Annotated in this window: 50 protein-coding genes (1 of these 50 only partly in view); 32 read left to right on the top strand and 18 right to left on the bottom strand. The window is 71.4% G+C overall.

All coding sequences use genetic code 11. From position 1 onward, the window contains the following. Positions 1-36: 36 nt before the first annotated feature. The 4 genes from HUT18_RS28385 to HUT18_RS28400 form a co-directional block, all read right to left on the bottom strand. Positions 37-525, bottom strand: coding sequence for a hypothetical protein (locus HUT18_RS28385; RefSeq protein WP_217710522.1), 489 nt, complete (start codon positions 523-525; stop codon positions 37-39). Positions 526-627: 102 nt separating this feature from the next. After that, a complete protein-coding gene (locus tag HUT18_RS28390) occupies positions 628-1596 on the bottom strand; it encodes a threo-3-hydroxy-L-aspartate ammonia-lyase (RefSeq protein WP_176103377.1) in 969 nt (322 codons plus the stop codon). 148 nt (positions 1597-1744) lie between these two features. After that, positions 1745-2932 carry a DSD1 family PLP-dependent enzyme gene (locus HUT18_RS28395; protein ID WP_176103378.1) on the bottom strand — a complete coding sequence of 396 codons (1188 nt, stop codon included), beginning with the start codon at positions 2930-2932 and terminating at the stop codon, positions 1745-1747. A gap of 105 nt (positions 2933-3037) precedes the next feature. After that, positions 3038-3736: a transcriptional regulator gene (locus HUT18_RS28400; RefSeq protein ID WP_176103379.1), complete on the bottom strand. Its 699-nt coding sequence runs from the start codon at positions 3734-3736 to the stop codon at positions 3038-3040. Between the two features lie 521 nt (positions 3737-4257). Here HUT18_RS28400 and HUT18_RS28405 point away from each other — a divergent pair. Next, positions 4258-5340: an ion transporter gene (locus HUT18_RS28405; RefSeq protein ID WP_176103380.1), complete on the top strand. Its 1083-nt coding sequence runs from the start codon at positions 4258-4260 to the stop codon at positions 5338-5340. Between the two features lie 61 nt (positions 5341-5401). On the opposite strand, the gene HUT18_RS28410 is transcribed toward HUT18_RS28405, so the two are convergent. Next, positions 5402-5917 (bottom strand): VOC family protein, encoded by a 516-nt coding sequence (locus tag HUT18_RS28410; RefSeq protein WP_176103381.1) that lies wholly within the window; start codon positions 5915-5917, stop codon positions 5402-5404. Between the two features lie 68 nt (positions 5918-5985). Further along, on the bottom strand, positions 5986-6972 hold the full coding sequence (locus HUT18_RS28415) for a LysR family transcriptional regulator (protein ID WP_176103382.1): 987 nt from the start codon (positions 6970-6972) through the stop codon (positions 5986-5988). A gap of 290 nt (positions 6973-7262) precedes the next feature. On the opposite strand from HUT18_RS28415, the gene HUT18_RS28420 reads away from it, so the two are divergent. From HUT18_RS28420 to HUT18_RS28440, 5 genes are all read left to right on the top strand, one after another. After that, positions 7263-7862: a hypothetical protein gene (locus tag HUT18_RS28420; RefSeq protein ID WP_176103383.1), complete on the top strand. Its 600-nt coding sequence runs from the start codon at positions 7263-7265 to the stop codon at positions 7860-7862. Continuing rightward, positions 7859-8254, top strand: coding sequence for an SgcJ/EcaC family oxidoreductase (locus tag HUT18_RS28425; protein ID WP_176103384.1), 396 nt, complete (start codon positions 7859-7861; stop codon positions 8252-8254). The genes HUT18_RS28420 and HUT18_RS28425 overlap by 4 nt, the downstream gene beginning before the upstream one ends. Continuing rightward, positions 8251-8664, top strand: coding sequence for a VOC family protein (locus tag HUT18_RS28430; RefSeq protein ID WP_176103385.1), 414 nt, complete (start codon positions 8251-8253; stop codon positions 8662-8664). Before HUT18_RS28425 ends, HUT18_RS28430 begins: the two co-directional genes overlap by 4 nt. 28 nt (positions 8665-8692) lie before the next feature. Beyond that, the gene (locus tag HUT18_RS28435) at positions 8693-9166 is read left to right on the top strand and encodes an SRPBCC domain-containing protein (protein WP_176103386.1); all 474 of its coding nucleotides are present in this window, start codon (positions 8693-8695) and stop codon (positions 9164-9166) included. A gap of 178 nt (positions 9167-9344) precedes the next feature. Beyond that, positions 9345-9695, top strand: a complete 351-nt coding sequence (locus tag HUT18_RS28440; protein WP_176103387.1) for a DoxX family protein — start codon at positions 9345-9347, stop codon at positions 9693-9695. An 89-nt stretch (positions 9696-9784) separates the two neighbouring features. On the opposite strand, the gene HUT18_RS28445 is transcribed toward HUT18_RS28440, so the two are convergent. Together HUT18_RS28445 and HUT18_RS28450 are read right to left on the bottom strand one after the other, a co-directional pair. After that, entirely contained in the window at positions 9785-12382 is a 2598-nt protein-coding gene (locus HUT18_RS28445) for a SpoIIE family protein phosphatase (RefSeq protein WP_176104850.1), read from the bottom strand. A 231-nt stretch (positions 12383-12613) separates the two neighbouring features. After that, positions 12614-14224, bottom strand: coding sequence for a DUF1266 domain-containing protein (locus HUT18_RS28450; protein WP_176103388.1), 1611 nt, complete (start codon positions 14222-14224; stop codon positions 12614-12616). Between the two features lie 210 nt (positions 14225-14434). On the opposite strand from HUT18_RS28450, the gene HUT18_RS28455 reads away from it, so the two are divergent. Then, complete coding sequence (locus HUT18_RS28455) at positions 14435-14626, top strand: DUF6381 family protein (RefSeq protein WP_176103389.1); 192 nt, start codon at positions 14435-14437, stop codon at positions 14624-14626. A gap of 171 nt (positions 14627-14797) precedes the next feature. On the opposite strand, the gene HUT18_RS28460 is transcribed toward HUT18_RS28455, so the two are convergent. Beyond that, the gene (locus HUT18_RS28460) at positions 14798-15931 is read right to left on the bottom strand and encodes a hypothetical protein (RefSeq protein WP_176103390.1); all 1134 of its coding nucleotides are present in this window, start codon (positions 15929-15931) and stop codon (positions 14798-14800) included. Positions 15932-16082: 151 nt separating this feature from the next. Beyond that, positions 16083-17894 carry a beta-N-acetylhexosaminidase gene (locus tag HUT18_RS28465; protein ID WP_254878845.1) on the bottom strand — a complete coding sequence of 604 codons (1812 nt, stop codon included), beginning with the start codon at positions 17892-17894 and terminating at the stop codon, positions 16083-16085. 258 nt (positions 17895-18152) lie between these two features. Here HUT18_RS28465 and HUT18_RS28470 point away from each other — a divergent pair, with 258 nt between their 5' ends. From HUT18_RS28470 to HUT18_RS28480, 3 genes are all read left to right on the top strand, one after another. Then, positions 18153-19898, top strand: coding sequence for a SpoIIE family protein phosphatase (locus tag HUT18_RS28470; RefSeq protein WP_176104851.1), 1746 nt, complete (start codon positions 18153-18155; stop codon positions 19896-19898). A 235-nt stretch (positions 19899-20133) separates the two neighbouring features. Further along, positions 20134-20781: a DUF6629 family protein gene (locus tag HUT18_RS28475; protein WP_176103392.1), complete on the top strand. Its 648-nt coding sequence runs from the start codon at positions 20134-20136 to the stop codon at positions 20779-20781. Positions 20782-20965: 184 nt separating this feature from the next. After that, positions 20966-21841: an SDR family oxidoreductase gene (locus HUT18_RS28480; protein ID WP_176103393.1), complete on the top strand. Its 876-nt coding sequence runs from the start codon at positions 20966-20968 to the stop codon at positions 21839-21841. A 44-nt stretch (positions 21842-21885) separates the two neighbouring features. Here HUT18_RS28480 and HUT18_RS28485 read toward each other — a convergent pair whose 3' ends face one another. Further along, complete coding sequence (locus HUT18_RS28485) at positions 21886-22146, bottom strand: hypothetical protein (RefSeq protein WP_176103394.1); 261 nt, start codon at positions 22144-22146, stop codon at positions 21886-21888. A 217-nt stretch (positions 22147-22363) separates the two neighbouring features. Continuing rightward, entirely contained in the window at positions 22364-22597 is a 234-nt protein-coding gene (locus HUT18_RS28490) for a hypothetical protein (RefSeq protein WP_176103395.1), read from the bottom strand. A gap of 110 nt (positions 22598-22707) precedes the next feature. Between HUT18_RS28490 and HUT18_RS28495 the strand changes: the two genes are divergently transcribed. From HUT18_RS28495 to HUT18_RS28525, 7 genes are all read left to right on the top strand, one after another. Next, the gene (locus HUT18_RS28495) at positions 22708-23544 is read left to right on the top strand and encodes a helix-turn-helix transcriptional regulator (protein WP_176103396.1); all 837 of its coding nucleotides are present in this window, start codon (positions 22708-22710) and stop codon (positions 23542-23544) included. Beyond that, positions 23541-23747 carry a DUF397 domain-containing protein gene (locus tag HUT18_RS28500; RefSeq protein ID WP_176103397.1) on the top strand — a complete coding sequence of 69 codons (207 nt, stop codon included), beginning with the start codon at positions 23541-23543 and terminating at the stop codon, positions 23745-23747. Before HUT18_RS28495 ends, HUT18_RS28500 begins: the two co-directional genes overlap by 4 nt. 243 nt (positions 23748-23990) lie before the next feature. Further along, the gene (locus tag HUT18_RS28505; RefSeq protein WP_176103398.1) at positions 23991-24476 is read left to right on the top strand and encodes an SRPBCC domain-containing protein; all 486 of its coding nucleotides are present in this window, start codon (positions 23991-23993) and stop codon (positions 24474-24476) included. 442 nt (positions 24477-24918) lie between these two features. Next, positions 24919-26712, top strand: a complete 1794-nt coding sequence (locus tag HUT18_RS28510) for a SpoIIE family protein phosphatase (RefSeq protein ID WP_176103399.1) — start codon at positions 24919-24921, stop codon at positions 26710-26712. Positions 26713-27192: 480 nt separating this feature from the next. Continuing rightward, positions 27193-28344: a Gfo/Idh/MocA family protein gene (locus tag HUT18_RS28515; protein ID WP_176103400.1), complete on the top strand. Its 1152-nt coding sequence runs from the start codon at positions 27193-27195 to the stop codon at positions 28342-28344. Between the two features lie 2 nt (positions 28345-28346). Continuing rightward, positions 28347-29501 carry a dihydrodipicolinate synthase family protein gene (locus HUT18_RS28520; protein ID WP_254879111.1) on the top strand — a complete coding sequence of 385 codons (1155 nt, stop codon included), beginning with the start codon at positions 28347-28349 and terminating at the stop codon, positions 29499-29501. Then, positions 29498-30328, top strand: coding sequence for a sugar phosphate isomerase/epimerase (locus tag HUT18_RS28525; RefSeq protein ID WP_176103402.1), 831 nt, complete (start codon positions 29498-29500; stop codon positions 30326-30328). Before HUT18_RS28520 ends, HUT18_RS28525 begins: the two co-directional genes overlap by 4 nt. 191 nt (positions 30329-30519) lie before the next feature. Here the strand turns inward: HUT18_RS28525 and HUT18_RS28530 are convergent, their stop codons facing one another. After that, positions 30520-32508, bottom strand: a complete 1989-nt coding sequence (locus HUT18_RS28530) for a carbohydrate binding domain-containing protein (protein WP_176103403.1) — start codon at positions 32506-32508, stop codon at positions 30520-30522. Positions 32509-32806: 298 nt separating this feature from the next. On the opposite strand from HUT18_RS28530, the gene HUT18_RS28535 reads away from it, so the two are divergent. Then, positions 32807-33874, top strand: a complete 1068-nt coding sequence (locus HUT18_RS28535; protein ID WP_176103404.1) for a substrate-binding domain-containing protein — start codon at positions 32807-32809, stop codon at positions 33872-33874. A 114-nt stretch (positions 33875-33988) separates the two neighbouring features. Beyond that, positions 33989-34528 (top strand): GNAT family N-acetyltransferase, encoded by a 540-nt coding sequence (locus HUT18_RS28540; protein ID WP_176103405.1) that lies wholly within the window; start codon positions 33989-33991, stop codon positions 34526-34528. 3 nt (positions 34529-34531) lie between these two features. Here HUT18_RS28540 and HUT18_RS28545 read toward each other — a convergent pair whose 3' ends face one another. After that, positions 34532-36613, bottom strand: coding sequence for a DUF2264 domain-containing protein (locus HUT18_RS28545; protein WP_176103406.1), 2082 nt, complete (start codon positions 36611-36613; stop codon positions 34532-34534). A gap of 453 nt (positions 36614-37066) precedes the next feature. Between HUT18_RS28545 and HUT18_RS28550 the strand changes: the two genes are divergently transcribed. The 5 genes from HUT18_RS28550 to HUT18_RS28570 all read left to right on the top strand — a co-directional run bounded on the left by HUT18_RS28550 (position 37067) and on the right by HUT18_RS28570 (position 43963). Then, entirely contained in the window at positions 37067-38404 is a 1338-nt protein-coding gene (locus tag HUT18_RS28550) for an ABC transporter substrate-binding protein (protein ID WP_176103407.1), read from the top strand. Further along, positions 38401-39357, top strand: a complete 957-nt coding sequence (locus HUT18_RS28555; protein ID WP_176103408.1) for a carbohydrate ABC transporter permease — start codon at positions 38401-38403, stop codon at positions 39355-39357. The genes HUT18_RS28550 and HUT18_RS28555 overlap by 4 nt, the downstream gene beginning before the upstream one ends. Further along, entirely contained in the window at positions 39354-40268 is a 915-nt protein-coding gene (locus tag HUT18_RS28560; RefSeq protein ID WP_176103409.1) for a carbohydrate ABC transporter permease, read from the top strand. Before HUT18_RS28555 ends, HUT18_RS28560 begins: the two co-directional genes overlap by 4 nt. Positions 40269-40462: 194 nt before the next feature. Next, positions 40463-41443: a hydroxyacid dehydrogenase gene (locus HUT18_RS28565; RefSeq protein WP_176104852.1), complete on the top strand. Its 981-nt coding sequence runs from the start codon at positions 40463-40465 to the stop codon at positions 41441-41443. 69 nt (positions 41444-41512) lie between these two features. Beyond that, positions 41513-43963: a SpoIIE family protein phosphatase gene (locus HUT18_RS28570; protein WP_176103410.1), complete on the top strand. Its 2451-nt coding sequence runs from the start codon at positions 41513-41515 to the stop codon at positions 43961-43963. A 39-nt stretch (positions 43964-44002) separates the two neighbouring features. On the opposite strand, the gene HUT18_RS28575 is transcribed toward HUT18_RS28570, so the two are convergent. After that, positions 44003-44920, bottom strand: coding sequence for a helix-turn-helix domain-containing protein (locus HUT18_RS28575; RefSeq protein ID WP_176103411.1), 918 nt, complete (start codon positions 44918-44920; stop codon positions 44003-44005). A gap of 35 nt (positions 44921-44955) precedes the next feature. Between HUT18_RS28575 and HUT18_RS28580 the strand changes: the two genes are divergently transcribed. Continuing rightward, positions 44956-45741 carry a phytanoyl-CoA dioxygenase family protein gene (locus HUT18_RS28580; protein WP_176103412.1) on the top strand — a complete coding sequence of 262 codons (786 nt, stop codon included), beginning with the start codon at positions 44956-44958 and terminating at the stop codon, positions 45739-45741. A gap of 192 nt (positions 45742-45933) precedes the next feature. Here HUT18_RS28580 and HUT18_RS28585 read toward each other — a convergent pair whose 3' ends face one another. Beyond that, positions 45934-46614 (bottom strand): transglycosylase SLT domain-containing protein, encoded by a 681-nt coding sequence (locus HUT18_RS28585; protein WP_176104853.1) that lies wholly within the window; start codon positions 46612-46614, stop codon positions 45934-45936. Between the two features lie 541 nt (positions 46615-47155). Next, positions 47156-48049 (bottom strand): sugar nucleotide-binding protein, encoded by an 894-nt coding sequence (locus tag HUT18_RS28590; RefSeq protein WP_176103413.1) that lies wholly within the window; start codon positions 48047-48049, stop codon positions 47156-47158. 396 nt (positions 48050-48445) lie between these two features. Between HUT18_RS28590 and fes the strand changes: the two genes are divergently transcribed. After that, positions 48446-49798 carry an enterochelin esterase gene (gene fes, locus HUT18_RS28595; protein ID WP_254878846.1) on the top strand — a complete coding sequence of 451 codons (1353 nt, stop codon included), beginning with the start codon at positions 48446-48448 and terminating at the stop codon, positions 49796-49798. 104 nt (positions 49799-49902) lie between these two features. After that, positions 49903-50988 carry an ABC transporter substrate-binding protein gene (locus HUT18_RS28600; protein ID WP_176103414.1) on the top strand — a complete coding sequence of 362 codons (1086 nt, stop codon included), beginning with the start codon at positions 49903-49905 and terminating at the stop codon, positions 50986-50988. Positions 50989-51025: 37 nt separating this feature from the next. Here the strand turns inward: HUT18_RS28600 and HUT18_RS28605 are convergent, their stop codons facing one another. Then, on the bottom strand, positions 51026-52354 hold the full coding sequence (locus HUT18_RS28605) for an MFS transporter (protein ID WP_176103415.1): 1329 nt from the start codon (positions 52352-52354) through the stop codon (positions 51026-51028). 480 nt (positions 52355-52834) lie between these two features. On the opposite strand from HUT18_RS28605, the gene HUT18_RS28610 reads away from it, so the two are divergent. The 5 genes in view from HUT18_RS28610 to HUT18_RS28630 are tightly spaced (at most 3 nt apart) and all read left to right on the top strand, a layout consistent with a single transcriptional unit that may run on beyond the window. Next, positions 52835-53170 carry an SCP2 sterol-binding domain-containing protein gene (locus HUT18_RS28610; RefSeq protein ID WP_176103416.1) on the top strand — a complete coding sequence of 112 codons (336 nt, stop codon included), beginning with the start codon at positions 52835-52837 and terminating at the stop codon, positions 53168-53170. A gap of 3 nt (positions 53171-53173) precedes the next feature. Beyond that, entirely contained in the window at positions 53174-54379 is a 1206-nt protein-coding gene (locus tag HUT18_RS28615) for an acyl-CoA dehydrogenase family protein (RefSeq protein ID WP_176103417.1), read from the top strand. Position 54380: 1 nt separating this feature from the next. Next, positions 54381-55217 (top strand): hypothetical protein, encoded by an 837-nt coding sequence (locus tag HUT18_RS28620; protein WP_176103418.1) that lies wholly within the window; start codon positions 54381-54383, stop codon positions 55215-55217. Next, complete coding sequence (locus HUT18_RS28625) at positions 55214-56200, top strand: ThiF family adenylyltransferase (RefSeq protein ID WP_176103419.1); 987 nt, start codon at positions 55214-55216, stop codon at positions 56198-56200. Before HUT18_RS28620 ends, HUT18_RS28625 begins: the two co-directional genes overlap by 4 nt. After that, positions 56178-56782, top strand: partial view of a TauD/TfdA family dioxygenase gene (locus HUT18_RS28630; protein ID WP_176103420.1) — the 5' portion only. The gene runs 433 nt beyond the window's last position; the window shows 605 of its 1038 coding nt (coding positions 1-605); its start codon is at positions 56178-56180; its stop codon lies off the right edge, out of view. Before HUT18_RS28625 ends, HUT18_RS28630 begins: the two co-directional genes overlap by 23 nt.

The raw sequence follows: 56782 nt of genomic DNA on the forward strand, positions 1-56782 counted from the left end.
GGGGCGAGCGGTGGACCGTCCGGCGCTATACGGGTCTCACCAGTTGAGCGTGATCGACCCTCCGACAGGCAACGCGTGCCAGTTGTCCGCATACTCGTCGAACCGGTCCACGATGCGCTCGACGACCGCCGGAATGCTCGCCGCCTTCACATACGCGGGGAGTTCCTGAGCGTGCCTCCGCCGCAGTTCCCATACGGGGAGGGCGATGCCCGCGAGCTCCTCCGACCTGGCCATGTCGGCGGAGCCCCGGGGCGAGGTCTGCCGGCCCTTCGACTTGCGGCGGCGGGCGGCCTTGACGCGTTCGTCGGGGGAGGCGGGCCAGAACATCCCGTTGTCGCCCGCGGCGAGTTGGCCGAAGACCCCGAGCGCGATGTCGGCCTCCGCCTCCACCAGGAAGTGCACGAGGTCGTGCGGGAGGTACGGGTGGCCGCCGGGACCGTTGCGCGGAGCCAGTGCGACGCCCGTCTCGCGGTCCACGGCGATGGTGTAGCTCGTACCGGGGCCCTTGGTGAAAGTGACGCGCATGCGCGGCACCGTAGGCGACGGGCGAGGGGGCTTGCCACTGGTTTAGTGACCGCCCCAGGGACCCGACCCGACCGGCTTGTCCCCCCGTCCCCGCAACTGGATTCAGCCGCCGATGAGTTCGGTGAACCGCCCGGTGTCGATGTTGCCCCCCGAGGCGATGACGCCGACCCGGCGGGGGAGGCTTTCGACCCGCCCCGCCATGAGGGCGGCCAGGCCGGTCGCGCCGCTGGGTTCGAGGACGATCTTCAGACGCTCGAAGGCGAAGCGCATGGCCGAGACGATCTCCTCGTCACTCACCACCGTGACGGAGTCCACCAGGCGCTGGTTGATGGGAAAGGTGATCTCGCCGGGAGTGGGCAGGGCCTGCCCGTCCGCGATGGTCCGCGGCACGGGAATGGTCACGCGCACTCCGCTCTCCAGCGAGCGCCTGGTGTCGTCGCCCGCCGCCGGTTCGACGCCCACCATCCTGATCGCGGGGTGCAGCGCGGTGGCGACGGTGGCACTGCCCGCGATCAGGCCGCCCCCGCCGACCGGCACGACCAGTGCGTCCAACTCGCCTGTCTCCGCGAGGAGTTCGAGCGCCGCGGTGCCCTGTCCCGCGATGACGTGCGGGTGGTCGTACGGCGGAATCAGGGTCAACCCGCGTTCCTCGGCGAGAGCCTCACCGAGGGCGGTGCGGTCCTGGGCGTAGCGGTCGTAGGTGACGACCTCCGCGCCGTATCCGGCCGTCGCCTCCCGCTTGGAGCGGGGAGCGTCCTCGGGCATCAGGATGACCGCCGTGGTGCCCAACTCGCGGGCGGCCAGGGCGACTGCCTGGGCGTGGTTGCCGGAGGAGTAGGCGGCGACGCCCTTGGCCAGCTGTTCGGCGGGCAGTTGGGCGACGGCGTTGTAGGCACCGCGGAACTTGAAGGCCCCGATGCGCTGGAAGTTCTCGCACTTGATGAACATCTCCGCTCCGACAAGGGAGTTCAGGGTGCGGGAGGTGAGCACGGGGGTGCGGTGGGCGACGCCTTCGAGACGTGCGGCGGCCCGGCGGACGTCGTCGATCGAGACGGGGGGTGCATCGGACATGGTGGGTCCTCCCGGTGAGGTGAGGTGAGGTGAAGTGAGGGGGGAAAGGGGGTGAGGTGCAGGGGGCGAGGCTGGGGAGAGGTGCGGAGAGGGGGAGGGGCGAGTAAGTCGGGCTGTGTGTCCGCGAGTTGATGTGGTGGCTGGTGGCTCACCAGCCGGAGACGCGCGGCCAGTAGGCCTCGATCGCGGGTACCGGGCCGGTCGGGCGCCGGGCGCTGTCGGTGACGCGGTATCCCCGGTGTTGGGCGGCGGTGGCGCAGGCATGGTTGGGCAGGATGCGCAGCCGGGTGCCGACGGGCAGTTGGGGCAGTTCGGATCCGTTGCGCGTGGTGAGTGTGCCGTGCTCCTGGCTCGCGGCCGTCATGACCAGGTCGGGGATCAGGCGGCCGGAGAGGTCGGTGACCAGGCCGTAGCCCTGGTCCCGGTCCTGGGCGGCGGTGCCGCGGTCGCGGGACATGGCCATCCAGCCGCCGTCGGTGACGATCCACCCGAACTCGGGCCGATGGCCGATGACGGTGACGACCACCGACAGCGCGAGGTCGTCGAGGCGGCAGACGCCGAGCCCGGCCATGACCAGGTCGAAGAACACGTAGTTGCCCGCCCGGAGTTCGGTCACTCCGGTGAGGTCCTCGGCGGCATGGGCGGTCGGGGTGGACCCGACGCTGACCGTGGCCACGGGCAGGCCCGCCGCGCGCAATCGCCCGGCCGCGGTGAGGGCGGCGTCCCGCTCGTTCTCCGCTGCCAGCCGCCGCTCCTCGCCGGTGCGGGCGAAGTACGACTCACCCGCGTGGGTCAGCACCCCGTCCAGACAGCCCGCGTCCGCCAACATCCCGCCAACGGCGGTCAGTTCGGCCGCCTCGGGCGTGAGCCCGCCGCGATGCCCGTCACAGTCGATCTCGATCAGGGCGGGGACCGTCAGCCCGGCTTTACGGGAAGCCTCGGCAACACATCTCGCCTGCTCGGCACTGTCCAACAGGACCCGTAGACGTACCCCGCGACGCAGCAGAGCGATCACGCGCGGAAGCTTGTGCGGGGCGAGGCCGACGGCGTACGTGAGGTCGGTGTAGCCCCCGTCGGCGAAGGCCTCGGCCTCGGCGAGGCTGGAAACGGTGACCGGACAGGGCCGCCCGTCGTGCAGCAGCGCGGCGACGTCCAGACTCTTGGCCGTCTTCATGTGCGGACGCAGGGTGACACCGAGCCGCTCCGTCCTGGCCCGCAGGCGCTCGATGTTGCGCAGCACCCGGTCCACGTCGACGACCGCGAACGGGGTCTCCGGATCGGCCAGCGTCCGCTCGGCGGCGAAGGGCTCACTGTTCGACGCGGTGGTACTCGGCACGGCGTTCACAGGGAGACGTCCGACTTCGACTTCACCAGTGCCACTTTCCTCACCGTCTTCCTCACCGTCTTCCTTGCCGTCCTACGGACTTCCTTGCGGTGCACGTCACTTGGAGTAGTTGTAGACGGTCGCGCGGGACACTCCGAGCAGGCCGGCGATGGTCTGCGCGGCGTCGCGAGAGTCGAAGTAGCCGTCGCGCTGCAACTGCCTCACCAGGGCCCTCTTGTCCTCCCTGCTCAGCGACCGGGGTGTGGCGGCACGCTCGGCGGACCACGTCTCCACCGCCTGGCGCAGCTCGCGCGCGTTGCGGTCCCGCAGACTCTCCAGGGGCTGCGCGCCGTGATCCGTGTCCGTGGCCACGAGGTTCGACAGGGCGAGCGTCACCGGCGACAGCACGGACACGTCGAGGTTCAGGCACAGCGCGGCGATGTACTGGCCCGCCTCGTTCTTGATACCGATCGACGTGCTCTTGACCGGCCGTCCGTCCGGAAACCGGTTGGGATAGTTCTGGATGACACTGGGATACTCCGGGTCCGCGATCCGCGCCAGCCCCAACTCGGTTGCCGAATCACCGACTTGCCGCCCCGAGAGGTTGTTCTCGATCGCTCGCACCGCGTTGTGTGGGTCCCGCAGATCGTGCAGCACGACTTCGCACAGGCCGGGGAACATACGGCCGAGAGCGACGGCGATCTTCTCGGCTTCGTGGATGAGGTGCTCGTCGGCGGAGGTGAGGGGGCCCGAATGGTCACGGTCCGGCTCGGGCTCCGGCTCGCTGGTCCTACCTCTGCCCGCGCGAGAGTCCATGAAGGTGCCGCTCTCCCTGAGTGCCTTCTACTAAATTTCCAACCTTAGACAAGAAGGCTAAGCCGCTTCGCTGTCGCTGTCCAGGTGTGCCTGCCTGGTGGGAGGCGATGGACGCGCGCCGTTGCCGCTCCTGCCCTGATGCGGGTGGATGTGTGAGGAGGGGTTCGATGTGGCCTTGATCTGCCGATATCCCCTCCATCACTCGTATGAGTGAACCTGGTCAACCTCTCGTTACGGCGACCGCGGCCCTTCTCTCAAAATGGCTGCGGTTCACGGAACGCGTAGGAGTCGAGGGGAGGTTGGGGCCAGGAGGTCTCCGAGTGACGTCAACTGATCGTCACGTCCCGAGAGTTGGCTCTTCCAGGGCTGTTGTGCGGAAACGGACATGCGACGAGGACAGAGATGCCATGCGGCGAGCTGGAGGTCCGCGGCGTTGGTCACCGGTAGCTCGAACCAGTCAACTCCCCTTCCCGCTGTAGCTGTTCGACGACTTCCCCGTGCCCCGATCGCTGAGGAAGCGCATGCCGCACTTGCCGCAGATACCGCCTTCGACAGGTCCGACCGCTGACTCGACTCCCGGCGAAACCGCCACTTCTCGCCGCACCGCACTCGCCGCCCGCTGCCGAACCCTCACCGAATCCCGTTGGTTCGCCACCACTGTCTTCGTCCTCATCCTGGCCAACGCCGTCCTGCTCGGCGTCGAGACCTACGACGGTGTTCTCGAACGTTGGGAGGGCTGGTTACGGCTCGCCGAGCACAGCATCGTGGCGGTCTTCACGCTGGAGATCCTGCTGCGTGTCGGTGCGCATCTCGACCGGCCCTCCGAGTTCTTCCGCGACCGGTGGAACCTCTTCGACCTCGCCGTAGTCCTGTCCGTTTTCCTGCCCGTCGTCCGGGAGAACGGCACAATCCTGCGTCTGCTGCGGCTGGCGCGCGTGATGCGTGCCGCGCGGTTCCTGCCTCAACTGCGCATCATTCTGGTGGCGGTTGGGCGCAGTCTGCCCGGCACCGTCAGCTTTCTGTTCGTCGGTGCGCTGGTCCTCTACTTCTACGCGATGGTCGGGTGGGTGTTCTTCGCCGACGCCGACCCGGAGCACTACGGTTCCCTCGGACGTGCCGTACTCACTCTGTTCCTGCTGATGACGTTGGACGGACTCGGTGACGCCGTCCATGCCGGGCTCGAAATCTCGCGGTGGAGCTTTCTCTACTACGCCTCGTACGTGCTGCTCGGATCCTTCGTGCTGGTCAATGTCCTCATCGGTGTCGTCCTCAACTCCCTTGACGAGGCACGTGCCTTGGAGGAGCAGGCGGCCGTCGAAGAGGCGATGAAGTCGAAGAGGGGGGCCGGGGCCCACGGGGGCGTCGCCGGGACCGCCGCCGACCTGGTTCTTCTGCGGGAGCGGATCACCGCCGCCCGTAGCGCTCTCGACGAGGCGGAGGCCGCCCTCGGCGCGACCCTCGTGAAGCTGAAGTCCGAGGAGACAGGGAAGTACGAGGAGACGGAGAAGTCCGCCGCCAAGCCGATCAACGGGGGACGGCGCCCTTCAGGACCGCGTCAGATGGACGATCAGATGGACGATCAGATGGACAAGACGCGGTCGTGAAGGCACTCGGGTTTTCGGGCGTCCGTGTCCTCGGGGACAGTTCGCCGCTGCTTGCCGCCCGCTACCCAGCCCCGCCCGCCGCTCCCACCCGCGAAACCGCCCCTGTCGTATCCGCCCCGTAACGCGCGATGTCCGCCTCGATGTCCAGCGGGCCGTTGTGCGCCCTGGCCGCGTCGTCGATCAGGTCGTGCGGGACCAGCCAGCAGATCTCGAATTCGAGGCCGTCGGGGTCCTTCGCGTACAGGCCCTTGGTGGTGCCGTGGTCCGTGGCGCCGACCAGTGAGCCGGACTTGGTGAGGCGCTGCGCGTAGGTGCGCAGGTCGGCGAGGGTCGGTACCTCCCAGGCCAAGTGGTAGAGGCCGACGGGGGGTTGGCCGGGGGCGGCGGCCGCGCGTTCGTGGTTGCCGGTTTCGAAGAGGCCGAGGTCGTGGTCGTTGTCGGAGTCGGGGGCGCGGAGGAAGGCGACGCGGTCGCCCTGGTGGACGACTCGGAAGCCGAGAATCTCTGTGTAGAACCGGACGCTTTCCTGTGCGTCGCGCACCCACAGCACGGCGTGATTGAGTCCTCGGATCGCCATCGGGAATCTCCTGACCGAACTTTCCAGGGGGTGCCGTCATGCACCCCTACAACATCACTGCAACGCCGCTACGGTACGGAGAATTCCGCGCCGCCCTCGTCCCACCATTGTCGGTAGACCGGGCTGGTGCGGACAAGGGCGAGATATCCGTGGGCCACGCGGCCGCAGAGTTCGTCGACGAGTGGGGCGACGACACCGTCCGTGCGCCAGGCGAGTACCACCTCACGGAAAAGGGGATTACCGGCCAGCGTCAGCATGGTGATTCCGGGCCGTTCGCCGCCGAGCGGGTAGAGCGGGCAGACCGCGTCCCCGGCGGCGGTCAGGGTGAAGGCGATGTGCGAGGCGTCGGTGAGATGTCTGACCCGCTGGGTGAAGCCCGCTCGTTCGCAGGTGCGCGCGAAGTAGTCGTTCATGCCGCTGTCGTCGGGGTGCGGCATCACCCAGTCCTCCTCGGCCAGGGCGGCGAGGGATATCCCGGCCGGGCTCTCTCCCTCACCCCTGCCCGCACTCGCGAGCGCGTGCCCCTGCGAGACCCCGGTGAAGATCGGTTCCGTGAGCAGTACCCGGTGGGACAGGCCGGGCGGCAGGTCCAGCGGGAAGCCGGGGAAGCGGCGCATCACGGCGACGTCGAGTTCGCCCGAGGCCAGCAGGGCGGTGAGCATGGCCGTGCTCTTCACGGTGCGGCTCGTCACGCCCCGCTGGGGGCACATCTCGCTCAGCGCCTGCAGCAGGAGCCCGAACTGCTGGGCCGGGACACCGCCCACCCGGACCGGGGAGTCGGCCTCGTGGCTGAGCGTGGTGCGTACCGACCGGGTCAGGCCCTCGATGTCGTCGAGCACCTGCCGCGCCCGGCGCAGGAACTGCGTACCGGCCCGGGTGGGTACGACGCCCTGCGGCGCCCGTACGAACAACTCGCCGCCGAGGTGGTTCTCGATGCGTTGCAGCTGCGCGGTGACCGCGGGCTGGGTGAGGTGCAGGCGCGCCGCGGCGCTGCGGAGGCTGCCGGATTCCTGGATGGCGAGGACGAGTTCGAGATGCCGTACGTCGAGACGCATGGCCCGCATCCTAGGATCCGCGCCCGCCGTGCCGTCAGCCGTCGGCAGCCCCTTTGTTCTCTCCGGTGGGGGTGATGGGGCAATGCAATGGGTGGGCAATTCCGGCGGATATCCGCAATTGCTGCTCAGCGGGGCGGGCTTCGGTCTTTCGTCGCTTGTCCGGGCTTCGTCCGGGTGGCACTGTCGCTGCGTCCCGTGCCCCCCTCGACGAGAACTGGACGGGTGGATTGATGACTGGGAATTCCACCGGGAGAAACGACGGTTCTCCGTCGCCGGAGGAGGATTGTTCGGTGTTGCTGGCCGAAACCGCCCTCGACGGATTTCTGACCGTGGCCGCCGCCGAATACCTCACCATCACCGAAGCGAATCCCACGCCGTGCTTCGCGGTGCTGACGGGCCGGGCGACGGGCGACACGTACCGGATAGAGGATCTCGCCTTCGGCCGCAACGTACGGGCGACCCATCCCAGCGCGCGGCAGGAGTTCGCGACGACGATCGTGCCCCGGTTCGGCGCGGCGTACGAGAATCCCGCGCGGGCCTGGTGGCTGGACCCGTCCGATCTGCTGCGCATCGACCGGGAGGCGGACGCGAAGGGCCTCGACGTCCTCGGGTCCATCCATATGCACCCCGACTGGCACCGGCTCGGCCCCGCGGAGGCCAGGACGCATCCGCTGGACGAACGGCCCACGGCGATGGACCGGTACGTCTTCCGCGGCAGCGGCTGGCCGGTCAACCTGGTCTGCTACCTGGAGCGGCGGCAGGGCTCCTACTGCTACGCACTCTCGGCCTGGGACGCCGACTGCCGCCGACTCCCGCTGCGACTCTTCCGTACCGCCGAGAGCGTCACGGTGTCCGCCCGGCACAACTCCCTTGTGGGAGGCGGGAAATGAGCGAGGAGACAGGTGTGGACGAGCCCGCAGTCCGGGCGCTCTGGCAGACCATGGCCGAGGGGTGGGGGCGGGCGGACGCCGCCGCTTTCGCCGGTGTGTTCAGTGCCGACGTCGACTTCGTCACCGTCGGCGGCGAGGTGCTCTTCGGACGGACCGCCGTGGAGCAGCGGCACGCGGAGCTCTTCGCGACCGTGTTCCGCGGCACCCGGCTGGAGCCCGGCCTCGGTCTGATCCGGCCGCTGACACCGCAGTTGTGCCTGGTGCACGCCACCACCGCCATCCACCCGGTGGGTCTGGTCACCCACGCCCAGGCGGTACTGGCCCGGCGTGACGACGGCTGGTCCATACGGGCCTTCCACAACATGGTTCCGCACCTCAGGAGATCCACATGACCAGCCCCAGCCCCCGCCCCCGGCTCCGGCATCTGGCGCTCACCCTCCGGGACCCGGCACGCGCCGCCGCCTTCTACCGCGACGCCCTGCGGATGGAGCAGTTCCACCAGGACCCCGACGGCAGCCGCTTCCTCACCGACGGCTATCTCAACCTCGCCCTCATCCAGCACCGGCCGGACGGTGATGTGCCCGCCGGGTTCAACCACTTCGGCTTCGAGGTGCCCGACCTCGGCGAGGTCGCCGAGGAGATGAAGAGGTACGCATGCCCGGCTCCCGTACGCCGTGGGGGTGACCGTCCGTTCGCGGAGTACCGGGCCGCCGATCCGGAGGGCAACTGGTTCGACCTGTCCGAGCACGGGTTCCTGCCGCCCGAGCGGAACAGGCCGCGCGCCGGTGAGTCCGAGACCTGAGGGAGGAGAGGGTGCATATCGTGCACCTATGTACTCGACTCAGGTTTCTCAGTACGTGAATGCCTCGCGGGCCCTCGTCTACCGGGCGCTCCTTGACGCGGACGCGGTGGCCCAGTGGCGGGTGCCGAACGGAATGAGCAGTCATGTGCACGCGTTCGAGGCGCGTGAGGGCGGGACGTTCCGGGTCTCGCTCACCTATGACTCCGGTCAGGGCACCGGGAAGTCGGCCGAGCGCACCGACACGTACCACGGGCACTTCGCGGAACTCGTCCCCGGCGAGAAGGTCGTCGAGGTGATGGAGTTCGAGACGGAGGACCCCGCGCTGCGCGGCGAGATGACCATGACCACGACGCTCACGGACATGGACGACGGCCGTACCGAGGTCGTCTTCCTGCACGAAGGAGTGCCCGACGGCGTACCCGCCCCCGACAACGAGGCGGGCATGTGGATGGCGCTGGCGAAGCTCGCGCGGTGGGCGGAGGCGAGCGAGCAGTCGGGGTGAACGGCCGGGGTGGGCCTGCTGGGACGTGTGGTGCCCCGAGGTGGTGTGAGGCAGGGGTGGGCGACGGGACCGTGGGACGCGCGTGGTCGCGGGGCGGCGGCGTGCGGGGCGTGCGAATAGGCGGCCTTCGTCGGCCGCGCTTCGTACCCCTTCGTCCCTTGCTTGTCAGAGGCACCACATGTTCCTTGCCTATGTCGTCGTCACCGTCATCACCATCGTCATCAACGCCTGGGAATCCGTCATCAACTTCGCCCGTACGGATTTCGTCCTCGCCAACGCCGCCGCCGTGGGATTCCCGCAGTCCGGCCTCCCGCTGCTCGGCGCCCTGAAGGGGGCCGGAGCCCTCGGCCTGCTGCTCGGGATGCTGGGGTTCACGGGTATCGGAGCGGCGGCCGGAGTCGGGCTCGTGCTCTTCTTCCTCTGCGCGATGTGGGCCCACGTCCGTATCCGCGACTACCGCAACCTCGGGTTCCCGGGCGCCTTTCTGGCGATGGCCGCCGGCTCGCTCGTGCTTCTCCTCGTGCGCTAGGCGTACGGGCGGCGCGTACGTTCGTACGCACGCCCGCGAGAGTGCAATGCCCTTGCGGGGCAGGGGAGTTGGGGACGCCGTGGCCGGGCTCAGCCGAGGGCGATCTCGGCCCAGATCACCTTGCCGTCCGGCGTGTAGCGGGTGCCCCAGCGTTCGGCGAGCTGGCTGATGAGGAACAGGCCGCGGCCGCCCTCGTCCTCGGCCGCGGCGTAGCGCAGGTGCGGGGAGGTGCTGCTGCTGTCGGAGACCTCGCAGATCAGGTTGCGGTCGCGCAGGAGACGGACGCCGATCGAGCCCGAGGCGTAACGGATGCTGTTGGTGATCAGCTCGCTGAGTACCAGCTCCGCCGTGAAGATGTGGTCCGACAGGCCCCAGCGGTTCAGGCACGCGGTGAGTTCGGCGCGGGCCCCGGCCACGGCCGCGGGGTCGGGCGGTACCTCCCAGTCGGCGATGCGGTCGCCGGACAGGACCCGGGTACGGGCGACGAGCAGGGCGATGTCGTCGCTGGGGCGGGCGGGCAGCAGCTCGCGCAGCACCGCGTTGCAGGCCTCGTTCGGGGTGCGGCCGGGGTGGGCGAGCGCCGAGCGCAGGAGTTCCAGGCCGATGTCGATGTCCCGGGTGCGGTCCTCGATCAGGCCGTCCGTGTAGAGGACCAGACTGCTGCCCGCGGGCAGGACCAGTTCCACCGCCTCGAAGGGGAGGCTGCCCACGCCCAGCGGCGGCCCGGCCGGGACCTCGGGGAACTCCACGCTGCCGTCCGGGGCGACCACGGCGGGCACCGGATGACCGGCGCGGGCCATCTGGCAGCGGCCCGAGGCCGGGTCGTAGATCGCGTACACGCAGGTGGCGCCCGCGACCGGGGCGTCCGTCTCGGCGCCGGTGATCTCCTGGTCGATCCGGGCGACGAGTTCGTCCAGATGCCCGAGCAGTTCGTCCGGCGGCAGGTCGAGCGCGGAGAAGTTCTGGACCGCCGTACGCAGCCGGCCCATCGTCGCGGCGGCGTGCATCCCGTGGCCGACCACGTCACCGACCACCAGCGCGACGCGGGCGCCCGGCAGCGGGATGACGTCGAACCAGTCGCCGCCCACACCGGACTGGGCGGGCAGATAGCGGTAGGCGACGTCGAGCGCGTTCTGCTCGGGCAGGGCCCGCGGCAGCAGGCTGCGCTGGAGGGTCACCGCCATGTCGTGCTCGCGGGTGAAGCGGCGCGCGTTGTCGATGCTGATGGCGGCGCGGGCGGCGAGTTCACCGGCCAGTGAGAGGTCGTCCTCGTCGAAGGGGTCGCTGTCGCGCATCCGCCAGTAGTTGACGATGCCCATGAGGACGCCGCGGGCCCGCAGCGGGACGGTGACCATCGAACGGAAACCGTGGGCCAGGACGCGGTCGGCCCGTTCGGTGCCCTGCGCGCGCCAGTCCTGGGAGGCGGCCAGGTCCGGTACCAGGACCGTCTCGCCGCTCAGGAAGCCCGCGGCCTGGGGGGTGCGGGTGGCGAAGACGACCAGTTCACCCGGGCGGTACAGCGGGTGATCGCCCCCGCCGCCGGTGAGGGCCAGCCTGCGCAGCCGTGGCGCCTCACCGCTGACCACCGGCGCCGGTTCGTCGCCGCGCAGCACCGCCTCGGCGAGGTCGACGGTGGCACAGTCCGCGAAGCCGGGTACGGCCACCTGTGTCAGCTCCTCCGCGGTGCGCTGGACATCGAGGGTGGTGCCGATCCGTACGCTCGCCTCGTACAGCAGCCGCAGGCGCTCGCGGGCGGCCTCCGCCTTTCCGGCGAGCGCGCGCAGTTCGGTGGAGTCACGGAGGGTGGCGACGCTGCCCGAGGGGCCCTGGCCGCGGTCCAGCGGGCGGTTGTTCACGGCGACCAGCCGGTCGCCCACCGGGATCACCTCGTCGGAGGCGGCCCTGCGGTCGGCGAGCAGCCTGGCCATGGCCGGGTCGAGCGCCAGCTCGGTGACCGCTCTGCCCTCCGCGTCCTCGGTCAGGCCGAGCAGTCTGCGCGCCTCGTCGTTGACGAGCAGCACCCGGCCGTCGCCGCCGATGATCACCACGCCTTCGCGGACCGTGTGCAGCACCGCGTCGTGGTGCTCGTACATCCGCGTCATCTCGGTCGGGCCGAGGCCGTGCGTCTGCCGCCGCAGCCTGCGGGTGACCAGCGCCGTGCCCGCGGTGGCCAGTGCGAGGGCGCCCGCGCCCACACCGAGGACGACCGGCAGCTGCCGGTCGAAGGCGCTGCTGACGGCACGCACCCGGACACCGGCCGAGACCAGGCCCACGATGTCGCCCCGGTCGTCGGTGACCGGCACGACCACCTGGACCTCTTCGCCGAGCGGGCCGTCGACCGTCTCGATGGTGACGCGGCCGCTCAGGGAGGGCTCGATGGTGCCGACGAACTCCTTGCCGATGAGCTCGGGCCGGGGATGCGTATAGCGGATGCCCTGGGGGTTCATCACCACGATGAAGTCGACCCCGCCGCGCATCCGGGCGGCCTCGGTACGTGGTTGCAGTACGGCCGTGGGATCGCGGCTGCGCAGCGCGCCGACCAGACCGGGGGAGTGCGCGAAGGCCTCGGCGGCGGCCAGCGAACGGTCCCGGGCCGCCTGGAAACGATCACTGCGCGCCTGGAGCAGCAGAGTGAGTACGGCCACCACGACGAGCAGCAGCACGATCAGCGCCTGGAGGACGAACATCTGTCCGGCGACACTGGGGTCACCGGAGGTCAGCCGCAGCCGACGCGACCACGGCGACCGGGCGCCGTGGCTGCGCCGGCCCTGGCGGTGTGCGCTCGGGCGCGGGCCGGGGTCCGAGCGGCCGGAATGCTTCCAGGGCCGACCCGTGAGTCGGGCCATACCCTCATGTCTACCCCGTGCCGATTCCGGGCGCGAACGGTCCCGGCGGTCGCCCGCGCTCTCGGATGGCGGTTACGCCCAGGGGACGGTGAGCCAGGGTGAGGCCGGGTCGGTGGTCAGGACGTGGTGTGCGGTGACCATGTCCTGGTACCAGCTCCCGAACTCCTCGTCGTCGAAGTGGAGGCAGCGGCCCAGGACGAAGGCGGCGGCGAAGTCCTCCCAGGAGCGGTAGTTCGCGCGGCAGGACTCCGAGACGGCGAGCACCGCCGTCTCGGCCTCCGGCACCGTGCCGAAGCGGGCGGCCACGCCCCAGCGGGCCATGCCCGAGGCCCGGCCGTGGTCCCAGGCTTCGACGGTGCGTACGTACGCGTTCTCGGCGAGCAGTCCGTCCGCGCGGAAGCGGGCCTCGTAGCGCGCGATCCGGCCGATGAGCCGTTTGACGCCCTTGACCTGGCCCTCCAGTTCGGCGGTGCCGGTGGGTTCCACCCGGGTGACGCCCTCGGGGCCGAGCCGGACCTCCGTCTGCGCCGCGTGGTGGCGCAGTTCGCGTTCGGCGACCTCGCGCCAGTGCGCCACGTCGATGGGGCCCGCGTAGCTGCGGGCCAGGGAGTGCCGGATGCCGAGGACGAATTCCCAGGCCCCGCTGACCATGTCCGCCGCGAGCAGCCGGTTCAGATGGCCCAGCCACTGCTGTCGGCTGTGGACGCCCCACCAGGTACGCAGGCTCTTGCGGGCCTCGGTGTAGCCGGAGCCGTGGAAGGCGAGCGAGTTCCACAGGTGGCCGCCGTTGACGAAGAGCAGGGCGCCGCAGGCGAGGCCGTGCGCCAGGGGCCCCTCCAGGGGGCCGCCGACGGCCAGGGTCCGCAGTTTCGGGCGGGACTCGTGGTCGGCGTTGCGCTCCACGTGGTGCTGCCAGACGGAACGGTGCCACGGCGTGGTGGGGAAGTACCCCTCGCACGGGCTGTCCGGATTGACCACCAGCCACGGCGGGTCGCCGGGGTGCCCCAAGTGCCGGGCGGGGGCCGCCAGTTCACAGCTCACGAAGACGGGGTCGGCCAGCGGCGCGGGCAGCATTCCCGCGGTGTAGAGGGCCAGCACCGGCGTGCCGGTGTGCGGATTCCACACCGGGGCCGGTCCCCACTGGCCCGGGCGCGCGTCGGCGACGGCACGCGGGACGAGGTAGTACAGCTCGTTGCGGGCCAGTACGTCGAGATAACTCGCCCAGTCCTCGCGGGACTTGGCGGCGTACAGCTCCTCCTCGACCGCGCTGGGGGCCAGCCAGCCGGGGGCGGGTGGTGCCGTTGGCCACGGGGGTTGTTCCGTGGGGGTGGCGGGCTGGGGTGGTACGGGATGCGGTGGTACGTGCGGGGGCGGTTGCTGGCCCGGGGTGGCGAACTGGGCCTGGGGGGTGGGGAGTTGGTGGTGCGCGGTGGGGTCCTGGCGAGGCTGTTCTGCCGGGGCCTGCTCTCCCTGACCCTGCTCTGCCTGGGCCTGCTGGGCTTGGGGTGCGTGATGTTCCTGGTACGCCTGTTCCCGGTGCGCCTGAGGTTCCCACTGCCCGGGTTGCCCGTGCGGGGAGTGCTCGGTGCGGGACGGGTGGTGCTGTGGTGGCTGTGGCCCTTCGTCCCGGCCGGCGCCGGGTCCGGGGGCGGCCTCGCCGCCCTTTCCTGTACCTCTCCCCATGCCGCTCACCCTATCGAGTGCGCAGCGGCACGCTCCGTCAGCCTCCCCTCCTTCGGCGGCATCGCCCGGATCCGGGTGGGAGGCGGTGACGTGCCGTGATTCCGGAGCGTGACCGCTGCTGATGCGGGTACGGGCGAGTCCTGTTTCCCTGACGGGACCGGTATCCCCTTTCCCTGACGGAACCGGAGTCCCGAGTTCGAGGAGTGAATGATGAGCGTTGCGGATGAACCGGATGCCCGTGCCGCCCAACTCAGGCAGAAGGCGCAGGAGTTGAAGGAGGCTGCGGAGCGGTCCACCGACCCCGAGGCACGCGAGCGCCTGGAGACCAAGGCCCGCCACCTGGAGGAGGAGAGCCGCCACATCAAGCGGCCGGGCTCCGGCGACGCCCGCCCGATGGGCTGATCCGCGCGGTCCCCGACAGGCCCTGACAGGGAGGCGGGACACTCTTGGCTGCGCGCCGGGGCCCGCCTTCCGTCTTCCGTTCGGCTGCGCGCCGGGGCCCGCCTTCCGTGGAGGGACACCGGAAGGCCGGCCCTCCCTTTGAGGTTTCGCGCAAGCCCGTCCGACGCGCGGTCAGTCCTTCCGACGCCGCGTCGGAGTCCGCGCGGCCGCAGCCTCCGCCGTGCGTCGCGCCTCGGACAGCTTGCGCCCACCTTCGCGCGCCCGCTTCTCCCGCTCCTGCGCCCGCGCACGCGCGGCACGCTCCTCCTCGCGAGCGGTACGGAGTTCGGTGCGCGTCCGTTTCAGCTCGGTGACGAGGGCCTCGGCTTGTTCCGCGAGTTCCGCCCGCCGTGCCTCGGCTTCCTCCGCGAGGCGCCGGGCCTCCTGCGACTCCTCGGCCCGTTCCTCGTACGCGCGCTCGGCGGCCCGTAGATCTCGCCGCGCCTGGGCGGCCAACTCCCTTTGCTTCCGGTCCCGTTGCGCGTCCCTGGCCGCTCGTGCCGCTTTGGCCGGTCGTGCTGCCTCGGCCGGTTGGGCCGCGTCTGCCTCCCTGGCGGGTTGGGCGGCCTTCGCCCCGGAGCGAGCCGGGGATTTCCGCGAGGGCCCCCGGCCGTGCCCGCCGCCCTCGCCACCCGCACTGTCCCGACCGCCGCCGCCACCGCCACGCCGAGCTGCGCCGCTCGGCCCTGGCGGGAGTGCGTCGGGAGCCACCGCGTCGAAGCCGGACGTCGCCCCCGGCGCCTTCGTCAGCCTGCCGCTCGCCCACGCCCGGGAGGCCTCCGGGTCGGCGAGTACCGCGCGCAGGGTGTCCGCGACCTCGCGGCCCACGCTCTCGCTGACGGGGTGCCCCGCCCGGGCGGCCACCTCGCGGGCCTCCTGAGCGAGGGCGCCTAGCAACTCCCTCTGGGAGTCCGCGAGTTCACGAAGCCGGGCCCCGTCGAGCTCCCGGTGCGCCCGGCGCAGCTCCTCGCCGAGGTCGAGCAACGGGCGTACCTGCTCCGGGTGTTCGCGTACGAGCATGTTGTTCGCCCACGCCGAGAGGCTCGGGCGCCGGAGCCCGGCGACGGCCTCGGCCAGCGGCCGGTCGCCCGCCTCACGCGCGGCCCGAACGCGCGCGTCACGCGCGGCCGTGAACCTGTCCGGCGGCAGCCCGTACAAGGCGTCGGCCGCCTCGGTCAGCCCGTCGGGCCCGGCCGCTTCCGCGGGGGTCTCGTCGCTCTCCGCTGTCCGGTCGGCCTCGCCGTCCGTCCGCTGCTTTCGCGCCACGTGCCGCTCCCGGTGTCCGGCCGCGCGTATCGACCGCCGCGCGTACTGCCCCCACCTCCCACTCCACGGGATGTGCGGACAATCCGCACGCGGTGGTCCGCCGGGCGCCCGGCGGACCGTCCGCCCGCCCTGCGGGCCCCGCCCACGACAGTCAGGGCCGGGGCGCCTCCACATGCGTGACCGTCCCGGCCGCCGCGACGACCTCCGGGCGGGCCCGCGGCCCGCTGCCGCCGCGCTGCCACGGCGCCGGGCCCTCCAGCGGGCGGTACCGCACGCCGAGGGCGTCGAGCAGTGCGAGATAGCCGGGCATACGGGCCGCCAGGGGCTCGGCGGCCCGGCGGTCGGTGCCGGTCCAGGCCGCTTCGGCGAAGGCGCCGAGGCGGGGGAAGGCCGCGTAGTCGACGGCCGCCGGGGTGGGCAGGTACTCGCTCCACAACTGGGCCTGTACCCCGAGAACCCGGCCCGCACGCGACGGGGGAGTCGCGTCGCCGCCGAGGCCGCGCACGGACTCACCGGCACCGAGGCATGGAAGGCGCTCCCTGCCGCCGACGCCCGGCAGGCGCTCCCCAAGGCCGAGGCCGTGCGCCGGCTCCCCGCCGCCGAGGCCCTCCAACGGATCCCACCCCGCCAGGTCCTGCCACGTGGTGAGTCCGCCCTGGGCCAGCGGTTCCTCGGGGAGGTCCGACTGGTAGTGGTCGAGGTAGGTACGGGAGGCGGGGCAGAGGACGACGTCGTGTCCGGCGGCCAGGGCGGTGGCCGCGGGGGACGGGGTCAGCCAGTCGCGCCAGGCCGTGACGACGGCGTCGGGCGGGGCCCAGGGGCCCTCGGTCATCTCGTCCCAGCCCGCGGTGCGGCGGCCGCGGCGGCGGGCATGGGCGGCGAGTTCGGTGTGGAACCAGCCCTGGAGTCCGGCCACCGAGTCCAGGCCCAGCTCCGCGGCCCGGGCACGCGCCGGGGCCGAGGCGCGCCATTCGGTCGTCGGGCACTCGTCGCCGCCGAGGTGGACCACCGGGGCGTCGAAGACCTCGAAGACCTCGTCCAGTACCTCCTTGCAGAAGGCGAGGGCGGCCTCGCTCGGCGCCAGGACGTGGTCGGAGACGCCCCATCCGGTGGCCACCGGGTGCGGGCCGGTGACGCCGAGCTCCGGATAGGCCGCGAGGGCGGCCTGCATGTGGCCCGGCAGGTCCACCTCGGGTACCAGGGTGAGGTGGCGGTGGCGTGCGTAGGCCTGGATTTCCGCCAGGTCGGCGCGGGAGTAGCAGCCACCGTGCGGGCTGGGGTCGGTGCCGAGCGGGCGCGAGGCGTGGCCGCGCAGGGTGCCGTCGCGCCAGGCCGCGACCTCGCGCAGCCGGGGGCGGCCCGGCACGTCGAGCCGCCAGCCCTGGTCGTCCGTCAGATGCAGTTGCACATGGCTGAGGCGGTGCAGGGCCGCCAGATCGAGCATCCGCAGGACGGCGTCCTTGGGCAGGAAGTGCCGCGCCACGTCCAGGAGCAGGCCGCGCCAGGCGAACCGCGGTGCGTCGACCACCGTGCAGCAGGGCACCGGCCAGGGGCCGCCGCTCTCGCCACGGCGGTGCGCGGCGGGCGGCAGGAGCTGGCGCAGGGTCTGTACCGCACGGCCGAGCCCCGGGGTGCCGCGGGCGGTGAGTGTGACACTCCGCTCGGTGACCTCGATCCGGTAGGCCTCCTCGCCGTCTGCGCCCGGATCCGCGAAACGCAGCCACACCGAGGTCGGCGGGGGCGTACGCGCATCCGCCGGGGCGCCCGGGTACGCCGGATCCGCCCCGGGTCCGGGCGGCAGCGGCAGGCCCGCGCCCGCGAGCGCGGAACGCAGCACCGCCGCCTCGCGTTCCGCGCCCCGGTCGGTGCGCAGGACGGTGCCGGAGTCCAGCCGGAAGTGGCCCGGCCCGCGCCGCACATGGCGCGGCAGCGGGACGAGGGGGAGCGGTGCGTCGTCGGTCACGGGCTTCGTCCTCTCGTCGTGCCGCGCGGGAGCAGGTCGTCCGTACGCGCGCGAGGGGCGTGCGCCGCTGGGTGCGCGGGCGCGGGAACGCCGGGCCCAGCCTGCCAGGCAGACCGGCCGGGTGGGCGATCGCCCCCGTTCGGCGGCACACTCGGAACTGGAACCCCGGCCCACGCGGTGAGGGAGGTGCCGGTGTCCAAGCGTGACGGCAGTCGGCTGCGACGGCTGAGCGGTCGGCTGGCCGGACAGAGCGCACCCATGGTGCACGGCTTCGCCGGCCGTGCGCGCAGAGCCGCACGCCATCGCGGGGCCACTCCGCGTGAACGGTTCAGCACTCCGGGCAGGCTGGCCTGGCTGAACGCCGCCAGTACGCAGATCGGCACCACTCTCGATCTGGAGCGCACCGCCCAGGAGTTCGTCGAGTTCGCCGTGCCCCGGTTCGCCGACGCCGCGACGGTGGACATCCTGGAGCGGGTGGTGCAGGGCGGCGAGGGCGACGCCCTGAGCGCTCTGACGCTGCCCGCGAGCCGGGCCATGGCGGTGCAGACGACGCCGGAGCTCGCCATCCTGGAGGCCACCCCGGTCGGCGAGATCACCGAACGCACCGAGATCCCGCACGAGACCGTGATGCACACGTACTGCATGCGCCAGCGCCGAGGTGTGCTCGTCAGCCCGATGCGGGACGCGGACTTCAGCCGGGTCGCGCCCACCGACAGCGCGGCCGACAAGATGCGCAGGACCCGTGTGAACAGCTACATCGGGGTTCCGCTCATCGCCCGCGGCACGCTCATCGGCATGGCCGACTTCGTACGGGCCGGGCACCGGCGGCCGTTCAGCGCCACCGACCTCCAGCTCGCCGAACACCTCGCCTCCCGCGCCGCCGTCTTCATCGACAACGCACGCCTCTACGGACGCGAACGCGCCCACGTCGTCGACCTCCAGCGCACCCTGCTCCCGCGGGCCACCCCGCACACTCCCGGCCTCTCCGTGCACGCCGCCTACGCCCCCGCCGCCGACACCCTCGGCGTCGGTGGTGACTGGTACGACGTGATGGCGCTGCCGAGCGGCCGTACGGCGCTGATGGTGGGCGACGTGATGGGGCACGGGCTGCCCGCCGCGGCGACCATGGGCCGGCTGCGGGCGGTCGCGCGGACCCTGATGACCCAGGACATGGCCCCCGAGCGGGTACTGGCCCGGCTGGAACTGGCCACCCGCGACCTGGAGGACGAACAGGTCGCCACCTGCCTGTGCGCGGTCTACGACCCGGCCGACTCCAGCTACACGTTCGCCAGTGCCGGACATCCGCCCCCGCTCCTCGTCGAGCCCGGACCGACCGGCAACACGGTGCGCCTCCTGGAGGTCCCGGTCGGGGCACCGCTCGGCGCGGGCGTCATCCCGTACGACCGGCTGAGGGTCACGGCCACGCCCGGCACCAGACTGGTGCTGTACACCGACGGGCTCATCAAGTCGCGCCGGGTGGACATCGACGCACAGGTGGACCAGTTGCGCGAGGCGGCGGCCGCCATGTCCGCGGACCAACTGGACGGCGGCGGGCTGCTGTTCACGCCGCAGGACGGCAAGGCCCGGTTCGACGAGGCGGTGTGGCTGGTCGCGGCCGGACTGCCCGGCGCCGAACTGAGCATCTGGGAGCTGACCGAGGACGGCAACGCCGCAGCCCGCGCCCGCTCGCTGGTCTCCGGGCAGCTCGGCGAGTGGGGCCTTTCCGACCTGACCGACGTCACCGAACTCGTCGTCAGCGAACTCGTGGGCAACGCCCTGCGCTACGGCCACGGCCCCGGCCAGCTGCGCCTGCTGCGCGGCGAGCGCCTCATGGTCGAGGTCTCCGACCGCGGCCCCGACCTGCCGCAGATCCAGCACGCGGAACTCAGCGACGAGGGCGGGCGAGGCCTCCAGCTCATCAACATGCTCTGCCGCAGCTGGGGTTCCTGCCGCACCACCTCGGGCAAGGTGGTGTGGGCCGAGCAGGACATCACCTCGGTGTGAGGCGAGGTGATGTGCTCCTTGCCTACTGGCCCTCTGGCCCCCTGGCACATGCCGCATCTGGCGCAAACCACTCCGCGCGAGGCGCCGACGAGACTGCCCCTCGGCGCGGGTTCCGCTCAGCATCCCCGTTTCGTCAGGAGTTCTTAGGGTGACGGGGGGATCCTTCCGAGCGGCGCCGGGACGGCCGGGGCCGAGCATCCCGGGCCACGGGGACCTACGAGACCACGGAGCTGCCATGTGCTGGAGCGCGAACGCCGACCTCGTGGCGGGCAGTGCCATCGGGGCGGTGGGCGCCGTGTGCGTACTGCGCACCCAGCGCGTGCGTGACCTGCCGCTCGCCGCGCTGCCGTTGCTCTTCGGCGCCCACCAGATCATCGAGTCGGTGATCTGGCACGACGGCGGCGGGACCGGAGCCGCGCCGCTGGCCTGGGCGGTGATCGCGCTTCCCCTGCTGCCGTTCTGGGTGCCGCTGGGCGTCCTCGCCGTCGCGCCCGCGCGGGCCCGGCTGCGTCTGCTGCCCCTGTGCGCCGCCGGAATCGCGACGGCGGCCGTCCTGGCCTGGACCCTCACCACCCACACGGTCCGCGCCGAGGTCCGCGGCCACACCATGGCGTACGCCATCGGGCTGCCGTACCCCGAACTGCTCCTGGCCGGATACCTCCTCGCGACCATCGGCGCCCTCCTGCTCTCCGCCGACCGGCATCTCGTCCTGCTCGGTGTGCTGGCCGCCATCGGCGCGGCGATCTGTGCCGCGCTGTGGCGCCTGGAGTTCATCTCCACCTGGTGCGCCTTCGCCGCCGTGTGCTCGGTGGTGCTGCTCGGCTGGGTACGGCGGACACCGGCCGCGCCGCCGGGCGGGAGCCGGACGGTCACGACGGCCTGAGCGGACCCGGGCGAACCCGGGCGGACCCGGGCGGACCAGCGAGGCCCGGCGCCCGCGCAGTCGTACGGCAGCGAACGAACCCGAACGCTGCGCAGGACGGCGGGCCATGGCCGCTCTAGGGTCGGAGGGGCCGAAAGGCGAATGACCCGCGTCCACCACCGGCGCTTTGAGGGAAGGCCCGCCCATGGCACTCGACAAACCTGAAGCCACGCTCGCGGTCACCGGCGCGACCGGCAGGCTCGGCGGCCGCGTCGCCCGCCGCGTCGCCGACGCGGGCCTGGAGCAGACGCTGGTGGTACGTGATCCGGCGCGCGCCCCCGAGCTGCCGGGCGCCAGGGCGGTACGGGGCAGCTTCGGCGACCGGGACGCGGTGCGTGCGGCGCTGACCGGGGTGGAGCGGGTGCTGATGGTGTCGGCCGCCGAGTCCGCCGACCGTGTGGAGCAGCACCGCGCCTTCGTGGACGCGGCCGTGGAGGCGGGTGTCGGGCACCTGGTGTACATCTCGTTCCAGGGGGCCGCCCCGGACGCCACGTTCACGCTCGCCCGGGACCACTGGGCCACCGAACAGCACATCCGCGCCTCGGGCGTCGGCTTCACCTTTCTGCGGGACAACCTGTACGCCGACTTCATGCCCGGACTGGTCGGCGACGACGGGGTGATCCGCGGTCCCGCGGGCAACGGACGGGCCGCCGTCGTGGCGCAGGACGACATCGCGGACGCCGCCACCGCCGTACTCCTCGGGGCCACCGCACACACCGGCGCCACCTACGACCTGACCGGACCGCAGGCCCTCACCCTCGCCGAGGTCGCGTCGATCCTGACCGAGACCACCGGGCGCCGGGTCGGCTACCGGCCCGAGACGGTCGACGAGGCCTACGCCTCCCGCGCCGGATACGGCGCCCCCGACTGGCAGCTCGACGCCTGGGTGTCCACGTACACCGCCATCGCCGGCGGCGAACTCGCCCCCGTCAGCGACGCGATTCCCCGCCTGACCGGCCACCCGGCGACCTCACTGGCCGAGCTCTGCCGCAGGGGGCGGGGCGAGAAACCGCGCGGGTAGCGGCGCGAGGCCCGGCGCGGGGAGCGGCCCAGCCGTGCGCGCTCTCATGTGCCTCCCTGCCACTCCGGGTTGCTGGGCCCGGGGGTCGCTCGCCAGAATGTCCGGGCGAGTTGTACGTACTGCCGGTGTGCGGGGTTGTCGCCGGTGTGAACCATGGCCCAGCACTTCCCCGAGGCTCTGTCGGGTTTGTTGCCGGACGCGGCCCCGCAAGTACGGCACTGCATCTGGTAGTCGACCTCTGCCATGCCCTTGTGCCGCTCTGCGGAGATGTTCCAGTCGACCGAGGCGAAAACGTGTGGTGTCACGGGCAACTCCCGTTGCTGCGACGGTTGATCTCGGACACGCGGGCACTGAGCAACTCCGTCTGCGTGATGTGCCGCACCTGATCCGGACGCGCCTCCCACTCCAACCCACCTGTGAGTGGGCGCAGTTGGATGCGTCCACCGACGTGACCCATGACGGTGCCGACGCGCCCGCGCCGGGTGTCGCGCACGGTGTCCCCGACGGCCGGGGTCTGTTCGGTCACTGGTCCGCCTCTCCGGTACGGGGCAGCACGGCGGCCGCGAGGGCCCGAGCGGTCGCCAGGTTGCAGCGCCCCAGGCTGATCAGCGGGAGAGGGCGCGAACCGGCGAACGAGAGGGGGTCGAGCGTCAGGGACGGAAGGGTCACACCCGCTGCTCTGACCGCGGCGTCCAGCTCCTCGCGCGCCAGCTCGGCTTCTCGGATCTCCTCGGTTGCGGTCGGCTGATCACTCATGTGCGGTCGCTCCTCTCTGTAGCGGTTTCGCTACCAAGAGCGTTCAGAGTGGACTACGGTCGAGGACTGTTCAACGTGTCGGCGTGGGACGGAAGGTGGTTGAACGCGCCATGAACAAGAACGAGTTGGACCCGGATTCCTCTCCCGAAGCGGCCTTCGGAGCGCGTTTACGCAGTCTGCGCGAGACTCGCGGCTGGACCCAGGAAGCACTCGGCGAACGCACGGGATATTCCAGCGTGCACGTCTCCGCCGTCGAAAATGGCCGCAAGCCTCCAACCCTCCGCTTCTCGCGTAGTACGGACAGCGCCTTCGGCATCACGGACACCGAGGACACGTTCGAGCGCCAGTACCGCGAGATCCGCCACGGCAGCTTCCTGGAGGGCTTCCCCCAGTTCGTCGAGTACGAGGCGCGTGCGGCGGAGATCCGGCTGTACGAAGTCGGGGTCGTACCCGGTCTGTTGCAGACACCGGAGTACGCGACGGTCCTGGCCCAGAGCCACGTCAAGCGAGGCGCGATCACCGAGGACCAGGCGCACGAGCGGATCACGCTGGTCGCGGAGCGGCAGCAGGCACTTGTCCGCAAGCCCGCGCCGCTGATCTCCGTTGTTCTCGACGAGAGCTGCCTGCGTCGGCCCGTCGGTGAACCAGCCGTGATGGACGCCCAGTTGGCGCGGCTGATCGAATTCGCCGAGCTGCCGAACACCGTGCTCCAGCTCGCTCCGTTCAGCATGGGAGCCTGTCGCCCGTTCGATCTGCCGGTCACCATCCTTACGATGGCGGACCGCGCTCTGATGTCGTACGCGGAGTCCGCCCAGCGAGGGCATCTGGAGCGGGACGGGAAGTTCGTCCTGCCGGTGATGGCGAACTACCATCAACTACAGGCAGAAGCCTGCTCGCAGGCCGAATCCGTGGTCTTGATCAGCCAGTTGCGAAAGGGCAGCCAGTGACGACCGAATCCCCCCTTTGGTGCAAGTCCTCGTACAGCAACAACGGCGGCCAGTGCATAGAGGTCGCGGGCAACCTCGTTGCCGCGCATGGCGTGGTCCCCGTCCGTGACTCCAAGAACCCGAGTGGTCCGTCGCTCACCTTCGAGTCCTCGGCCTGGTCGTCGTTCGTCGCCGCAGTCAAGGGTGAGGGCGTCTCCGTCTGATCCGAGCCGTCCTGGTCCCGCGCTGATCGCCCCCGTCGTACCGGGTACGGCGGGGGTTGGCATTTGTGCTCTTGGCTTCGTCCGGGAACGGCCATCTGGGAACGCCCACGGGGTAAGTGATACGGCCCCGTAAGCTTCCGGCCTTGCCGCCGGACGGGTGGATGGCCGATTCTGCGTACGGAAACGTTCGTGATCAGCCGAACAGGCCGTAGGCACAGCCGCAACAGCTCGGAAGGGCAGCCCATGACGCAGACAGTCTCGGAGACGACGCAGATCGCCGCTCCGCCCGCCGCCGTGTACGCGGCGGTGGCCGATGTGGCCGGGATGGGCCGCTGGAGCCCGGAGTGCACCGGGGCCGACGTCAAGGGCGGCCCGGACGCCGAGGTCCGCGTCGGCACCCGGTTCACCGGACGCAACCGCGGCGAGAAGGGCCGCCCCTGGTCCACGGCGTGCACGGTCACCGTGGCCGATCCCGGTGAGCGGTTCGCCTTCGAGGTGAAGGCGGCCGGAATGCGGGTCGCCGTGTGGAGCTACACCCTCGAACCGGCCGAGGGCGGCAGCCAGACCCGGATCACCGAGACCTGGATCGATCAGCGGGGACCGCTGATGACGTGGATCGGCACGCTGGCCACCGGCGTGAAGGACCGGGTCACCCACAACCGCGAGACCATGAAGGTCACGCTGCGCCGTCTGAAGGAGGAGTTGGAGGGCGAGCCGCAGAACGCCTGACCCGGCCCGCTTTCTTCGCTCTTCGCGACGGTCGGTGCTCTCCGCACCGGCCGTCGCTGTATCCGTCGCCGTCGCCGTCGCCGTCGCCCTCGCTTCGCCGTCGGCATCGGTCGTCGCCGCCCGCCCCGGTCGCCTGCCGGTGCGGGCGCGGACTGCGACACGCCCGCCGTGGCCGAACCGCCACCCTCGCGCCACCGTGGCCGAACGGCCACTCTCGCGTCAGAGCCGTGTCAGAGCCTGGTCAAACCCGCCGGTCCCGGTCCCGTGGGAGTACAAGTCCGTTCAATTCCCCTGTTGCAGCAAGGGGATCACTTGGCGGGTACCCGGCTAACATGGCTTGTCCGCAGGCCATCGGCTCCTCCAGGGGGCCGCGCGGTGTGCGTGTCCCGCGAGGGGCGGGTCAGGGACAGGCGTCCGAGTACGTGGCGGGGAGGCCAGAACGGTGAACGGCGGCAGCCGCAACAGGCGCCTGACCAGTCGACTCGCCTCGCAGAACGCCGATGCACCCCGGCCCACAGGACGCAGGCTGCGGTTCCGCCGCGGCCACGGCCAGCGTTCCGAACACTTCACCACCCGCAGCCGCCTCGCCTGGCTGAATTCCGCGAGCACCCGCATCGGTACCACCCTCGACCTGGAGCGCACCGCCCAGGAACTCGCCGAGTTCACGGTGCCGCGGTTCGCCGACGCCGCGGCCGTGGACCTGCTCGAATCGGTGCTCCGCGGCGAGGAGGGCTCACGCTGGACGGGCACCGGCCTGCCCGACATGCGCGCGATGGCGGTGTGCGCCGTACCGGAGCTGTCCTCGCTGGAACCCACCCCGGTCGGCGAGACGATAATCCGCTCCGAACTGCCGCGCGTCACCCTGCTGCACCGCTTCTGCCTGCGCCAGGGCAAGCCGGTACTGGTCAGCAGGATGTCCGAGGAGGACTTCGACCGGGTGGCGCCCACCGACAGCGCCGCCGACAAGATGCGCGTCACGGGAGTGCACAGCTACCTGGCCGTACCGCTGATCGCGCGCGGCGTGCTGCTCGGCACCGCCGACTTCGTACGCGCCGGATCCGGCCCGCCCTTCACCACCACCGATCTCGCCCTCGCCGAGCAACTCGCTTCCAAGGCAGCGGTGTTCATCGACAACGCACGGCTGTACGGACGCGAACGCGAGCATGTGGTCACGCTCCAGCGCAGCCTCCTGCCGCGGGCCACTCCGCACACTCCCGGCCTCGGCGTGAACGCGCACTACGCCCCGGCCGTGGACGCGCACGGCGTCGGCGGTGACTGGTACGACGTGATGGCGCTGCCGAGCGGCCGTACGGCGCTGATGGTGGGCGACGTGATGGGGCACGGGCTGCCCGCCGCGGCGACCATGGGCAGGCTGCGGGCGGTGGCCCGCACGCTGATGATGCTCGACATGGCGCCGGAGCGGGTGCTCGCCCGGCTGGACCTGGCGACCCGTGACCTGGAGGACGAGCAGGTCGCCACCTGTCTGTGCGCGGTCTACGACCCGGCCGACGCCAGCTATACGTTCGCCAGCGCCGGACACCCGCCGCCGCTGCTGCTCGACGCCTCGGGCGAGACCTCGTACATCGGGGTGTCGACGGGCGCGCCGCTCGGGGCGGGCGTCATTCCGTACGACCCGCTGCGGATTTCGGTGCCCGAGGGCAGCCGGCTCGTGCTCTACACCGACGGACTGGTCAAGCGCCGCGACCGGGACATGGACGTCCAACTCGACCGGCTGCGCGCCACGGTGGGCGGTCTGGTCCCCGAACGGCTCGACGCGGGCGCCCTGTTGTCCTGCGCGCCGAGCGGGGACGCCCGGTTCGACGAGGCGGTGCTCATGGTCGCCGCGCGGTCCGCCGATCTCGGCGCCGATCTGCGGATCTGGGACCTCCCGCCGGACGGCACCGCCGCCTCGGTCGCGCGCGGCCTGGTGACCGGACAGCTCGCCCGCTGGGACCTCGCCGAGCACGCCGACATCACCGAACTCGTGGTGAGCGAACTTGTCGGCAACGCCCTGCGCTACGGCAAGGGCCCCGGTCGGCTGCGCCTGCTGCGCGGCGAGCGGCTGACCGTCGAGGTGTCCGACACAGGGCCCGACCTGCCACAGATCCAGCACGCCGACGTCAGCGACGAGGGCGGCCGCGGCCTTCAGCTCATCAACATGCTCTGCCGCAGCTGGGGTTCCTGCCGTACGGCCGAGGGCAAGGTGGTCTGGGCGGAGCAGGATATCGCCCAGTAGCTGGGTGGGGCGGGGCGGTTCCTCGGGGTCGAGTAGGGCCCTCACGGGGGAGCCGGGGCGGTACGTGCGGGTCCGCTGCTCGACGCAGGGCGGCCGAGCGGGTCCGCCCGTGACGGCCGGGTAGATCCGCGTGCGGTGGGTGCGGGTGCCGTCGCCCGGCGCGCCTTCGCCACCGTCCCCGGCGGCGGGCCACCGTGGACGCGTGCACCGCCCGCCGCCGCTCGCCCACGCCGTCCGCGCAAGCCACCTCGCCCCCACGCCGCCCTCATGTCGCGCCGCTCACCCGCCGCACCTCCGCGTACACGTCTGCCCGCGCAACCCCGCGATTACCGCCCTCCCATCCCCTCGGCCGTCTCTCGACCGTCCCGCGTCCACCGCCGCTCGGGACGCGAGGCTTGTCCGTCGCCCGGGCCAGGGGTTAACCTCGCGAACACATCATAGAAAGCGCTTTCTATCCCCGATCCCGAGGAGAGGCCCGACGTGGCACGTAAGACAATCCGCATCGCCCTGAACGGCGTCACCGGACGGATGGGCTACCGCCAGCACCTGGTCCGCTCGCTCCTCGCGATCCGGGAGGACGGCGGGCTCCCGCTCGGGGACGGCGATGTGCTGTGGCCCGAGCCGGTGCTCCTCGGCCGCCGCGAGCACGCCCTGCGCGACCTGGCCGAGCGGCACGGCCTGGAGCACTGGTCGACCGACCTCGACGCGGTGCTCGCCGACGACAGTGTCGAGATCTACTTCGACGCCCAGGTCACCTCGGCCCGCGAGGAGGCGCTCGGCAAGGCCATCGCGGCGGGCAAGCACATCTACACCGAGAAGCCGACGGCCACCTCGCTCGCCGGAGCCCTGGACCTCGCCAAGCGGGCCACGGCGGCGGGCATCAAGCACGGCGTCGTGCAGGACAAGCTCTTCCTGCCGGGCCTGCTCAAGCTGCGGCGCCTGATCGAGGGCGGGTTCTTCGGTGAAATCCTGTCCGTACGGGGCGAGTTCGGCTACTGGGTCTTCGAGGGCGACTGGCAGGAGGCGCAGCGCCCGAGCTGGAACTACCGGGCCGAGGACGGCGGCGGCATCGTCGTCGACATGTTCCCGCACTGGGAGTACGTGCTGCACGAGCTGTTCGGCCGGGTGCGCACCGTGCAGGCCCTGACGGCCACCCACATCCCCGAGCGCCGGGACGAGCGGGGCGCCGCCTATCCGGCCACGGCCGACGACGCCGCGTACGGGATCTTCCAGTTGGAGAGCGGGGCGATCGCGCAGATCAACTCCTCCTGGACGGTACGGGTCAACCGCGACGAGCTGGTGGAGTTCCAGGTCGACGGGACCCACGGCTCGGCGGTCGCGGGGCTGCGCAACTGCCGCGTACAGCACCGTTCGGCCACGCCCAAGCCGGTGTGGAACCCGGACCTGCCGGTCACCGAGTCGTTCCGCGACCAGTGGCAGGAGGTCCCCGACAACGCCGAGTTCACCAATGGCTTCCGCGCCCAGTGGGAGCTGTTCCTGCGCCATGTCGTGCTGGACGAGCCCTACTCCTGGGACCTGCTCGCCGGTGCCCGCGGTGTGCAGCTCGCCGAACTCGGCCTGCGCTCGGCCGCCGAGGGCCGCCGCCTGGACGTACCGGAGCTGACGCTGTGACCCTGACGATCCCCGCACTCGACGGCACCCTGCGCGAGTACCGGCCCAGCGGTCGCGCGCTCGCGGCGACGGCCGGCGGTCCGCCGCTCGCCTCCCGCCTGGTGTACGCGGCGGCCCATGTGGTCGTCGACCCCCGGCGGGACACCAGCCCCGACGAGCCGCCCGCCGTGGACTGGGACGCCACCCTCGCCTTCCGCCGCCATCTGTGGGAGCAGGGACTCGCGGTCGCCGAGGCCATGGACACCGCACAGCGCGGCATGGGCCTGGACTGGCCCGGCGCGAAGGAGCTCATCCAGCGCTCGGCGGCCGAGGCGCGCGCCGTGGGCGGCACCATCGCCTGCGGCGCGGGCACCGACCAACTCGGGCCCGGGGCACACACCTTGGCCGAGGTGGCGGCCGCGTACGAGGAACAGCTCGGCGTCGTCGAGGCGAGTGGCGCCCGCGCGATCCTGATGGCCTCGCGCGCGCTCGCCGCGGCGGCCCGGGGGCCCGAGGACTACGTGGAGCTGTACGCGTCCCTGCTCCGGCAGGCCACCGAACCGGTGATCCTGCACTGGCTCGGCCCGATGTTCGACCCCCAGCTCCTCGGCTACTGGGGCAGCGAGGACCTGGACACCGCCACCGAGACCTTCCTGGAGATCATCGCCCGGCACCCGGACAAGGTCGACGGCGTCAAGGTCTCGCTCCTGGACGCCGGGCGCGAGGTCGCCCTGCGCCGGCGCCTGCCCAACGGCGTGCGCTGCTACACCGGCGACGACTTCCACTACCCGGAGCTGATCGCGGGCGACGAACGGGGCTTCAGCCACGCCCTGCTCGGCGTCTTCGACCCGCTCGCGCCGCTGGCCGCCGAGGCCGTACGGGCCCTGGACACCGGGCACACCGAGCGCTTCCACGACCTGCTCGACCCCACCGTCCCGCTCGCGCGCCACCTCTTCGAGCGCCCCACCCGCTTCTACAAGACCGGTGTGGTGCTGCTCGCCTGGCTCTCCGGCCACCAGTCGCACTTCGCGATGGCGGGCGGACTCCAGTCGGCCCGCTCGCTGCCGCATCTGGCCCGGGCCTACGAACTCGCCGACGCCGTCGGCCTGTTCCCCGATCCGCAGCTCGCCGAGTCGCGGATGCGCTCCCTGCTCACCGTCTACGGAGTAGCCCAATGACCGACCTCGCCCGGCTGAGCCTCAACCAGGAGACCATCCGACAGTGGTCGCTGCCCGAACTCGTCGAGGGCTGCGTGGCGGCGGACGTCCCCGGTGTCGGACTGTGGCGCGCGCCCGTGCAGAAGTACGGTGTCGAGGCCGCCGCACGGCTGGTACGCGACGCGGGCCTGAAGGTCACCAGCCTGTGCCGGGGCGGCTTCCTCACGGACATCGAACCGGCCGCGCGCGCCAAGGCGTTGGACAGCAACCGTGAGGCCGTAGACGAGGCGGCCGCCCTCGGCACCGACACCCTGGTCCTGGTCTGCGGTGGACTGCCCGCCGGCAGCCGCGATCTGCACGGCGCCCGTGAGCGGATCGCCGACGCCCTCGCCGAGCTCGTCCCGTACGCGGCCACCGCCGAGGTACGCCTGGCCATCGAGCCGCTGCACCCCATGTACGCGGCCGACCGCTGCGTGGTCTCGACCCTGTCCCAGGCGCTCGACCTCGCCGAACGCTTCCCGTCCGAACACGTCGGCGTCGTCATCGACACGTACCACCTGTGGTGGGACGACACCTTGGCGGAGGGCCTGACCAGGGCCGGAGCCCAGAACCGCATCGCCGCCTTCCAACTCGCCGACTGGGTAACGCCGTTGCCCGCCGGGGTGCTCCTCGGGCGCGGTCAGATCGGGGACGGCAGCGTGGACTTCCGGTGGTTCCGCGACCGGGTGGCCGAAGCGGGCTGGACCGGCCCGGTGGAAGTGGAGATCTTCAACGAGCGGCAGTGGGAGCGGGACGGGGGCGCCGTCCTGGCCGAGACCGTGGAACGGTATCGTGCGCACTTCCAGTGACCGCGTGGCGCTCGACCGGGGCATCTGATGCCCGAGCGCGACGTGCGGGGCCCGGGTGACCGCGTGGGGGCGGACATCCGGGCCCTTTGCCGTCCGCGGCGGGTTACTCCTCACCCATGACGTGCCGTCAACAACCAAGGGGTTCCGGGCAGTTGATGCCCGGAACCCCTTGGCCTCCGCGGTACTGGGCGTCACTGCTTCACGAGCGTGACCCCGTCGCAGTAGCCCTGACCGCCGCCGCTGCGGGCGTAGCAGTAGACACGCACGCTCGTCGCCTTGTCACCGGTGGTGAAGGTGGCGGTGCCCCGGGTGTACGAGGTGCCGGTGAACGCGGCCCGCACCGCAGTGCCCTTGTCGTCGAACTGCTTCGCGCCCAGGGAGAGTTCGGTGCCCGCGGCGGAGACCTTGCCGTAGCCGCGGAGCTGGTAGGTGGTGTTCGGCTCGACCGCGATCACCTGCTCGGCGGCGGCGGGGGAGGGGCCGACCCGTACCGCGGTGCCGCCCTCGTTGCCCTGTCCGGCCGCGAGCGCGACGCCGCCGTAGGTGGTCCAGGGCAGCAGCGCGCCGGACTCGAAGCCGCCGTTGCGTACCAGGTCACCCGGGGCGCAGTCGCTGTCCTGCACGGGGCTCACCTGGTGGAAGCCGATGTCGGTGCGGCAGACCTTCGGCCGTACGGTGCCGAAGTAGTCCTTGCCCGCGAGGTCACCGAGCAGCGGGCCCATGCCGCGGGCGGGGGAGTCCGCCGCCAGCTTGTAGTCGGCGGCCTTCCTGCCGTCCTGGTTCACGAAGCGGGGCGCGGCGGTGATCTTCTCCGGGTCGGTGGGCTCGTTGGCCGGGTGGTTGCCGGAGAAGAGGTTGGACCGCCAGGTGAAGTCCCCCGGCCGGTAGGTGTTGTTGCCGAAGCCGCGGTAGCCCCCGGAACCGAGGTTGTGGAAGATGTTGCCGCTCAGCTCGGTGCGTGAGGTGCCCGAGCCCTGCTCGATGATCGCGGCGGTCGAACCCTCCGGCAGATAGGCCGTGTTGTTGTACACCCGGGCCGACTTCTCACCGACCGCGAACAGCCAGCGGCTCTTGTCGGCCACGCTCAGGTTGTTGCGGACCACGGTGCCGGTGGCGCTCGAACCGGCGCCGCAGGCCCCGCAGAAGAGCATGAAGCCGCCCTCGTTGTCGTGGCTGTAGTTGTACTGGAAGAGGGCGTTGTTGTTGCCGTAGTCCGCGTCGAAGGCCATGCCGTCGTTGTTGTCCGGCAGCCGCCGGACGTGGTGGACCTCGTTGTACTGGATCGTGGTGTCGTCCGAATTGATCGTCCAGATACCGGCGTTGGCGCCCATCGGCCGCATCGCGATGTCGTACGCGGTGTTGTGTTCGACCAGCGCCTTGTCGGCGGCGCGTACCACGATGCCGTCGCCGCCGGTGTCGTTGATCGTGTTGCCGCGGAACACCAGGCGGGTGTTGGCCCGCCAGTTCTTCTTGGTGCCGCAGTCGTCGCCGGTGCCGTACTCCGGACGGCACATCCAGGTGCTGCGGTTGGTCAGGCCCTCGCGGTCCACCGAGGAGATACGGGAGTTCTGCACGAGTACGTCGTCGAAGTTGGTGGGCGTCGTGCTGCCGCTGACGCGGAACTGGATGCCGTTGCTCCACTTCGACGCGTCGCCGTTGACGTGGTGCACATGGACGTCGTCGACCTTGTAGTGGGTGCCGACGCCGTCGGGCAGGTCCGCGACCTCCACCAGGAGACCGTTGCGCTCGCGCTTGGTGGCCGCGCTGTCCCGGTAGGTCATCTCGATGCCCGAGATCTCCCACTGCTCGACGTTGTACAGGTGCACGGCCGCCTTCTCGGCAGTGGCCGGGTCACCTGCCACCACCGGGCGGGCGGTGCCCGTGCCGTACGGCGCGAGCCGGATGGGGGCGGTGGCCGAGCCCGAGCCCTTGGGCTTCAGGGTTCCGTCGCACACCGCGCCACGCTTGAGCAGCAGGCTGTCGCCGGGCCCGAAGGTGTGCGCGTTGGCCTCGGCGAGGCTGTGCCACGGGGCGTTGGCAGTGCCGTCGCCGCCCGAACTCGCGGAACAGTCCAGGTAGTACGCGGTGCCCGGGTCGGCCGAGGCGGACCCGGCCGGGAGGGACACGGCCCCGGCGACGACTATCGACGCCAGTGCGAGCCGTCTGAACGACAGAGACATGGTGCGGCTCCAGAAAGGCAGGAAGAGGAGGAAGGAGGGGAAGGAGAGGAGGGAGAGGAGGGAGAGGAAGAGCGGGGTGGAGCGGGGAGGAAGCGTGAGGACAGGGGAAGGGCGAGGGGTGAATGTGGGCGACAACGTAGAATCAGCCACTCGATCGAGTCAACGGTTCTGACCAAGTCGATCGTCATTCGATCAAACGACGGGTAAATGATCGGGTATCTTCGAGGCAACCGGTCGGCGCCCCGGCCGTCAGGTGCCAGGATCGGCACCGCACGCAGAACCGCAGGGAAGGCAGTCGATGACCAGTTCGGCGCAGGAACGTCGCGCACGCATCCTCGAGACCGTCCGCGCCCTCGGCAGCGTCCGGGTCGTGGACCTGGCCGAGAGCCTCGGCTTCCCCGCGGTCACGGTGCGCAGGGATGTGGCCGCGCTCGCCCAGGAGGGAAGGCTGCTGCGCACCCACGGCTCGGTGGCCCTGCCCGACGAGGAGGCGGGCCGGGGCGCCGACGGCGCCGAGCGCGTCCTCGGCATGCTCGTCCCCACCGTCGGCGGCTACTTCGACGAGGTGGTCGCCGGGGCCAGTGCCGCGGCGGCAGCGGCGGGCGCCCGGCTCATCCTCGGCATCGCACCGTACGAGGCGAGCGACGACCGTTCCCAGGTCGAGCGCCTGCTGGAGTCCGACGTCGACGGGCTGCTCCTGGTACCGAACTGGCGCCCCGGCGAGGGCATCGTGGAGAGCGACTGGCTCGCCGAACTCCCCGTGCCCGCCGTGCTCGTGGAGCGCAGGGCGGCACCCGCGAGCCCCGCGGCCGGACTCGATGCCGTCTGCTCCGACCACCGCCACGGCGTCCTGCTCGCGCTGCACCACCTGGCCCGGCTCGGTCACCGCTCGGTGCTCCTGGCCGCCCGTGACGACACACGGACGGCCCACGAGGTCCGCGCCGGATACGCGGAGGCGGTGAAGCTGCTCGGCCTCACCGAACTCCCGGTCGTCGACGTGCCCCGGGCAGGCGGCGGCGCCGCGGCGGTCGCCGAGCAGATCGCGGCGGCGGCCCGTGCCGGAGCCCGTGCGGTCCTGGTCCACAACGACCAGGACGCCATCCAACTCCCGCCGCTGCTGCGCACCTTCGGCCTCGGCGTCCCCGAGGACATGGCCCTCATCTCGTACGACGACACCTTCGCCGCGCTCTCCGCACCACCGCTGACCGCGGTCGCACCGCCCAAGCGGGCCGTGGGCGCGGGCGCGCTGGAACTGCTCGTCCGCCGCATCGCCGCCGGTCCCGAGCTGCCCGTCCACCACACGGAACTGCAGCCCAGCCTGAAGGTGCGGTCGTCCTGCGGGGGCGGGAACGGCGGCGGGGCCTGAGCAACGGGTGGGCGGGGCCTGCGCGTTGAGCTGTCGAGTGGGTGGGGCCGGGCCGGTGGCCTGATCGTCGCCCGAGTCTTGATCGCTGCCGAGCCTGCTGGTTTGGTGGCCGGTATGACCGATCTTGGACCCGTCGCCTGGCCACCTGCCCCGATCCGGACCGAGCGGCTCGTGCTCCGTGCGCCCGAGGCCCGGGACCGTGCGGCGTTCATCGAGTTGCTGACCTCGCCGGAAGTGCACACCTACCTCGGCGGCTCGCGACCGCGTGACGAGATCGAGCGTGCGATGCCCGGGGCGCCCAAGCCGTGGCCCGGGAATTTCGTCGTTGATCTCGACGGGGCGATGATCGGCCAGCTTGTGCTCAGGCGAGCAACGGAGCACCTTTGCCCCGCTGCTGCGGGGAAAGTCGATCTCGGCTACCTCTTCCTGCCGGAGGCGTGGGGCCACGGATACGCCGCCGAGGCGTGCGCGGCCGTACTCGACTGGTTCGCCGACGCACTCCCCGGCGAACCCGTCGTACTCGCCACCCAGACCGCCAACACCCGGTCGATGCGCTTGGCGGAGAAGCTGGGGTTCACCGAGGTGGAGCTGTTCGAGGCCTACGGTGCCGAGCAGTGGCTCGGCATGTGGTCCCCGCTCACGCCGCCTGGCTGACGGTCAGTCGGCAGGTACCGCCTCGACGTCGACCGCCCCGGACGACAGGCGCGCCCGGTGCCGTGAGCCGTCCGGCCAGCGCACGCTCACCGTCCAGCCCTGTGTGACCGACGAGTCCTGACCCTGGCGCGCCTCGGGCGCCGAGGGCTCGAACTCGACGTCAGGGAACGGGGCGAGGGCCTCCACGACACGGCTGACGCCAGGGTCGGTGGCGGCGACGGGATGCGTAGCCCTCTCCTCGGCGCCGACCTCCGGACCACCGGTACCAAGCGCGCGCGAGGGGCCCATCAGCCGCAGCGCACACGCGAACAGCGCGCTCTGCGCCTCCGCGCTCCCGCGCAGTACGGGAACGGACACTGCCGGGCCGAACGCGTTGCCGCGCGCGCTGTGTTCGAGGTCCGCCGACGTGAACCCGCGCAGACCGCGAGCCTCCGTCCGCAGGCCGCCCTCCGCGCCTGGGCTCTCCATGCCCGCGCCCTCCACGGTCCACGCCGATACGGCCGTCCCCAGGACGGTGCCCTCCACACGGCGCCCCGCGAGCGCCCACCCGCCGTGCACGATCCGGGTGCCGGGCGTGGCACCGGAAAGCAGGTGGATCCGTAGCTCGTCCGCGCCGTGGGCCAGGGTCAGCGAGGTGACGCGTACTCCGGGGACCTCCTGGCCGCGCAGGCGTGGGCGATGGGTGGAGGCGGCCCAGCCGGGGCCGGTGCCGAGGGGAGTGATCCGGCCGCGTTCGCTGTACTCGCCGCCGTCCTCCAGGCCGAAGTGGTTGTCGGGCAGTTCCCGGGCGGGGCCGGTGGCCGTGGAGTGGGCCAGACGTGCGTAGAGCGGGTTGTCGGGGGCGACCTCGTCGGCGGGCTGGTCGTCGCTGCCGTGGTTGTGCAGTCGTACGACACCGTCGGCCGCCGTCGCCTGCACGAGCCAGCCCGGGCCCGCCAACTCCCGTAGGGCATCGGTGCGTTCGGCGGGTGCGGGCTCCTCGCGGTCGGTCCACACCGGGTGCTCGGGCGGCAGCAGCAGGCCGAGGAAGCCGCTGGCCGACCAGTACGGCGAGGCCGGTCCCGAGTAGGTCTGGACGAGCGGTGGGTAGGGGCCGTGCCAGCCCAGGGTGAGCAGGCCCTCGGGGTCCGTCGCGCCGCGGTCGAGGAAGTAGCGCAGGGCTCCGGAGGCCAGCCGCCGGGTGGTGCCGGGGGAGAGCGGAGTGCGGCCGGTCAGGGCGCCGGTCCACAGGGGCGCCGCGGCGGCGAACCGGTAGATCAGCGAGCGGCCCTGGTGCATCGGTGCGCCGTCGGCGCCGAAGGTCAGGGCGTAGCCGTCGAGATGGGCGGCGAGGCGGTCGCCGTAGCGGGCGAGCAGGGCGGTGTCACCGGCCAGGTGGGCGTGCAGCATCGGGTAGAAGTGCATGGCCCAGCCGTTGTAGTGGTCGAAGGCGTGGGGGCGGCCGTCGGTGTACCAGCCGTCGCCGCGGTACCACTGGTCGATCTTGGCGAGTCCCCGTTCCACGGCCGCGCGGGCGGCGGTGGTCTCGATCCCGGCCTCGGCCAGGAAGCCCCCGACGGTGAGCGGGAACAGCCACCAGTTGTTGTCGTTGGGCGCCCGGTGCAGCGCTTGGGCGAGCCAAGCGCCCGCGCGTTCGCGTACGCCGTCGTCGAGCCGGTCCCACAGCCAGGGGCGGGTCAGCCGCAGGGCGGCCGCGATCGAGGCGGACTCGACCATGGCCTGGCCGCGGTCGGTGATGCGGCACCAGGAGGAGAGGTCGCCGTCGGCCAGGTCCCGCTCCTCGCTCGGGGCCCGCGTTCCGGCGTCGAGCCCCGCGGCGTACCGCTCCAGGAGATTGCCCGGATCCGCGCCGCCCGCCCCGGCCACGCGCAGGGCGGCGAGCAGGAACGTACGGGCGTAACCCTCCAGGCCGTCCGAGCGGTTGCCGGACCAACTCGGGCGCGCGTTCGGCAGGTTGATCAGGGCGTGGCCGGGCCCCGCGTAGGGCTGGACCGCGGTGAGCAGGGCGTCGGCGGCCGATTCCCAGTGGGATCGGGTCCAGCCGGTGTACGGGCTGAGCGCACGGTCCTCGGGCGGGAGCTGCATGACGGCAATCCTTCGGCGGAATGGCCCCGGCCGCGGGCGCGGGGGACGGGAATCGGAACAAGTCAGAAGAAAACGGGAGTACTCGTCAGAACGCGCGAGAACTCGGGGGAAGGCAGAGGAACTCGTGGAGTACGAGCGGCGGCGCGGGAGCCGCGGCCGCTCGGTGCGGGTGAGCGAGTGAGCATGCGATCGAACGATCAGATCGAGCTGACGCTATCAGGCTCCTGTCTGGCTGATAAGTGCGGAACTCCGGGCTTTTTGGCCGTCAGAGCGTCTCCGGTGGGGTCTCGGTGGCCTTGTTCGCCCTCCTTCCGTCTGATCAATTCAGATCATGTGATCGAAAAACCTTGACTCCGATCGATCCACCCCTCAGGATGGCGCCTAATTCACGCCGGACACCGCTAGCTGGGGCGTTGTGGGACCGGCGTTCGTGGACCTCACAGGAGCCGAGCCATGACCTCATCAGTTTCCCGCCGCCGCACCACCCTCGGGATCGCCATCGGTGCCGCGAGCGCCCTGTGCCTGGGACTTCTCACCGGCTGTTCCGACGACTCGGATTCGGGGACCGGCGCCGACGGCAAGCCGGTCACCCTGACCTTCTGGGGCTGGGCCAAGGGCACCAAGGAGGTCGTGGACGCCTTCAACGCCTCCCACAAGGACATCAAGGTCTCGTACAAGGAGATCCCCTCCGGGGTCGCGGGCGGCTACGCCAAGATCTCCAACGCGGTGAAGGCGGGCAACGCTCCCGACCTGTTCAACGTCGAGTACCCGCAGCTGCCGGACTTCGTCAGCCAGGGCGCCGTCAAGGACATCAGCGACCAGGTCGACCCGGCCCTGGAAGGCCAGTACCTGCCGCAGGCCATCGACCTGGTCACCCTGGGCGGCGCCAAGTGGGCGCTGCCGCTCGACGCCTCCCCGCAGACCTTCTACTACCGCAAGGACCTGTTCGAGAAGGCGGGCATCAAGACACCGCCGAAGACCTGGGACGAGTTCCGCACGGACGCCGAGAAGATCAAGAAGGCCGATCCGAAGTCCCGGATCGCCACGTTCTTCCCGGACGACCCGAGCACCTTCGAGGCCATGGTCTGGCAGGCGGGCGGCCGCTGGTTCAAGGCCGGTGAGAAGGCCTGGGACGTCAACTTCGACGACAACGCCACCCGCGAGACCGCCGCCTACTGGCAGAAGATGATCGACGACGACCTCGTGCACGTCACCCCCTCCTTCTCCCAGCAGTGGACCAACTCCCTGCAGAAGGGACGGACGGCCGGTTACCTCGGCGCCGCCTGGGGCGGCGGCGTGCTCGGCACCACCCTGCCCGACCAGAAGGGCAAGTGGGCCGCCGCACCGATGCCGACCGCCGACGGCAAGCCCGCCAGCGGCATGCTCGGCGGCACCACCTTCGCCGTCTCCAAGGACAGCGAGAAGACCGAGGCCGCGGTCGAGTTCGCCAAGTGGGCCACCACCACCGAGGCGGGCATCAAGGCACGTATCGCCACCGGCACCTCCTCCGCCTACCCGGCCGCCCCGGCCCTGGTCCCGGTCGCGCGCAAGGCGTTCAAGACCGACTTCCTCGGCGGCCAGGACGTCTACGCCGACTACGAGGACGCCGCCCGCTCCATCAACGAGGACTGGACCTGGGGCCCGGTCATGGGCGTCACCAACAACGCGCTGCGGGACTCCTTCGCGAAGCTCGGCTCGGGCGACGGCGACATCCTGGGCAGCGTCCGCAAGGCCCAGCAGGACACCCGGTCCGAGCTGAAGAACCGCGGCATCGAGGTGTCCGGCCGATGACCGCCCCCGGCAAGACCGAGTCCGTCCGCGGCGCCGGCACCGGCGCCCGCGCGCCGCGCCGCCGCGGACGGCTCGGGGCCCCCGCCCTGCTCCTGCTGCCGTTCTTCCTGCTGTTCATCGCGTGCACGCTGGTGCCGCTCGGCAACGCGGTACGGCTCAGCCTGTACCGGGAGAGCCGCTCCGGACTCGGATTCGGCGGCACGGAACGGGTGTTCAACGGGTTCGGCAACTACACCCGGGCCCTCGAGGACGACGCCTTCCGCGACGGCTTCCTCACCCTGGCCCAGTACTGCGTCCTGTACATCCCGCTGATGATGGGCCTCTCGCTGGCCCTGGCGCTGCTGCTCGACTCCACGCTCGCCCGCGCCCGGCGCTTCTTCCAACTCGCGCTGTTCCTGCCGCACGCGGTGCCCGGCATCATCGCCGCGCTGCTGTGGATGTACCTCTACACACCCGGCGTCAGCCCCGTCATCGACTTCCTGGACTCCGCGGGGCTGCCCGCGAACCTGCTCGGCAACCCGGTACCCGCCGTCGTCAACATCGCGCTGTGGGAGTGGACCGGCTACAACCTGGTCATCTTCTACGCCGCGCTCCAGGCCATCCCGCGCGAGGTCCTGGAGGCCGCGGTGGTCGACGGCGCCGGGCCGCTGCGCGTCGCCCTGAACATCAAAGTGCCGCTGATCCGCGCCTCGTTGACCATGGTCGGCCTGTTCACCGTGATCGGCTCGCTCCAGCTGTTCACCGAGCCGATGATCCTGCACGGCGCCGCACCCGAAGTCGTCACCACCTGGACCCCCAACATGTACGCCTACACCGCGGCCTTCGAACGCAACGACTACGGCCTCGCCGCCGCGGCCTCGGTGCTGCTCGCCCTGGCCGCCGCCCTGCTGTCGTTCGCCGTCACCCGGCTGTCCGGCAGCCGGTCCCGCAAGCGCGAGGAGGCCGCCGGATGAGCACCGTCGCACCCGTCGACAAGCCCGCGGCCCGCCCCGGCAGGGCCCCGGCCCCGGCCGCGGGCAAGCCCCGCCGGCCCTGGTCGCTGTCGAAGACGGCCGTCAACGGAGCCCTGCTCCTGGCCACCGTCTACACCCTCTTCCCGCTCCTGTGGCTGCTGACCGCCGCCGCCAAGAACACCGGCGACCTGCTCGGCGGCCGCACCATCTCCCCCTCGCGCTGGCACCTCGGCGAGAACCTCGGCAACCTGCTCTCCCAGTCGGACGGCATCTACTTCCGCTGGTACGCCAACTCGCTCCTGTACGCGGGAGTCGGCGCCGCACTGTGCGCGCTGATCTGTGTGGCCGCCGGATACGCCTTCCACGTCTACGACTTCCCGGGCAAGGAGAGCCTGTTCGGCCTGGTCCTGCTCGGGGTGCTCGTCCCGACGACCGCGCTCGCCCTGCCGATGTACCTGCTCGCCACCAAGGTCGGTGTCGTCAACACCTTCTGGGCCGTGTTCCTGCCCTCCCTGGTCAACCCCTTCGGCGTCTACCTGGCCCGGGTCTTCTGCGCGGGCTACGTACCCGGCGAGGTCCTGGAGGCGGCACGGATGGACGGCGCCGGGGAACTGCGCACCTTCTGGTCGATCGGCCTGCGCATGGTGATGCCCGGCTTCGTGACGATCTTCCTGTTCCAGTTCACGGCCATCTGGAACAACTTCTTCCTGCCGCTCGTGATGCTGTCCGACACCGAGCTCTTCCCGGTCAGCCTCGGCCTGTTCTCGTGGAACACCCAGACCCACGCCTTCCCCGAGTACTACCCGCTGGTGGTCACCGGCTCGCTGCTCGCCGTCGTCCCGCTCGTGGTCGCCTTCGTCGCCCTCCAGCGGTTCTGGAAGGCCGGGCTCACCGCGGGCAGCGTGAAATGACCGCCACCCACGAGCCGTACGAGACCCGTCCGTCGTACGCGCCCTTGCTGCCGTACGAACCGCTAGTCCCCCACGACCGGCCGGGCGCGCAGCCCCACGAAGCACACCGGGAGACCCCCGTGCACAGCCCCCTGCCCGTCCCCGCGCCCACCGCCGGGGGCACCGCCCCCCGGCGCCCGCGCGCACTGCTCGCCATGCACGCCGATCTCGCCGACCGACTGATCGACGCCGAGACGAGGGAACGGCTCACCACCCTCGCCGAACTCGACCCGGACCTGGTGGTGGACGACTTCCGCACCCCGCGGGCCGCGGCCGCGCTGCGCGAGACCGAGGTCATCGTGAGCTGCTGGGGCTGCCCGCCGCTCGACGAGGAGGTCCTCGCCGCGGCGCCCCGGCTGCGTGCCGTCATCCACGCCGCCGGGTCGCTGCGGCACCACATCACCGACGCCTGCTGGCGGCGCGGCATCGATGTCACCTCCGCCGCCTCGGCGAACGCCCTGCCGGTGGCCGAGTACACCGTCGCCGCCGTCCTGCTCGCGGGCAAGCGGGTCCTGCGGATGCGCGAGGACTACCGGCGTCTGAGGACCCCGTACGACTGGCAGGACGGCTACCGCGCGGCGGGCAACTACCGGCGCATCGTCGGCATCGTCGGCGCCTCCCGGATCGGCCGCCGCGTCCTGGAACTGCTGCGCCCCTACGATCTCGACCTGCTGCTGCACGATCCGTACGTCGACGAGACGGAGGCGGCCCGGCTCGGCGCACGGGCCGTCGACCTCGACGAGCTCTGTGCCACCGCGGACGTGGTCAGCGTGCACGCCCCGGAGCTGCCCGAGACCCGCCACCTCGTCGACCGCCGCAGGCTGGCCCTGATGCACGACGGCGCCACCCTGATCAACACCTCCCGCGGTTCCCTGATCGACCAGCGGGCCCTGACCGAGGAACTCGTCACGGGCCGTCTGGACGCCGTGCTCGACGTGACGGTCCCCGAGGTACTGCCCGCCGACTCCCCGCTCTACGACCTGCCCAATGTGCTGCTCACCCCGCACGTGGCCGGATCGCTGGGCAACGAACTCCACCGGATGGCGGCGGCCGCCGCCGACGAACTGGAGCGGTATACGCGAGGGCGGCCGTTCGCCCACGCGGTGAGCAGGGAGGAGGCGGTGCGGTCCGCCTGAGGGGACGGCCGGTGGCAGGCCCGGCCGCCGCACCCGAGAATTGACACACCTCCGGCGGAAGGCTTGCCCATGCCCGAACTCGAGGGCGGCGGCGAGCGGGCCGCCCCCTTCGATCTGCCCAGGACGGCGAGCGCCGCCTGCGACGAGAACGGTGTGATCACCGGCTGGTCGCAGGCCGCCGCCGAACTGCTGGGACGGGGCGCGGAGGAGGTGCTCGGCACCTCGCTGGGCGACCTCCTCGCGCCGGGGGAGGACCCGGCCGCACTCCTCGGAGTGCTCCGGTTCTCGCCCGGCCCGGACGAGGAGACCGCACGGCTGGCCCAGGTACTGCACCCCGAACGGGGCACGCTCACCCTCGGCGTACGAGGCGTCCCGCTCACCACCGCCTCGGGCCCCCAGTGGCACCTGTCCGCCGTGGACCTGGCCGCGACCCCGTGGTGGAGCCAGAGCCACTCGGTGGTCGAGCGGTTCCTGATGAACGCGCCCTTCGGCATCGGGGTGCTCGACCGCGACCTCAACTTCGTCTGGGTCAACCGGGGCCTGGAGAACTTCTCCGGAGTGCCGCTGCGCGAGCGCATCGGGCGGCCGATCAGCGAGATCCTGCCCCGCCTCTCGCCGCACCGCCTGGAGGAACGGCTGCGCTACGTGCTGCGTACCGGCGAGCCCGTGAAGCACTTCGAGTACCACGGATTCGTCCCCTCCGAGCCGCACCGCGAGCGCGCCTTCTCCTCCTCGTGCCTGCGCCTTGAGGACGCCGACGGCCGGGTGCTCGGCGTCTGCTACACCGGCGTCGACATCACCGAACGCTGGCGCACCCGGCAGCGGGTGGACTTCCTGATGGAGTCCGGCGGGCGCCTCGGCACCACGCTGGACCTGCGGCGTACGGCCGAGGAAGTGACCGAGGTGGCCGTTCCCCGGATGGCCGACCTGGCGGTGGTCGACCTCCTGGAGCCCGTACTGCGCACCGAGGAACCCACCGGGACCGTCGGCCCGGACACCGGGCGCCGCCTGCGCAGGATGGCCCGGCTGTGCATGCGCCCGGAGCTCGTCGGCCACACCGCCGTCCCGATCGGCAGTTCCCCCGACTACCCGGCCGACTCCCCGATGGTGCGCGCCCTGCTCGCGGGCCGGGCCGTGCTCGCGCCCGGGCCCCTGGCCGGAGACGCCGCACCCGGCTCGCCGGACGAGTGGCCGGAGCCGGACGAAGGCGTGGGTTCCCTGCTCGCGGTGCCGGTGCGGGCCCGGGGCAAGGTGCTCGGCCTTGCCGTCTTCTCCCGGTTCGCGGGCCGGGAACACTTCGAACCGGCCGACCTGTCGATGGCCGAGGACTTCGTCTCCCGGGCCGCCGTCTGCCTGGACAACGCGCGCCGCTACACCCGCGAGCACCGCACCGCCCTCGGCCTCCAACGCAGCCTGCTGCCCCAGGTCATCGCCGCGCCGCCGTCCGTCGAGGTGGCCCACCGCTACGTTCCCGCCACCTCCCACGAAGGGGTCGGCGGGGACTGGTTCGACGTGATCCGGCTGTCCGGGGCGCGGGTGGCCCTGGTCGTCGGGGACGTGGTCGGGCACGGCATCCACGCGGTCGCGGCGATGGGACGGCTGCGTACGGCGGTGCACTCGCTCGCCGACATGGACCTGCCGCCGGACGAACTCCTCGCCCATCTCGACGACTTGGTACTGCGGCTGGCCGAGGAGCAGGCCGAAGGACCCGAGGCGGCGGGGGCGGCCGCCGCCGCGGTGGGGGCGCGCTGCCTGTACGTGGTCCACGACCCCGCGACCCGCCACTGCACGATGGCCACGGCCGGACATCTGCCGCCCGCCCTGATCACACCGGAGGGCGCCGTCGACTTCCCCGAACTGCCCGCCGGGCCGCCGCTCGGCATCGGGGCGCTGCCCTTCGAGGCGGTCGAGTTCCCGCTCGCCGAGGGCAGCACCCTCGTCCTCTACACGGACGGGCTCCTGACCGGCACCGGTCACGACATGGACGCGGCCGCCGAACGGCTGCGGCGGGTGCTCGCGGACACCGGTGCGGACCTGCAGGAAGCGGCCGACGACGTACTCGCCGGGATGGGCGTCCGCGCGCGCGACGACGACGTGGCCCTGCTGCTCGCGCGCCCGCACGGGCTCGGCGACGAGCAGATGGTCACCTGGCAGCTGCGCGCCGAACCGTCCGAGGTGGCCAGGGCCCGTTCGCTGGCCGCCGACACCCTGCACGCCTGGGGCCTGGACGACCTCGTCTTCACCACCGAACTCGTGGTCAGCGAGCTGGTCACCAACGCCATCCGGTACGCGGCCGAGCCGATCCGGCTCCGGCTGATCCGGCAGACCGTACTCACCTGCGAGGTCACCGACGGCACCAGCACCTCGCCCCGGCTGCGGCACGCCCGTACCACCGACGAGGGCGGCCGCGGACTGTTCATGATCGCGCAGCTCGCCCGGCGGTGGGGGACCCGGTACTCACCGCAGGGCAAGATCATCTGGGCGGAGCAGGCGCTTCCGGAACCGGCTGCGGGGCGGTGAGTGGGGCATTGGGTGGGGCGGCGGCGCATCCGTCGCGGGTCAGCCTCGGTACTGCCGGGGCGGCACTCCGAAGCGGGTCCGGAAGGCGCGGCTGAAGTGGAAGGGGCTGGCGAATCCTGAGGCGGCGGCGACATGGCCGACGTCCAGCGCGGTGGTCTCCAGGAGTCGGGCCGCGTGCTGGAGTCTGGCCTCGCGCAGCGCCCGCATCGGCGTACGCCCGGTCTGCTCGGTGAACAGATGGGCCAGGCGCGAGGGGGACAGCCGGACCGCCTCGGCGAGCGAGGCCACCGTGTGCGGCGCCGCCGGATCCGCCGCGATGAGGGCCTCCACGCGCCGCACCCGGCTGTCGGCACCGCCGCCCGCCTCCGGGGCGCCGCCCGAGTACCCCGAGGACGTCGTCAGGAGCAGTACGCGTTCGACGCCGTTCATGGCCAGCTCGTGGGCGCGCGGCAGCGAGGCGGCCACGGCGGGCGCGGCCCTGCGGTGGGCGGCGACCGGCAGCGGCGGCGCGCCCTCGCCGGTCCACCGGGCGTCGGCGTGCAGCCGTCGCAGTTCGGCGCCGATCCGGGGCCGTGCGGCGGTGGGCACCGGGCCGACCGCGAAACAGCCGTCGCCGCGCGCGTGCGGGCGAAGCCACGCCTCCCACGCGGGCCGGGCCCGGCAGTGCACCCACCAGAAGTGCCAGCAGTCGGCGTCAGGTGCCACCCGGTAGTCCTGCCGTACACCGGGGGCCAGCGCCACCAGCTCGCCTTCCTCGGTACGCACCTCTGCGGCGCCCTGGCGGATTCGTCCCGCGCCGCCCTCCGTCCACAGGAGCAGCCAGCTCCGGGCGCCCTGCGCGCGGTGCACGGCGTACCCGGGGAGCTGGGCGTAGCGGCCCGCGATCAGTAGCTCGGGCGGCGGCGACTCACCGTGGTCGGCAGCAGAATCAGGCATGTTCTCGGAAGTCACGGTCATAGCCTGGCACGGCGCCGCCCGCCTACGTTCGAGTCATGGACACCAGCCTGTTTCACCGGACCGGACACACCCTCGTACCGGGACTCCTGGCACCGGACGAAGTGGCGGCGCTGCTCGCCGAGTTCATGGCTCTCCCCGCCGGTGGGCGAGTGCCGGGCCACTTCGAACCCCGCCCGCAGGACCCCTCGCGACCGTACGACCCGCTGGGTGACTACCCCCGGGTCATGAACCCCCACGAGATCAACGACCCGGCCCGGCGCATGCTCCTGGACGAGCGCCTCGGGAGCATCGTGACCGAACTCCTCGGCGAGGAGCCGATAGCAGCACAGAGCATGTTCTACTTCAAGCCGCCCGGCGCCCGGGGGCAGGCGCTGCACCAGGACAACTTCTATCTCCGGGTCGAGCCGGGCACCTGCGTCGCGGCCTGGATCGCCCTCGACCGCGTCGACCGGGCCAACGGCGGACTCGAAGTCGTCCCCGGCACCCACCGGATGGACCTCTTCTGCCCGGAGGAGGCGGACCCGGGCACCTACTTCACCAAGGAGTACGTGCCGCCGCCGCCCGGCCTGGAGCGGGTGCCGGTCGACATGAACCCCGGCGACGTCCTGTTCTTCAACGGCAGCCTGGTCCACGGATCCGAGCCCAACTCCACCACGGACCGCTTCCGCCGCTCCTTCATCTGCCACTACGCCCCGCGCTCCACCGTCAGCATCAGCCGCTACTACCGCCCGCTCTCCCTCGCGGGCGAGGACCTCTCCCTCGCGGAGAGCGTGGGCGGCGGGCCGTGCGGTACGGAGAACGCGGTGGGGGCGGTGCACTGAGCCAGGCCCCGGAAGGCGGGGATGGCGAGCGCGGCGCCGCCGCGACTTTTCCCGGCAGGCATACATGCGTGCATGCATGGCATGGCCGAAGGCCGACACCTGGTGGGGTGTCGGCCTTCGGTGTGTGTCGCTGTGTTGCTGTGTCGCGTGGTGCCGTGCCGTGTGGCTGCCGTGGGGTGGTGTCGGTGTGCCTTAGTAGGCGCTGTCGACGTTGTCCATGGAGCCGTACTTGTCGGCGGCGTAGTTGGCGGCGGCGGTGATGTTGGCGACGGGGTCGTAGATGTTCTTGGGGGTGCCTTCGACGTGGTAGGCCTCGAAGGTCGGGGGGATGACCTGGAGGAGTCCCTTGGAGGGGATTCCGTTCTGGGCGTTGATGTCCCAGTCGTTGATGGCCTTGGGGTTGCCGGAGGACTCGCGGAGGATGTTGCGGTGGAGGCCTTCGTAGGAGCCGGGTATTCCCTTTTCCTTCATGATGGCGAGGGATTCGCGGATCCAGCCGTCGAGGTTGTTGGCGTAGGTGCGGTGGGTGGAGCGGTTGGCGGCCTGCTTCTTGCCTCGTTCGGCCTTGGCCTTGGCGGCGGCCTTCTCGGCCTTCTCAGCCTTCTCGGCCTTTTCCTTCTTGGCGGCGGCGGCCTTCTTCTGTGCGGCGTCCTTCTTGGCGTCGTCGGTCTTGACGCCGAGCTTTTCGGCGACGCTGTTGATCTTCTGGTCGTCGGTGGCGTGGGGGCCGGTGGTGCTGGTGTGGGTGTCGACGGTCTTGGTGGTGGCGACCTTGGTGCTGGCGGCGGGGGCGGCGTCGGTGGTGGTGTTGCCGCCGGTGGTGGTGAGGCCGAGGGTGAGGGCTGCGGCGCCGAGGGTGGCGAGGCCGGTCATGGTGTACTTCTGGGCCGTGGAGAGGTCCCGGGCGTAGGCGGTGGTGGCCGTGGTGGCCTGGCGTGCCTTGTCCTGGGTGTAGGTGGTGGCCTTGGTGAAGTGCTTTCCGAGACCGTGAATCGTCGTGTTCTTGGGCATGGGGGTGACCTCTTCTGTGGTGCGGAGGAGGTCGCTCTCAGTCCGGGGGACGGTTCCGGCGTAAACGGCCTGGGGTGTTTTCCCAGTGGCGCCGAGCGACGTGAACCAGTTTTAGGGGCGGGTTTTGTGGTTGGCAAAGGTGTGAGCTACGAAGGTGTTTAGTGGGGACTGGGGTGGTCGAAAGTCCCGGGACTGTCCTGGGTGCTCGGTGGTTTTGGGGGGTGTGGCCACTAGGTGGGTTCGTACGTGACGTGGGTTATATGTCGGGGCTCACATTCGGGCCCTTGACCCCTCACTTTCCGTTCCCCGGATTTCGCACGCAGTGAAGAAAATCCGGGGGTAATCCGGGGTCATCCGGCGGGGTTTATGGACGGCCCGCCGGGACTTCGTACGGGGGGACCCGCTAAGCGGTGTGCGAGGCGCGGCGGGCATCGGGAGAACCGCCCTCGGCGAGCCTCTCGGTCAGCGCCTCCGCGAGTGCCTCGGGCCACGGGCGCAGCGGCGTCAGTCCGGCGGACGCCCACCGGTTGTGGCCGAGGAGGGTGAACGCCGGGCGCGCGGGCGGCGCGGTGACAAGGGGACGTACCAGCGCGGGGTCGGCGCCCATGAGCCGGTAGACCTCGCGGGCGAGCCCGTACCGGGTGGTGCGTCCGGTGCAGGTGGCGTGGAAGAGGCCCGCGGCGCGGCTCGGCGGCAGGCTGCCCAAGAGATGGAGGCGTTGTGCGACGTCCCGGGCCCAGGTCGGCTGGCCGTGCTCCTCGTCGCTCATGTGTGTGGGGGCGCCCGCTGTGGCCCGGGAGGCGAGGCCGGTGACGAAGTCGTCGCCGTACGTGCCGTAGACCCAGGAGGTACGTACCACCGTGCCGCGGCGTGGGAGTTCCTCCAGTACGGCGCGTTCACCGGCGAGCCTGCTGCGGCCGTAGGCGGTGTGCGGAGTGGGGGAGGCGCTCTCGGGTCGTACGAGGTCGGCCTTGCCGTCGAAGACCCGGGCGGTCGACAGGTGCAGCAGTCGCGCGCCGGTGCGCGCGCAGGCGCGGGCCAGCTCTCGTACGGCCTCGGCGTTGACGCGATGGGCGGTGGCCGGGTCGCGCTCGGCGCCGTCGAGGTCCGTGTACGCGGCGCAGTTGACCACGACGCGCGGGCGTGCGCGCCCGAGTGCGCTGCGCAGGGCGACGGTGTCCGTGAGGTCCAGGTCGCTGCGGCCCAGTGCGAGCACCGGCTGTCCGGCGGCGCGCAGCACCTCGCACAGCTCCCGGCCCACCACACCGCCCGCACCGGTCACCAGCCAGCCGCTCACCGCCCCCACCTCGCACCGTGTGTGCGGGACGGGGCGTCGGAGCAGCGCGTGCCGGCGGTCGCCGGACGTCGAGAGCGCCGGCGGCACATGTGGAGGGCGGACCCGTCCGGGTTTCCGGGTGTGGGGCGAGGAGATCCCGTATGCATGAAGTTAGCTTAGGCTAAGCTAACTTTCACTGACGAGGGGTGTCCGAGTCCGGCCGTCGGTGCCTCATGGCGGTCGCCGTGCCCAACGCGCGCCGCCCGTACGGCAGATGGCGAGGCGTCAGCCAGGAAAGCGGGGAATCATGCGTGTTCTGTTCGCCGGTCCGTTCGCCGGTCCGCCCGTCCCACTGTCCTGCGCGGCGGTACGCACCGTCGCGCGGGCGCGGGTCGCCAGGTCCGGCGCGGGACCGCGGTGAGCGTGACCATGGTGCGCACCGCGACACCTCGCACCCACAGCACCCCGGACGGGTCCGGCATCGCCGCCGTCCCCACCGTCGGTCCCTGCGTCGAGCGCCTGGCGGCCCGGCTGACCGGGGCCGACCCGGCACGCCGCGAGGTGGTGCTCGCCGAGTTCTGGGCGGAGGCGGCCCGGCGCGGCACGCCCCTCGTCGAGGAGATCGAGGGCGACCCCGAGCACCGTGTGGTGACCTTTCTGTGGCGCGGCCACCGGGCCACCCGGCAGGTACTGCTGCTCGCCAACCGGCTGATGGACCGCGGGCAGTTGGCGCGCTCGCTGCTCAACCGGCTCTCGGACACCGAGGTCTGGTACCGCTCCTACCGGCTGCGTGCCGATCACCGCGGTTCCTACAAGATGGCCGCCGATCTGTCCCCCGGTGAACTCCCCACCGAACCGGGCAGGTTGCAGCAGCGGCTGCTCGCCCTGACCGCCCACGCCGCCGCCGACCCGCTCAACCTCCACCCCATGCCCAGCCGCTGGCGCGCCTCCGACACCTCGGTCTACGCGCTGCCCAAGGCCCCGCCCCAGCCCTGGGCGGCCCGCCGGGCGGGAGCCCCCCGGGGCGAGGTCGTGCGGCACCGGTTCACCAGTGCCGCGCTCGGCACGGACCGCGACGTGTGGGTGTACCTGCCGCCGTCGGCCGCACCCTCCGGGCTCCCCGTGCGCGAGCCCGCCGAACTGCCCGTACTGGTGCTGTGCGACGGGGACATGTGGTTCGGCAGGCTCGGCTTCCAGGACACGCTGGACGCCCTGATCGCGGACGGTGCCGTGCCCCCGCTCGCGGTGCTCGCCCCCGACGCGGTGGACGACGCAACCCGCTCCCGGGAACTGGGCGCACGCGAACCCCATGTCCGTTTCCTCGCCGACGAGTTGCTGCCCTGGGCGGCCGGACGCTGGCCGGTCACCACCGACCCGGTCCGTACCGTGGTCGCCGGGCAGGGCCTCGGGGCGATGACATCGTTGTACGCCGCGCTCCTGCGGCCCGATCGCTTCGGCCGGGTCCTCGCCCAGTCGTGCGCCCTGTGGTGGCGGCCGGGCCTGGCACCCGGCGTCGCGACGGCCGCGACGGGCACGGTGCCGTGGCTGGTGTCCCGGTTCGCGGAGGCCGAACCGAGGCCCGTCACCGTGCACTTGGACGTCGGCCTGCACGAAGGCGCCGTGGTCGAGGACACCCGCGCCCTGTACGCGGTGCTGCGTGAGCGCGGCCACGAGGTCTCGCTGGGCGAGTTCAACGGCGGCCACGACTACGCCTGTTGGCGCGGCGCACTCGCGGACGGGCTCGTACGCCTGCTCGGCACTCGCCCCTGAGACGACCGCCCCCGAGACGCCTGCCCCTGAGACGCCCGCCCGGCCCCGGCGCGTACGTCCCCGCGCAGTCCCCAAAACCCCAGTACCAGCAAGGAGTTGTCCCGATGTCACCCACCCGCCTGCCCGGCGCGGCGACCACCGGCCCCGCGGCGAACCGTGGCCCGCAGCACCCTCGTTCGCTCTCCCGGCGCGGCGTGCTGGCAGGCGCCGGTGCGCTCGCCGTCACCGCCCCGCTCACCGCCTGTGGCAGCGACGAGGACGAGGGTTCCTCGGACGGGAAGGGTGAACAGACGGGCGGCGCCTGGCAGTTCAAGGACGACCGGGGACGGCTGGTCCGCCTTCCCGAGCGTCCGGAGAACCTCGTCGCCTTCATCAGTACGGCGGCCGCGCTCTACGACTACGGCATCGAGTGCAAGGGCGTCTTCGGACCCAGCAGCCCGGTGCGCGGCAAGCCCAATCCCCAGGCGGGCAGGCTCCCGATGGAGAAACTGACCAGCCTCGGCGAGAGCTACGGGCAGTTCAACGTCGAGAAGTACGCGGCGCTCCGGCCGAACCTGCTCATCAGCAATATGTTCCCGCCGCCCGACCTGTGGTTCGTCCCCGAGGAGAGCCGCGAGAAGATCGAGTCGCTGGCGAAGACCGTGGGCATCAGCGTCGCCCGTACCTCTCTGCCGCAGCCGCTGCGCCGCACCGCGGAACTCGCCGAAAGCCTCGGCGCCGACCTCTCCGCCCCCGACGTCACCCGCGCCAAGGCGGACTTCGAGAAGGCGGCCGAGGCGGTCCGCACCGCGGCGCGCGACAACGGCGGCCTCAAGGTGCTCGCCATGACGGGTGACGACGAGCAGATGTACGTGGCGGTGCCCGACTCCTACTGCGACCTGCGGTACTTCAAGGAACTCGGGGTCGAGTTCGTCGAGGGCCGCAAGAGCGACGAGTGGGGCTTCTGGGAGTTCCTCAGCTGGGAGAACGCGGACAAGTACCACGCCGACCTGATCATCATCGACAACCGCTCCACCGCCCAGTCGCCGCAGGACCTGCGCCGTCATCCCACCTGGCGCGAGCTGCCCGCCGTCAAGGCCCGGCAGACCGTGCCGTGGGCCATGGAAGAGCGCTACAGCTACCTCGGCTACACGCCCGTACTCCAGTCCCTGGCCGAGGCGTTGCGGAACGCGCGCAGACTCAAGGCCTGATGCCCCGATCGGGTTCGGGCGCGAGGTGCCGTCCTGTTCAGGACGACCTGGCGCCCGCCCCCGATTCCCGTCCCGGCGAGGGCGGCGCCTCCCCCGGGGACGGCGCCGCCCCGGAGGGCGCGGGCGCGGCCTGCTCACGCGGCAGCTCGCGCCGGTGACGTACGGGGGAGAGGAAGACCGGCAGGAAGGCCAGCGAAAGCAGGGCGCCGCCGACCCACAACGTGACCTGGGCGGAGGCCAGTTCACCGATCAGGCCGGACAGCGCGGCGCCGATGGCGAGGGCCCCGGTGAGCAGGAAGCGGAAGGTGGCGTTCATCCGGCCGAGGAGCGCGTCCGGCGTCATACGCTGGCGCAGGCTCACCCCGAGGACGTTGTCCATGCCCGTCTTGAACAGTGTCAGCAGATAGCCCGCACCCGCGACATAGAGCCACACTCCGCCGTCGACCAGCGGAACGAGCAGCCCCGCCGGAGCCATGCACAGCCCCGCCAGGCCGAGAGTGCGGCCGAACCCGAGCCGTGCGGAGACGGGCCGCGCGCATCGTGCGCCGAGCAGCAGCCCCAGCCCGCCACTCGCCCAGAACAGCCCCAACACGCCTGGGGACAGGCCGAGTTCGCGCACGAACAGCAGCGGGAGCATGGTGTTGATGAGCTGGAGTCCCAGATTGGTGAGCGAGGCGGTGAGCGCCAGCGCCCGCAGCTCGGCGTTGCCGAGCACATGCCGCAGCCCCTCACGGATCTGGGCGCCGAGCCCGGCCGCCGCGCCCGTCGTCTTCGTGACGGGCGCCGGAACATGCCGGAGCGCGGTGAGCCGCAGGGCCGAGGCCAGATAGCCCACGGCCGTACAGGCGACGGCGACCGGCGCGGTGAGCAGTTGGACCACCCCACCACCGGCGCCCCGCCCCGCCACATTGCCCGCGGCCATCAGCGTCACCACGGCACTGTTGGCCCGTACCAGGCCGTCCCTGCCCACGAGTTGGGGCAGCACACTCTGCGAGGCGACATCGAAGAAGACCGTCGCGCACCCGTTGAGGAGCACCACCACGTACAGCTGCTCCAGCGTCAGCACGTCCAGCCACCAGGCCAGCGGCACCGAACAGAACAGCAGCGCACGGCCCAGATCCGCCCCGATCAGCACACCGCGCTGGCGCATCCGGTCCACCCACGCGCCCGCGGGCAGCCCGATGAGCAGAAAGGCAAGGGTGCTCAGGGTGGCGAGCGCTCCCACCTGACCCGGACTCGCGTCCAGCTCGGCGACCGCGATGAGCGGAACGGCGACATGACCGACGTTGGTCGCCAGCTGGCTGAGCGCGGTCGCGGTGAACAGGGTGCGGAAGTCGGGTATCCGCCATGGGGAGTTGGGCTGCATGGTCCGATCATGCGGTCCGCGCGGGAGTTTTTCCGCAGATTTTCGCGGGCGGGGACGCAGTTCTGCTAACGGGTATGGCGTACGAACTCTTCACTGTGCGAGCGGTGTTCGGTGCTGTCCGAGGCCGAGTGCGGCGGTGCGCACGGGTGCCGAATCGTATCCGTGGCGGCGAGCAGCGGACCGTAGAGGGGAGCGGCGTCGCCGCCGGTCGACGGCTGGGCGGGGACGTCGGCTCGACGAGCAACAGCCCAGGTCAGCCACTGCGTTGAGGCGACTACCCGGGGGGAGCACCGCGGGCGCTGTGCTTGTGACGGGGCGTGGGCGGGATGGTGTCACGGAGAACACCACCTGTTTCACCGTACATGAGTTGGCTTGCTCCCGAACTTCGGCCACATGTATTACTGGTGATGGAACCACGGGCCGGGAAGTGCACCCTCGGAATATTCGCGAGACGAATACCGTACCGAAAAGGGGTTTTCCGTGAACACCGATCAGGTCTGTCGACTCATCAGCCGACTTTCCGATTCACCGACAGCCGCCGAGGCATACAAGGCCGTCGGCGCCTCCACCCGATTCGTCATCGACAGCTCTCGGGAGATCGTTCTCAACGAGGACGGCAGTGTCCGGACGACGACGGACGAAGCCGCCCCCGACCTCACCGTCCGCATCTCGGGCGAAGACGCGGCCGCGATCATCGCGGGCGGTCTGTCCGTGATCCGGAGCATCACCTCCGGCCGGGTGGCGGCCGAGGGGCCGATCTTCCAGTCGATCGGCGTGGTCCGGTCGCTCAGCCAGCTCAGCAACGAGGAGGTCTGAACCGTGCATACCCTCTGTCTGCCCGATCTGACGACGCTCGAAGGCCTCGACCCGACCGCGCACAAAGCGGTGGTCCAGCTCGGTGAGTTCGCACGCGACCGCGTCGCACCGACCGCCCGCCGCCGCGACAGCGCCCCCCTCGGCACCGTGGACTGGGACCTCGTCGCGGAGGCCCAGGCACTCGGCGGCCTGCGGATGGGCATTCCGGAAACGCTCGGCGGGCTGGGCCTCGGAAACCTGGCCCTCGGCCACATCCTGGAGGAGTTCGCCGCAGCGGACCCGGGCTTCGCGCTCATCCTCGGTGCGACGGGCCTGTTCCACACCCCGCTGATCCTCAGCGGCGACAAGCGTCTCAGTGAGACCTACCTCGTCCCCTTCACCGGTGACACGCCTCTCCTCGGCAGCAACGCGGTCGCGGAAGAGCTCAACGGGATGGACGTAGTGCGTCGCGAACACGCCGAATTCGCCACGGACTTCACGGTCGCGCGTGATGCGGGGGACCACTTCGTCGTGCGCGGCAAGAAGAAATACATCACGAACGCCCCGGTGTCCCGCTTCGCCACCGTGATGGCGAACGTCGAGGGAAACCCGGGCTCGACCGGCATGACCTGCTTCGTCATCGACCTCGAATGGGACGGGGTCGGCCGCGGCGAAACGCACGACAAGGTCGGCTATCGTGCCGCCCCCGCCGGCGAACTGGTCTTCAACGGTGTCCGTGTGCCCAAGGAGAACGTCATCGGCGACGTCCTCGGCGGCTGGGACCTGAACATCACGCAGGGAAATCTCTGCCGCATCACCTGTGCCGCGATCTCGACGGGCATCGCCCGCCATGCACTGCAGCACGCCCTGCAGTGGTCCACCGAGCGCCGGCAGACGGGCAAGACGCTCTATCAGCACCAGATGTCGGCGCGAAAGCTCGCGGACATGGCCGCGCGGGTCGCTTCTGCCCGGGCGCTGTGGACCGAGGCGGCACGCATGGCGGACGTCACCCTCCCGGTCCCCGAACTCGAGCCCGCACTGGCCAAGTTGGTCGCCGACGAGGCTTCGGTCTTCAACGCGAACGCGGCCGCCTCGCTGCTCGGTGCCCAGGGGTTCCAGCGGAACGACGACATGGAGCGCATCGTGCGCGACTCGCTCGGGCCGCGGATCTACGAGGGTTCGCCCGAGGCGCTGGCCATGACGATCACGGAACAGATCGCGCGCGGCTGACATGAGCACTCACTCACTCGACGAGACAGCGGAACAGGCCTCCGCCTTCTCCTTCGCCAAGTTGGACGCGAGCCTGACCGCGCCTCCGGTGTTCCTGTCGGCCGGGTGCGACGGCACGCTCACCCTCGTGGCGCGGGGCGACCACATACCGGCCCGGTACCGCAGGGCCATGCACGCGTTCCGGTTCTCCCAGTACTGGCGACTGGGATTCCTGGACGCACACCAGGTCGACATCGATGTCTACTGCGACGAGCTCGTGGGATATCCGCCGGACCGGGAGTTCCACACGATCGTCCTGGACCGGCATTCGGGGCGCGCCGCCGCGTACGTGTACCTGGCGATTCCCGACCCCGACTCCGCAGGCGCTCCCTTCGCCCTGGAGAAGGAGTACGACCTCACCGTGGGCGAGACCATCGGCAAGGGCCTTGAGCGGGCGCGGGTCTGGGAGGCGAAACGGCTGGTGCGCCGGGTCGGGATGCCCTGGTCGAGCATGGCCCGGAATTCTCCGTGGTGGGCCATGCTCGGAATGTCGCAGGCCATCGGGGCTCTGCACAAGCGCGGGCATCTGGACGCGTTCGTCGCGGACGGCGCACCGGACGGCAGCCCCAGGATCTTCGAGCTCCTCGGCTTCGATGTGCACCGCCTGGACGTGAAGCCCAGGGTCACCAATGTGGACGGCCGGTACGGCCCCATGTGGCGACAGCGCACCGTTCCCGTTCCGTACATCTGCGAGAACAGGGAGGGCCAGGGCGAACATCTGCGCGGAGTCGAGGAATTCCTGCAAGGCAATCAGGGACTGTCGGTTCGGGAAACGCTGGCGGCGTGGAGGCAGGCATGACGGACATCGAAACTGTCGACGAGGCCCGAAGTCTGGAGGCCGAGCCCTACTACCGGCATCTGATCCGCCGCAACAAGGGGCTTGTCCACCCCCATGTGCAGCAGCGGATCCGCGAGGCCAAGGTCCTCGTCGCCGGTTGTGGCTCCGTCGGCGGTGCGGCGATCCAGCCCCTGGCCCGTATCGGGTTCAAGGACTTCCGGTTCGCGGACTCGGGCAGCTACGAGCTGAACAACCTGAACCGGCAACTGGCGTTCCTGGACGACCTGGGCAGGAACAAGGCCGAGGTCGGCGCCGACGCGGTGCATCGCATCAACCCGCACGCCCAGGTGGTGGTGTTCCCCGAGGGGGTCACGGCCGAGAACGCGCGGGCCCTGGTCCAGGACGTGGACGTCATCGTCGACGGGGTGGACGTCACCACCCGGTCGGGGCTCTCCGCGAAGCTGGCCCTGCACGAGGCCGCCCTGCTCCAGCGGAAGCCGCTCATCACCGGCTGGGACCTGGCCGGGGTGATGTGCGCGCAGTACTTTGACTACCGGGAGCTCCAGCGGATCTTCGACGGGGCGATCGAACCGTCGGAGCTGGACTCGCTCGACATCTGGGAGGCGATCTTCCGTATCGCCCCCATGCGGCACATCCCCACCTCCATGCTGTTCGAGTTGGCGTCCCACATCGCCGACCCCGAGTACAGCGTCCCCCAACTACCGGAGGCCGCCTGGCAGTTCGGGTCACTGGCCTGCCATATGGCGGTGCGCTCGATCACCGGGAAGAGGATCCCCCGCAATGTCCCGGTGAACGTCCACCGGTGCACCAGCCGGCTCCCCGAACGCATGCTGCAGAGCATGGGAAAGCCGTTCGGTTTCGCCAAACTCGTGCAGACGATGGGCTGGTCGCGGGCGGGGGAGTCGTTCATACCCGCGCATTCGTTTCTCCGGCCGACAAGTTCGAGGAAGGCGTTTGGGAATGTCGGGCAAGACTCTCGGTGACATAAGCCGCGAACTCTCGTACTCGGACATCAGGGACGTCGTCGAACTGACCGGGCCCGAGCGTGAGCGGGTGCGCGGCGAGTGTCTGGCCGTCGCCGACCGTTTCGCGGTGCACGACCTGCACGACGACGCGCTGATCTACGCGGCGGAAGACCTCGCCCGTCGCCTTCCCAGCCGGGTGGTACAGAGCATCCGGGGAATCCGTGACCGCAGTACGGTCGACGGGGTGCTCGTCATCGAGGGCTTGCCCGTCGACCAGGGGGTGGCGACCCCGCACGGCCCCCGCGACGAACCCGGCTGGACGACCGTGCCGGTGGCCTCCCTGGTGCAGCTGTCGATCATGACCATGCTCGGCGCCCCGATCAGCTACGCGGAGGAGAAGTCCGGCAGGCTCATCCAGGACGTCTATCCGAAGGCCGGTTTCGAGGAGCGGCAGGAGAACTCCGGCTCGGTGCTGCTCGAACTGCACACCGAGGACGGGTTCTTGCTGAGTCCTCCGGACTATGTGTCGCTGCTGTGCATGCGGCCCGATCACGAAGGCCGTGCCGCCACGGTCGGATGCGGGATCCGCAGGGTGCTCAG

Source organism: Streptomyces sp. NA04227, assembly GCF_013364195.1.
Taxonomy (GTDB): Bacteria; Actinomycetota; Actinomycetes; order Streptomycetales; family Streptomycetaceae; genus Streptomyces.

Coding starts and splice junctions, on each gene's coding strand:
- HUT18_RS28455 (WP_176103389.1), top strand. CDS start 14,435: ATGAGCGTTGCGGATGAACCGGATGCCCGTGCCGCCCAACTCAGGCAG.
- HUT18_RS28585 (WP_176104853.1), bottom strand. CDS start 46,614: ATGACCGGCCTCGCCACCCTCGGCGCCGCAGCCCTCACCCTCGGCCTC.
- HUT18_RS28505 (WP_176103398.1), top strand. CDS start 23,991: ATGACGCAGACAGTCTCGGAGACGACGCAGATCGCCGCTCCGCCCGCC.
- HUT18_RS28600 (WP_176103414.1), top strand. CDS start 49,903: ATGTCACCCACCCGCCTGCCCGGCGCGGCGACCACCGGCCCCGCGGCG.
- HUT18_RS28535 (WP_176103404.1), top strand. CDS start 32,807: ATGACCAGTTCGGCGCAGGAACGTCGCGCACGCATCCTCGAGACCGTC.
- HUT18_RS28490 (WP_176103395.1), bottom strand. CDS start 22,597: ATGAGTGATCAGCCGACCGCAACCGAGGAGATCCGAGAAGCCGAGCTG.
- HUT18_RS28530 (WP_176103403.1), bottom strand. CDS start 32,508: ATGTCTCTGTCGTTCAGACGGCTCGCACTGGCGTCGATAGTCGTCGCC.
- HUT18_RS28425 (WP_176103384.1), top strand. CDS start 7,859: ATGAGCGAGGAGACAGGTGTGGACGAGCCCGCAGTCCGGGCGCTCTGG.
- HUT18_RS28620 (WP_176103418.1), top strand. CDS start 54,381: ATGAGCACTCACTCACTCGACGAGACAGCGGAACAGGCCTCCGCCTTC.
- HUT18_RS28545 (WP_176103406.1), bottom strand. CDS start 36,613: ATGCAGCTCCCGCCCGAGGACCGTGCGCTCAGCCCGTACACCGGCTGG.
- HUT18_RS28550 (WP_176103407.1), top strand. CDS start 37,067: ATGACCTCATCAGTTTCCCGCCGCCGCACCACCCTCGGGATCGCCATC.
- HUT18_RS28540 (WP_176103405.1), top strand. CDS start 33,989: ATGACCGATCTTGGACCCGTCGCCTGGCCACCTGCCCCGATCCGGACC.
- HUT18_RS28435 (WP_176103386.1), top strand. CDS start 8,693: ATGTACTCGACTCAGGTTTCTCAGTACGTGAATGCCTCGCGGGCCCTC.
- HUT18_RS28430 (WP_176103385.1), top strand. CDS start 8,251: ATGACCAGCCCCAGCCCCCGCCCCCGGCTCCGGCATCTGGCGCTCACC.
- HUT18_RS28480 (WP_176103393.1), top strand. CDS start 20,966: ATGGCACTCGACAAACCTGAAGCCACGCTCGCGGTCACCGGCGCGACC.
- HUT18_RS28415 (WP_176103382.1), bottom strand. CDS start 6,972: ATGCGTCTCGACGTACGGCATCTCGAACTCGTCCTCGCCATCCAGGAA.
- HUT18_RS28605 (WP_176103415.1), bottom strand. CDS start 52,354: ATGCAGCCCAACTCCCCATGGCGGATACCCGACTTCCGCACCCTGTTC.
- HUT18_RS28570 (WP_176103410.1), top strand. CDS start 41,513: ATGCCCGAACTCGAGGGCGGCGGCGAGCGGGCCGCCCCCTTCGATCTG.
- HUT18_RS28390 (WP_176103377.1), bottom strand. CDS start 1,596: ATGTCCGATGCACCCCCCGTCTCGATCGACGACGTCCGCCGGGCCGCC.
- HUT18_RS28495 (WP_176103396.1), top strand. CDS start 22,708: ATGAACAAGAACGAGTTGGACCCGGATTCCTCTCCCGAAGCGGCCTTC.
- HUT18_RS28450 (WP_176103388.1), bottom strand. CDS start 14,224: ATGGGGAGAGGTACAGGAAAGGGCGGCGAGGCCGCCCCCGGACCCGGC.
- HUT18_RS28410 (WP_176103381.1), bottom strand. CDS start 5,917: ATGGCGATCCGAGGACTCAATCACGCCGTGCTGTGGGTGCGCGACGCA.
- HUT18_RS28385 (WP_217710522.1), bottom strand. CDS start 525: ATGCGCGTCACTTTCACCAAGGGCCCCGGTACGAGCTACACCATCGCC.
- HUT18_RS28525 (WP_176103402.1), top strand. CDS start 29,498: ATGACCGACCTCGCCCGGCTGAGCCTCAACCAGGAGACCATCCGACAG.
- HUT18_RS28580 (WP_176103412.1), top strand. CDS start 44,956: ATGGACACCAGCCTGTTTCACCGGACCGGACACACCCTCGTACCGGGA.
- HUT18_RS28565 (WP_176104852.1), top strand. CDS start 40,463: ATGCACGCCGATCTCGCCGACCGACTGATCGACGCCGAGACGAGGGAA.
- HUT18_RS28445 (WP_176104850.1), bottom strand. CDS start 12,382: ATGTTCGTCCTCCAGGCGCTGATCGTGCTGCTGCTCGTCGTGGTGGCC.
- HUT18_RS28470 (WP_176104851.1), top strand. CDS start 18,153: ATGGTGCACGGCTTCGCCGGCCGTGCGCGCAGAGCCGCACGCCATCGC.
- HUT18_RS28560 (WP_176103409.1), top strand. CDS start 39,354: ATGAGCACCGTCGCACCCGTCGACAAGCCCGCGGCCCGCCCCGGCAGG.
- HUT18_RS28400 (WP_176103379.1), bottom strand. CDS start 3,736: ATGGACTCTCGCGCGGGCAGAGGTAGGACCAGCGAGCCGGAGCCCGAG.
- HUT18_RS28475 (WP_176103392.1), top strand. CDS start 20,134: ATGTGCTGGAGCGCGAACGCCGACCTCGTGGCGGGCAGTGCCATCGGG.
- HUT18_RS28440 (WP_176103387.1), top strand. CDS start 9,345: ATGTTCCTTGCCTATGTCGTCGTCACCGTCATCACCATCGTCATCAAC.
- HUT18_RS28555 (WP_176103408.1), top strand. CDS start 38,401: ATGACCGCCCCCGGCAAGACCGAGTCCGTCCGCGGCGCCGGCACCGGC.
- HUT18_RS28405 (WP_176103380.1), top strand. CDS start 4,258: ATGCCGCACTTGCCGCAGATACCGCCTTCGACAGGTCCGACCGCTGAC.
- HUT18_RS28575 (WP_176103411.1), bottom strand. CDS start 44,920: ATGACCGTGACTTCCGAGAACATGCCTGATTCTGCTGCCGACCACGGT.
- HUT18_RS28625 (WP_176103419.1), top strand. CDS start 55,214: ATGACGGACATCGAAACTGTCGACGAGGCCCGAAGTCTGGAGGCCGAG.